At 66.3% G+C, this 55,052-nt stretch carries 55 protein-coding genes and 1 tRNA gene (1 of these 56 running past the window's edge); 28 read left to right on the top strand and 28 right to left on the bottom strand.

Annotated features, from left to right (window positions below; genetic code table 11):
- The 4 genes from aguB to WCL10_RS10775 form a co-directional block, all read left to right on the top strand.
- Positions 1-221, top strand: the end of a protein-coding gene (gene aguB / locus WCL10_RS10790) for an N-carbamoylputrescine amidase (RefSeq protein ID WP_336895645.1). Its footprint begins 646 nt before the window's first position; only the last 221 of its 867 coding nucleotides appear in the window; the start codon falls outside the window, past its left edge; its stop codon occupies positions 219-221.
- Complete coding sequence (gene folK / locus WCL10_RS10785) at positions 205-723, top strand: 2-amino-4-hydroxy-6-hydroxymethyldihydropteridine diphosphokinase (RefSeq protein WP_336895644.1); 519 nt, start codon at positions 205-207, stop codon at positions 721-723. The genes aguB and folK overlap by 17 nt, the downstream gene beginning before the upstream one ends.
- Before the next feature lie 20 nt (positions 724-743).
- Positions 744-819: transfer RNA gene (locus WCL10_RS10780), tRNA-Lys, on the top strand.
- 370 nt (positions 820-1,189) lie between these two features.
- On the top strand, positions 1,190-2,137 hold the full coding sequence (locus WCL10_RS10775; protein WP_336895643.1) for an alpha/beta fold hydrolase: 948 nt from the start codon (positions 1,190-1,192) through the stop codon (positions 2,135-2,137).
- Between the two features lie 316 nt (positions 2,138-2,453).
- Here the strand turns inward: WCL10_RS10775 and WCL10_RS10770 are convergent, their stop codons facing one another.
- Positions 2,454-3,788 (bottom strand): NAD(P)-binding domain-containing protein, encoded by a 1,335-nt coding sequence (locus tag WCL10_RS10770; RefSeq protein ID WP_336895642.1) that lies wholly within the window; start codon positions 3,786-3,788, stop codon positions 2,454-2,456.
- A 135-nt stretch (positions 3,789-3,923) separates the two neighbouring features.
- Here WCL10_RS10770 and WCL10_RS10765 point away from each other — a divergent pair, with 135 nt between their 5' ends.
- Positions 3,924-4,469 carry a pyridine nucleotide-disulfide oxidoreductase gene (locus WCL10_RS10765; protein WP_336895641.1) on the top strand — a complete coding sequence of 182 codons (546 nt, stop codon included), beginning with the start codon at positions 3,924-3,926 and terminating at the stop codon, positions 4,467-4,469.
- A gap of 29 nt (positions 4,470-4,498) precedes the next feature.
- A complete protein-coding gene (locus WCL10_RS10760) occupies positions 4,499-5,695 on the top strand; it encodes a cytochrome c3 family protein (RefSeq protein ID WP_336895640.1) in 1,197 nt (398 codons plus the stop codon).
- Between the two features lie 52 nt (positions 5,696-5,747).
- On the opposite strand, the gene WCL10_RS10755 is transcribed toward WCL10_RS10760, so the two are convergent.
- Positions 5,748-7,058: an acetyl-CoA hydrolase/transferase C-terminal domain-containing protein gene (locus WCL10_RS10755; RefSeq protein ID WP_336895639.1), complete on the bottom strand. Its 1,311-nt coding sequence runs from the start codon at positions 7,056-7,058 to the stop codon at positions 5,748-5,750.
- A gap of 1 nt (position 7,059) precedes the next feature.
- Complete coding sequence (locus tag WCL10_RS10750; protein ID WP_336895638.1) at positions 7,060-8,442, bottom strand: amino acid permease; 1,383 nt, start codon at positions 8,440-8,442, stop codon at positions 7,060-7,062.
- 130 nt (positions 8,443-8,572) lie between these two features.
- Between WCL10_RS10750 and WCL10_RS10745 the strand changes: the two genes are divergently transcribed.
- Positions 8,573-10,117 (top strand): carboxylesterase family protein, encoded by a 1,545-nt coding sequence (locus WCL10_RS10745; protein ID WP_336895637.1) that lies wholly within the window; start codon positions 8,573-8,575, stop codon positions 10,115-10,117.
- On the opposite strand, the gene WCL10_RS10740 is transcribed toward WCL10_RS10745, so the two are convergent.
- A complete protein-coding gene (locus tag WCL10_RS10740; protein ID WP_336895636.1) occupies positions 10,118-11,908 on the bottom strand; it encodes a hypothetical protein in 1,791 nt (596 codons plus the stop codon).
- A gap of 72 nt (positions 11,909-11,980) precedes the next feature.
- Positions 11,981-12,454 (bottom strand): Lrp/AsnC ligand binding domain-containing protein, encoded by a 474-nt coding sequence (locus tag WCL10_RS10735; RefSeq protein ID WP_336895635.1) that lies wholly within the window; start codon positions 12,452-12,454, stop codon positions 11,981-11,983.
- A gap of 142 nt (positions 12,455-12,596) precedes the next feature.
- Here WCL10_RS10735 and WCL10_RS10730 point away from each other — a divergent pair, with 142 nt between their 5' ends.
- Entirely contained in the window at positions 12,597-13,616 is a 1,020-nt protein-coding gene (locus tag WCL10_RS10730; RefSeq protein WP_336895634.1) for a 1-aminocyclopropane-1-carboxylate deaminase, read from the top strand.
- 33 nt (positions 13,617-13,649) lie between these two features.
- On the opposite strand, the gene WCL10_RS10725 is transcribed toward WCL10_RS10730, so the two are convergent.
- On the bottom strand, positions 13,650-14,882 hold the full coding sequence (locus tag WCL10_RS10725; RefSeq protein WP_336895633.1) for an aromatic ring-hydroxylating dioxygenase subunit alpha: 1,233 nt from the start codon (positions 14,880-14,882) through the stop codon (positions 13,650-13,652).
- Between the two features lie 93 nt (positions 14,883-14,975).
- Entirely contained in the window at positions 14,976-16,514 is a 1,539-nt protein-coding gene (locus WCL10_RS10720; RefSeq protein WP_336895632.1) for an aromatic ring-hydroxylating dioxygenase subunit alpha, read from the bottom strand.
- 146 nt (positions 16,515-16,660) lie between these two features.
- Between WCL10_RS10720 and WCL10_RS10715 the strand changes: the two genes are divergently transcribed.
- Positions 16,661-17,461: a rhodanese-related sulfurtransferase gene (locus WCL10_RS10715; protein WP_336895631.1), complete on the top strand. Its 801-nt coding sequence runs from the start codon at positions 16,661-16,663 to the stop codon at positions 17,459-17,461.
- Positions 17,462-17,692: 231 nt separating this feature from the next.
- Here the strand turns inward: WCL10_RS10715 and clpB are convergent, their stop codons facing one another.
- On the bottom strand, positions 17,693-20,272 hold the full coding sequence (gene clpB / locus WCL10_RS10710; protein ID WP_336895630.1) for an ATP-dependent chaperone ClpB: 2,580 nt from the start codon (positions 20,270-20,272) through the stop codon (positions 17,693-17,695).
- Positions 20,273-20,502: 230 nt separating this feature from the next.
- On the opposite strand from clpB, the gene WCL10_RS10705 reads away from it, so the two are divergent.
- Positions 20,503-21,702: a sterol desaturase family protein gene (locus tag WCL10_RS10705; RefSeq protein WP_336895629.1), complete on the top strand. Its 1,200-nt coding sequence runs from the start codon at positions 20,503-20,505 to the stop codon at positions 21,700-21,702.
- A gap of 359 nt (positions 21,703-22,061) precedes the next feature.
- Positions 22,062-24,920, top strand: coding sequence for a pitrilysin family protein (locus tag WCL10_RS10700; protein WP_336895628.1), 2,859 nt, complete (start codon positions 22,062-22,064; stop codon positions 24,918-24,920).
- Between the two features lie 42 nt (positions 24,921-24,962).
- Here the strand turns inward: WCL10_RS10700 and WCL10_RS10695 are convergent, their stop codons facing one another.
- The 9 genes from WCL10_RS10695 to rpsU all read right to left on the bottom strand — a co-directional run bounded on the left by WCL10_RS10695 (position 24,963) and on the right by rpsU (position 31,623).
- On the bottom strand, positions 24,963-25,880 hold the full coding sequence (locus tag WCL10_RS10695) for a hypothetical protein (RefSeq protein ID WP_336895627.1): 918 nt from the start codon (positions 25,878-25,880) through the stop codon (positions 24,963-24,965).
- Positions 25,762-26,343 carry a hypothetical protein gene (locus WCL10_RS10690; protein ID WP_336895626.1) on the bottom strand — a complete coding sequence of 194 codons (582 nt, stop codon included), beginning with the start codon at positions 26,341-26,343 and terminating at the stop codon, positions 25,762-25,764. The genes WCL10_RS10695 and WCL10_RS10690 overlap by 119 nt, the downstream gene beginning before the upstream one ends.
- A 259-nt stretch (positions 26,344-26,602) precedes the next feature.
- The gene (gene gatB, locus WCL10_RS10685) at positions 26,603-28,102 is read right to left on the bottom strand and encodes an Asp-tRNA(Asn)/Glu-tRNA(Gln) amidotransferase subunit GatB (protein ID WP_336895625.1); all 1,500 of its coding nucleotides are present in this window, start codon (positions 28,100-28,102) and stop codon (positions 26,603-26,605) included.
- A gap of 2 nt (positions 28,103-28,104) precedes the next feature.
- The gene (locus WCL10_RS10680) at positions 28,105-28,446 is read right to left on the bottom strand and encodes a PIN domain-containing protein (RefSeq protein WP_336895624.1); all 342 of its coding nucleotides are present in this window, start codon (positions 28,444-28,446) and stop codon (positions 28,105-28,107) included.
- A gap of 50 nt (positions 28,447-28,496) precedes the next feature.
- A complete protein-coding gene (locus WCL10_RS10675; RefSeq protein WP_336895623.1) occupies positions 28,497-28,784 on the bottom strand; it encodes an AbrB/MazE/SpoVT family DNA-binding domain-containing protein in 288 nt (95 codons plus the stop codon).
- A 50-nt stretch (positions 28,785-28,834) separates the two neighbouring features.
- Positions 28,835-30,319 (bottom strand): Asp-tRNA(Asn)/Glu-tRNA(Gln) amidotransferase subunit GatA, encoded by a 1,485-nt coding sequence (gene gatA, locus WCL10_RS10670; RefSeq protein ID WP_336895622.1) that lies wholly within the window; start codon positions 30,317-30,319, stop codon positions 28,835-28,837.
- A complete protein-coding gene (gene gatC, locus WCL10_RS10665) occupies positions 30,319-30,621 on the bottom strand; it encodes an Asp-tRNA(Asn)/Glu-tRNA(Gln) amidotransferase subunit GatC (protein ID WP_336895621.1) in 303 nt (100 codons plus the stop codon). The genes gatA and gatC overlap by 1 nt, the downstream gene beginning before the upstream one ends.
- A gap of 70 nt (positions 30,622-30,691) precedes the next feature.
- On the bottom strand, positions 30,692-31,240 hold the full coding sequence (locus WCL10_RS10660; protein WP_336895620.1) for an FKBP-type peptidyl-prolyl cis-trans isomerase: 549 nt from the start codon (positions 31,238-31,240) through the stop codon (positions 30,692-30,694).
- Positions 31,241-31,416: 176 nt separating this feature from the next.
- Positions 31,417-31,623 (bottom strand): 30S ribosomal protein S21, encoded by a 207-nt coding sequence (gene rpsU, locus WCL10_RS10655; RefSeq protein WP_054121618.1) that lies wholly within the window; start codon positions 31,621-31,623, stop codon positions 31,417-31,419.
- 186 nt (positions 31,624-31,809) lie between these two features.
- Here rpsU and WCL10_RS10650 point away from each other — a divergent pair, with 186 nt between their 5' ends.
- The 6 genes from WCL10_RS10650 to WCL10_RS10625 are packed head-to-tail and all read left to right on the top strand — an operon-like array spanning position 31,810 to position 35,767.
- Positions 31,810-32,229 (top strand): CrcB family protein, encoded by a 420-nt coding sequence (locus tag WCL10_RS10650; protein WP_336895619.1) that lies wholly within the window; start codon positions 31,810-31,812, stop codon positions 32,227-32,229.
- Positions 32,226-33,587 carry an RluA family pseudouridine synthase gene (locus WCL10_RS10645; protein ID WP_336895618.1) on the top strand — a complete coding sequence of 454 codons (1,362 nt, stop codon included), beginning with the start codon at positions 32,226-32,228 and terminating at the stop codon, positions 33,585-33,587. Before WCL10_RS10650 ends, WCL10_RS10645 begins: the two co-directional genes overlap by 4 nt.
- Positions 33,587-34,189 carry an FMN-binding negative transcriptional regulator gene (locus WCL10_RS10640; RefSeq protein ID WP_336895617.1) on the top strand — a complete coding sequence of 201 codons (603 nt, stop codon included), beginning with the start codon at positions 33,587-33,589 and terminating at the stop codon, positions 34,187-34,189. The genes WCL10_RS10645 and WCL10_RS10640 overlap by 1 nt, the downstream gene beginning before the upstream one ends.
- Positions 34,186-34,848, top strand: coding sequence for an HAD-IA family hydrolase (locus tag WCL10_RS10635; RefSeq protein ID WP_336895616.1), 663 nt, complete (start codon positions 34,186-34,188; stop codon positions 34,846-34,848). The genes WCL10_RS10640 and WCL10_RS10635 overlap by 4 nt, the downstream gene beginning before the upstream one ends.
- Positions 34,845-35,075: a hypothetical protein gene (locus WCL10_RS10630; protein WP_336895615.1), complete on the top strand. Its 231-nt coding sequence runs from the start codon at positions 34,845-34,847 to the stop codon at positions 35,073-35,075. Before WCL10_RS10635 ends, WCL10_RS10630 begins: the two co-directional genes overlap by 4 nt.
- Positions 35,072-35,767: an ATP12 family protein gene (locus WCL10_RS10625; RefSeq protein WP_336895614.1), complete on the top strand. Its 696-nt coding sequence runs from the start codon at positions 35,072-35,074 to the stop codon at positions 35,765-35,767. The genes WCL10_RS10630 and WCL10_RS10625 overlap by 4 nt, the downstream gene beginning before the upstream one ends.
- Before the next feature lie 3 nt (positions 35,768-35,770).
- On the opposite strand, the gene WCL10_RS10620 is transcribed toward WCL10_RS10625, so the two are convergent.
- Genes WCL10_RS10620 through WCL10_RS10605 form a run of 4 tightly spaced genes read right to left on the bottom strand, consistent with a single transcriptional unit; the run spans position 35,771 to position 39,353 of the window.
- Positions 35,771-36,400, bottom strand: a complete 630-nt coding sequence (locus WCL10_RS10620) for an ABC-type transport auxiliary lipoprotein family protein (RefSeq protein WP_336895613.1) — start codon at positions 36,398-36,400, stop codon at positions 35,771-35,773.
- Positions 36,397-37,335 (bottom strand): MlaD family protein, encoded by a 939-nt coding sequence (locus tag WCL10_RS10615; protein WP_336895612.1) that lies wholly within the window; start codon positions 37,333-37,335, stop codon positions 36,397-36,399. Before WCL10_RS10615 ends, WCL10_RS10620 begins: the two co-directional genes overlap by 4 nt.
- Before the next feature lie 9 nt (positions 37,336-37,344).
- Positions 37,345-38,241, bottom strand: coding sequence for an ATP-binding cassette domain-containing protein (locus WCL10_RS10610; RefSeq protein WP_336895611.1), 897 nt, complete (start codon positions 38,239-38,241; stop codon positions 37,345-37,347).
- The gene (locus tag WCL10_RS10605) at positions 38,238-39,353 is read right to left on the bottom strand and encodes an ABC transporter permease (protein WP_336895610.1); all 1,116 of its coding nucleotides are present in this window, start codon (positions 39,351-39,353) and stop codon (positions 38,238-38,240) included. Before WCL10_RS10605 ends, WCL10_RS10610 begins: the two co-directional genes overlap by 4 nt.
- Before the next feature lie 110 nt (positions 39,354-39,463).
- On the opposite strand from WCL10_RS10605, the gene WCL10_RS10600 reads away from it, so the two are divergent.
- Together WCL10_RS10600 and WCL10_RS10595 are read left to right on the top strand one after the other, a co-directional pair.
- On the top strand, positions 39,464-42,439 hold the full coding sequence (locus tag WCL10_RS10600) for a valine--tRNA ligase (protein ID WP_336895609.1): 2,976 nt from the start codon (positions 39,464-39,466) through the stop codon (positions 42,437-42,439).
- A complete protein-coding gene (locus WCL10_RS10595) occupies positions 42,436-43,182 on the top strand; it encodes a 7-carboxy-7-deazaguanine synthase QueE (protein ID WP_336895608.1) in 747 nt (248 codons plus the stop codon). Before WCL10_RS10600 ends, WCL10_RS10595 begins: the two co-directional genes overlap by 4 nt.
- Here WCL10_RS10595 and ssb read toward each other — a convergent pair whose 3' ends face one another.
- Complete coding sequence (gene ssb / locus WCL10_RS10590) at positions 43,183-43,725, bottom strand: single-stranded DNA-binding protein (protein ID WP_336895607.1); 543 nt, start codon at positions 43,723-43,725, stop codon at positions 43,183-43,185. It abuts the gene before it with no gap.
- 133 nt (positions 43,726-43,858) lie between these two features.
- Between ssb and WCL10_RS10585 the strand changes: the two genes are divergently transcribed.
- A complete protein-coding gene (locus WCL10_RS10585) occupies positions 43,859-44,263 on the top strand; it encodes an HI0074 family nucleotidyltransferase substrate-binding subunit (RefSeq protein WP_336895606.1) in 405 nt (134 codons plus the stop codon).
- The gene (locus tag WCL10_RS10580) at positions 44,260-44,598 is read left to right on the top strand and encodes a nucleotidyltransferase domain-containing protein (protein ID WP_336895605.1); all 339 of its coding nucleotides are present in this window, start codon (positions 44,260-44,262) and stop codon (positions 44,596-44,598) included. The genes WCL10_RS10585 and WCL10_RS10580 overlap by 4 nt, the downstream gene beginning before the upstream one ends.
- Here the strand turns inward: WCL10_RS10580 and WCL10_RS10575 are convergent.
- The 4 genes from WCL10_RS10575 to WCL10_RS10560 all read right to left on the bottom strand — a co-directional run bounded on the left by WCL10_RS10575 (position 44,561) and on the right by WCL10_RS10560 (position 48,050).
- Positions 44,561-46,417: a ferrous iron transporter B gene (locus tag WCL10_RS10575; protein ID WP_336895604.1), complete on the bottom strand. Its 1,857-nt coding sequence runs from the start codon at positions 46,415-46,417 to the stop codon at positions 44,561-44,563. The two genes, WCL10_RS10580 and WCL10_RS10575, sit on opposite strands and share 38 nt — an antisense overlap.
- Complete coding sequence (locus WCL10_RS10570) at positions 46,414-46,668, bottom strand: FeoA family protein (RefSeq protein ID WP_336895603.1); 255 nt, start codon at positions 46,666-46,668, stop codon at positions 46,414-46,416. Before WCL10_RS10570 ends, WCL10_RS10575 begins: the two co-directional genes overlap by 4 nt.
- 72 nt (positions 46,669-46,740) lie before the next feature.
- Positions 46,741-47,421 carry a COQ9 family protein gene (locus WCL10_RS10565; RefSeq protein ID WP_336895602.1) on the bottom strand — a complete coding sequence of 227 codons (681 nt, stop codon included), beginning with the start codon at positions 47,419-47,421 and terminating at the stop codon, positions 46,741-46,743.
- A 14-nt stretch (positions 47,422-47,435) separates the two neighbouring features.
- Positions 47,436-48,050, bottom strand: a complete 615-nt coding sequence (locus tag WCL10_RS10560; RefSeq protein WP_336895758.1) for an ankyrin repeat domain-containing protein — start codon at positions 48,048-48,050, stop codon at positions 47,436-47,438.
- Between the two features lie 156 nt (positions 48,051-48,206).
- Here WCL10_RS10560 and WCL10_RS10555 point away from each other — a divergent pair, with 156 nt between their 5' ends.
- The 6 genes from WCL10_RS10555 (at position 48,207) to WCL10_RS10530 (ending at position 52,154) form a co-directional block, all read left to right on the top strand.
- Positions 48,207-48,773 (top strand): SCO family protein, encoded by a 567-nt coding sequence (locus WCL10_RS10555; RefSeq protein WP_336895601.1) that lies wholly within the window; start codon positions 48,207-48,209, stop codon positions 48,771-48,773.
- Positions 48,774-48,781: 8 nt separating this feature from the next.
- The gene (locus WCL10_RS10550) at positions 48,782-49,252 is read left to right on the top strand and encodes a YcgN family cysteine cluster protein (RefSeq protein WP_336895757.1); all 471 of its coding nucleotides are present in this window, start codon (positions 48,782-48,784) and stop codon (positions 49,250-49,252) included.
- Positions 49,249-50,007 (top strand): YgjP-like metallopeptidase domain-containing protein, encoded by a 759-nt coding sequence (locus WCL10_RS10545; protein ID WP_336895600.1) that lies wholly within the window; start codon positions 49,249-49,251, stop codon positions 50,005-50,007. Before WCL10_RS10550 ends, WCL10_RS10545 begins: the two co-directional genes overlap by 4 nt.
- A 67-nt stretch (positions 50,008-50,074) precedes the next feature.
- The gene (locus WCL10_RS10540) at positions 50,075-50,548 is read left to right on the top strand and encodes a hypothetical protein (protein WP_336895599.1); all 474 of its coding nucleotides are present in this window, start codon (positions 50,075-50,077) and stop codon (positions 50,546-50,548) included.
- Between the two features lie 4 nt (positions 50,549-50,552).
- A complete protein-coding gene (ribD, locus tag WCL10_RS10535; RefSeq protein WP_336895598.1) occupies positions 50,553-51,518 on the top strand; it encodes a bifunctional diaminohydroxyphosphoribosylaminopyrimidine deaminase/5-amino-6-(5-phosphoribosylamino)uracil reductase RibD in 966 nt (321 codons plus the stop codon).
- 12 nt (positions 51,519-51,530) lie between these two features.
- Positions 51,531-52,154, top strand: a complete 624-nt coding sequence (locus tag WCL10_RS10530) for a riboflavin synthase (RefSeq protein WP_336895597.1) — start codon at positions 51,531-51,533, stop codon at positions 52,152-52,154.
- Here WCL10_RS10530 and WCL10_RS10525 read toward each other — a convergent pair whose 3' ends face one another.
- Positions 52,155-53,327, bottom strand: coding sequence for an amino acid aminotransferase (locus tag WCL10_RS10525; RefSeq protein ID WP_336895596.1), 1,173 nt, complete (start codon positions 53,325-53,327; stop codon positions 52,155-52,157).
- Between WCL10_RS10525 and WCL10_RS10520 the strand changes: the two genes are divergently transcribed.
- Positions 53,326-53,967: a hypothetical protein gene (locus WCL10_RS10520; protein WP_336895595.1), complete on the top strand. Its 642-nt coding sequence runs from the start codon at positions 53,326-53,328 to the stop codon at positions 53,965-53,967. The genes WCL10_RS10525 and WCL10_RS10520 overlap by 2 nt on opposite strands.
- Before the next feature lie 22 nt (positions 53,968-53,989).
- Here the strand turns inward: WCL10_RS10520 and WCL10_RS10515 are convergent, their stop codons facing one another.
- Positions 53,990-54,784, bottom strand: coding sequence for an EipA family protein (locus tag WCL10_RS10515; protein ID WP_336895594.1), 795 nt, complete (start codon positions 54,782-54,784; stop codon positions 53,990-53,992).
- Positions 54,785-55,052 lie beyond the last annotated feature (268 nt).

Below are 55,052 nucleotides of genomic sequence, written 5' to 3'. Positions count from 1 at the left end.
TCGGCAGCGAAAGTGTTCAGGGCACACCACCCCAGCGCTTCTACGGGCACAGCTTCATCGCCGACCAGTGGGGCGATTTCCTCGCCGCATACGGTGCGGACGAAACCGGCGTCCTCGTCGCCACGCTCGATCTCGCCCAGACTGCGCGCCAGCGCGCCGGCATGGGCTTCTTCCGCGATCGCCGCCCCCAGCTTTACACCCGCCTTGCCGAGGATATCTGATCCGGCCGGCCCATGGCGCTACCTGATCGCCCTGGGCTCAAACCAGCGCCACCCGCGCCATGGCCCGCCGCCCAAGGTATTGCGCGCCGCACTGGCCGCTATGGCCGCTGCAGGGCTGGCCCTTGAGGCCGCCTCGCCCATCATCACCAGCGCCCCGGTCGGCCCCTCCCGCCGCCGCTACGCCAATGGCGCCGCACGCATCGCGAGCCCGCTTGATCCGCCAGCGCTCCTCGCGCTGCTCCAGCGCATCGAGACCGCATTCGGCCGGGTGCGCCGCGGCCAGCGCTGGGGCGCACGCACGCTCGATCTCGATGTTATCCTGTGGAGCGGCGGCCCCTGGTGCAGCAAGACGCTCACTGTGCCTCACCCCTGCTTCCGCCAACGCGCCTTCGTCCTCTGCCCCGCCGCCACAGTTGCCCCGTACTGGCGCGATCCCGGCACCGCCTGCACCATCCGCCACCTCCACGCCCGCTTGACCCGGCCCCGCCCCATCCGTAGGTGAGCCGCATTCCGATTGCGTGTGGGCCCTTAGCTCAGTCGGTAGAGCAACTGACTTTTAATCAGTAGGTCGCTGGTTCGAACCCAGCAGGGCTCACCATTTTTTATAATTATATCATATATTTATGTAACCGGAAATGCAGGACGGCGTTCGTTCAATTCTCGCTAGGTAGCTTTCCAGGTAGCTTTTTGCTCAGGAAGTTTTCGATTACCCGTCGCCATCTGGCAGGGGCCACTGCGCTGCCGGATAGTTTGGCACTCTAGCTTTTCATGGATATCGCGGCCTTGCAGTGGAGTCTGACAGCCGGCCGAGAAGAACCTTCATGCACCAAACGCCAGCTGAAAAATTCGCCCAGAGCGTTGCGTCGACCGGTTGCACCCACCCCGCAAAGAGTCGCGATCTGAAATTGCCGAAATGATATAGGCATGAGATGAAGCTTGGCCTCGGCACTTGGAAGGATGGCGGATCAATGGCGAGGTTTCTCAAGACCATTATGGGTAGCGGCGCCGCTGTATTGGCCGCAACCGCAGGGCTGGCTGCGTTCACGGCATGGAACCGCAAGCGTGCCGAACAACTGGTACCGCCCGATGGGCAATTCGCCGATGTGAAGGGTGGCCGGCTGCACTACCTCGCCATTGGTGAAGGAGCGCCGATCGTTCTGGTACACGGTCTTGGCGGTCAGCTGCGCAACTTCACGTATGCCTTGAGTGAGCTTCTGTCGCCGCACCATCGGCTTATCCTGGTCGACCGGCCGGGATCGGGATATTCGACCTACCAAGGTGACGGCAATTGCGGTCTTGCAACGCAGGCGGCGATGATTGTCGAGCTCATGGACCAGCTTGGGCTGGACCGGCCAGTGGTGGTGGGCCATTCGCTCGGCGGAGCTGTTGCCTTGTCGATGGCGCTCGGCCACCCCGGCAAGATTGGCGGCCTTGCTCTGCTCGCACCGCTCACCCAGCCCATCGAGGCCGTCCCGCAAGTGTTCAAGGCGCTTGACCTGAGTTCGCCAATTGCCCGCACAGCACTGGCATGGACGCTGGCGGCACCAGCAGGGCGCCTTGGATCAGATGCGGCGAATGCCCAGGTTTTCGGCCCCGAACCCTTCCCTGTCGATTTCGAAACGCGGGGCGGCGCGGCACTGACCCTTCGTCCCGAAGCGTTCGTGGCGGCTTGCGGCGATGTCGAGGCGGCGCGGAGCGAGATGGCGGGCATTGCCGCACGATATGGCGAGCTTTCCCTTCCAGTCGGGATCATGTTCGCGAGAGGCGATCTCCTGCTGGATCCTTCAGTCCATGGCCAGCCGACCGTTGCCGCGATCAAGGGCGCTGAGCTCAAGATGATCGAAGGCGGGCATATGTTTCCGCTTATGCAACCTCAGGTCACTGCCGACTGGATCATGGAACGCGCCAAGACCTGACCTTGCGTCTTCCCGGAAATCGCCTGGTAGGGCCGACGGGAATTGGCACCTTTTGAATGAGCGGACCAATTGGATGGCCACCCGAAGCGCCGCGTAAGTCGGCTCCTCTGGCGGGTCTTGCCGCGCATATGCTGCCCATAAAGGTGGGAGCAGCCGAGCGGCGCCATACGATCGCATTTGGCGGCGCCAATGTCGCAATCTGACAAAAGCAGTCATTCGGGTTGCACGTAGGCATCGAGGCCTCATCGACAATGAGGCCCGAGCCCTTGAGGCGCTCCGGCACGGGGGCCTGTGCCGGGCATGGCGGGCTGACCTGCTAAATGGCCTGCCCCAGCGGAACGCCATGATGCGTCTCAACCGCAATGCCAAGCTGCGCCAGCCATTCATGGGGCATGGTTCCGCCGAGACAGGCAATAACTGCGTCGTTCGCGAGTGCCACCGGGCCATCGGGACCGACGATCTCGACCCGGTCCGGGCGAATCGCGGAGGGCCTTGCCGCTCGGTAGAGGGTGATCCTCCCGGCCGTGCTCAGCGCTTCGGCAGCTTCGCGGTTCTCCCGCAGCGCACTGCCAAATTCGCTGCCGCGGTGGACAAGCGTGACGGTCGTGCCGGGCACCTCCGCCAGGGTAGCAGCGGCCTCCAGCGCGGAATCGCCGCCGCCGATTACCATGACCCTTTGCCCGGCATATTGGCCCGGGTCGCTGAGCCGGTAGACGACCTTGGGCAGGTCTTCGCCAGGTACGCCCAGACGCCGGGGCGTGCCGCCGCGCCCAATGGCGAGGAGGACGCGGCGCGCGCGGTAGTGTCCCTTGTCCGACACCACCAGGAACCCGCCGCCCTCAGGTTCGACACTGCGCACATGCTCCTCGAAGCGGGGCGCGATCGCCGTCCGGCGCAGGACATCCTGCCAGAACAGGAGCAGTTCTTCCTTGGAAACCGAACCCAGTTGCACTTCGCCGATGAGGGGCAGCTGCGCGGGCGCTGTCATGACCAGCTTGCCGCGCGGGTAGTGGGCAACCGAACCTCCCATTGTCGCCTGATCGATCGCCTCGAAGCTGAGGCCATGCGCCTTTGCCCCAAGGCTCGCCGCAATGCCGGCGGGGCCGCAGCCCACGATCACAAGATCCAGCAGATTCGCATCCGCCCGCGCGCCTTCGCGGCGCAGCGCGGCGGCGATGTGGTCGATGGTCTCGCGCCCCTGGGTGATGGCGTTGCGAATCAGGCCCAGTCCGCCAAGTTCGCCGGCTATGTGGATGCCGGGAATGCTGGTCTCGCCGCCCGGGCCCAGCACCGGCACCTCGATCCCGCGCGTGGCCGTGCCGAACACCAGACTGATAGCCGCTGCCGGGCAGGCATCAAGGCATACCCCGTGCCCGACACAGGCCCAGGGTTCGATCAGCATCGCGGTCCGTCCGACGAGGCCAAGAACATCGCTTTCGGGGCAGGCCCGCACGCAGGCACCGCAGCCGATGCAGCGCGCCGGATCGATGCGGGGATGGAGGCCCGGAGGCTCGGCCAGGCCCGAAGCGCGGTTGTGTGCGAGCATGTCGCGATTGCGGGCGGTGCGCATTGTATGGTGGATCGCCCAGCCCACGACTGCCAAGGCCAGCGGCACCGCGTAGATCGGCAGGAGTGCGGCTGTGGAGATCATCCCGAGGCTTACCGGATCGGCCTTCCTGCCAAGTGCGTTTGATCTTCAGGAGATGACACTTATGATCGAAACTCCAGCGAATTGTGGTGACGCTGGAATTGTCAGGCACCCGGCCGTTTTCGCAAAGTGAGGTTGATGGACGCCAGTGCGAAAACCAGTGGCGATGATCCGCTGCGCATTGCCGCTGGCGCCCTGCGCCCGCCGCTGGCCGATCTCGCGGTGGCGGCCGCAGCGCTCGCGGTATTGCGCTGGGGATGGCTGCACAGGGCCGATCCCGCGCTCGATCCGCAGGCATGGCCGGGCTATCTCATGGGTCTCGGCGGCGCACTGGCGATGCTCATGGTGCTGGGCTTCTCGCTGCGCAAACGTGCGCGGACCGGACGAGTGCCGGTGTCGCGCTGGTACAACGCGCATATCCTGCTGGGTCTGAGCGGTGCAGTCGCCGTGGTGATCCACGCGCGGTTTGCATGGGGTTCGATCAACAGCAGCTTTGCACTGGCGGCAACCCTGCTGGTGGTCGCAAGCGGGCTCGTTGCGCGCTATCTGCTGGGACCGGCACGGCGCAGCGGCAACCGCTGGCTCCTCGCGCCGGCCGAGGCGTGGCACTACCTGCACGTGCCGCCATCGCTGGTGCTGGTGCCGGCGGTGATTGTGCACGTCTATATGGCGCACGCCTACTGATGCGGTGGCTGCGGCGCCTTGCCTTGCTAATGGCGCTGGCCTTGCTGGGCAGCGCAGGCACCGTGCATGCGGAAACGGTGATCGAGCGGCTGGTGAGCCCAGGGCCCCTGTCACGCGGGCATGCCCGGCTCGAAGCCCGTTGCACGGCCTGCCACCAGTCCTTCAAGCGCGCCGCGCAGCCCGTGCAGTGCCTTGCCTGCCACAAGGGCATTGCACGCGACCGGGCCAGCCGATCACGGTTTCATGGCCTCACGCCCAAGGCTCGGACGGCGGCATGCCGCGAATGCCATGCCGAGCACCGGGGGCTTGCGCATCGCCTTGCGCCACCGCTCGATATCAAGACCTTCAACCACCAGACCCAGTCCGCCTATCGCCTGACCGGCGGACATGTGCGCACCAAATGCGCAGCGTGCCATCCGGGCTTGGTGCGGTTTCGCGAAACACCGCAGGCATGCGCGGCGTGCCATGCACGGCAGGATATCCATAAGGGGCGCCTCGGGCCGCAGTGCCAATCGTGCCACACAACCAACCGCTGGCGCGAACTGCTGCCGTTCGATCACGATCGCACACGCTATCCATTGACGGGTGCGCATCGCACGACGCCGTGCCTCGGCTGCCATGTGAAGGAGCAGTGGCACGGCGTTTCGACCGCCTGCGCGGCGTGCCACCTCAAACAGGATGTTCACCGCGGCGCGGACGGAACCCGCTGCGCAGACTGCCACATCACCACCAACTGGCGCGCCATTGCATTCAACCATGAACGCGTGGTCTCATTTCCGCTGCGCGGGGCCCACCGCAGCGTGGCTTGCACAGGCTGCCACGACCGCACCACCCGGCCAAGCGCGGCGCCGGTGCCATGCGTAGGCTGTCACGTGAAGGACGATGTCCACCGGGGTGCGGACGGGCCCAAATGCGAAAGCTGCCACAGCCAGTCCACCTGGAAGGTCGCGAAGTTCGATCATGCCAGGACCGGCTTCCCGCTGCTCGGCCTGCACGCGCGCGTCACCTGCGTTGGCTGTCACCCGAAGTCGGTCAACACGGTGAAAGTCGGCAACCGCTGCATCGACTGCCACAAGAAAGACGACGTGCACCAAGGTACCTTCGGCACGGTATGCCAGCAGTGCCACAACCCGGCCGGTTTCCGGATTCCCGGTGTCCCGCGCATGCAAACGACATGGCGAAGCCGGATGGCGCGCGATTTCCCGCGGTCTGGGGTGAAAGACTGAGCTGCTGGATCGCGCGGACGTACTTGCCAGCCCGACTTGGAGCGGACAAGCCTCAGAAATACGCGCGGGGAATCAGCCCGTTGGCGTAAGCGTCGCGCTCCAGCTCCTCGCGGAAATCCGGGTGCGCGATGGAGATCATCGCGTTGGCCCGTTCGGGCACGGCAAGGCCCTTCAGACACACCATCCCGTACTCGGTCGCGACATGCATCACATCGGTGCGCGGCACGGTCACGATCGTGCCGGGCGCGAGGCCCGCCACGACCCGGCTCTTGCGCACCCCGTGCTTCTCGTAAGTCGAGGGCATGCACAGGAAACCGCGCCCGCCTTGCGATTCGTAGGCCGCGCGCACGAAGCCGAGCTGGCCGCCGGTTCCGCTGAAATGCCGATAGCCGTCGGCTTCCGATGCCGCCTGCCCCTGCAAGTCCATCTGCCCGGTGCTGTTGACCGAAAAGACATTGTCGTTGCGCGCTACCGAGCTTGGCAGGTTGGTATAATCCACCTGCCGCGCCTCGAAGGCCGGATTGCGGTCCAGCGCGGCGTAGATGTCCGCCGTGCCGATGGCGAAGGCATAGACCGCCTTGCCCACGTCGATCTGTTTGCGCGCGCCCGTTGCGGCGCCCGATTTCACCAGTTCGACCAGGCCCTCGACCATCATCTCGGTGTGGACGCCAAGGTCCCTGACGCCGGCCTCGGCAATGGCGCGCCCCACCGCATTGGGCAGCCCTCCGATCCCCAGTTGCAGGCAGTCCCCGTCGCGGATTTCCGCTGCCACCAGCCGCGCGATGGCCAGATCCACCTCGCTCGATACCGCGCCCGGCAGTTCGGCGGCGGGAAGCGCGGGTAGATCGATCACGAAGTCCACCTCGCTTTCATGCACCGCGTTATCGGGCCCAAAGCAATAAGGCAGCGCCGGATTGACCTCGACGATCACCACATCCGCCTTCTCCACCAGCGAACGCAGATAGGAGGCAGAGATCGAGAAGTTGTAATTGCCGTCCACGTCCTTCGGGCAGACCTGGAACACCGCGATATCCACCCGCTCCACAAACCGGCGATAGAGATCGGGCCACTCGCCGAGGTTCAGCGGGATATAAGCGCAGCGACCCGCATCGAACTGGCGCCGGTCGTAGCCGCTGAAATGCCAGCTCGCGCTCAGCATATGGGTGCCTGCCGGATCGGCTTCCTGAAACGCGCGCGGCCGGGTCGTCAGGCAGTTGCGCACTTTCACGCCGGACAGTTCATGCACCCGGCTGGCAAGCGCCTTGTCGAAGGCCTCGGCCTGCGTCGCGCCAAAGCCGTAGTCCAGCCACATGCCGGACTTTACCAGCGCGGCCGCGTCCTCCGCCGTAATCAGCTGCGGCATCTCAGGCGCGCTTTCCCGTCCGCAGCAGCCAGAACGCCGCCGCAAACAGCCCCGCCACCAGCAGGCTCATCCACAGCTGCGAGGCAAGATCTGGCTGCAGCCCCATGAACACCAGAACGCTGAGCATCGCTGCCAGCGCAACCAGCGTGCCGAAAGGATGGAACCACATCTTCAGGGTCAGCCGCTCCGGCGCCTCGCGCTCAGCCCGCGTCCGCTCGCGCAGCTGCGCAATCCCGACCAGCATGTAGAGCAGGATCATCGTCACGCCGGACGAGTTGACGAGGAAGCTGAACACGGCGCCCGGCGAAAGCCACTGCGCCGCCAACGCGCCGTAGGCAAACAGGCTCGCGGCAATGATCGCCCGCGCCGGCACCCCTCGTGCGTTCACGTGCACCAGCCAGTCCGGCGCATCGCCAAAGCGCGCAAGGCCGAACAGCGCACGGCTCGTCACGTAGAGGCCGCTGTTGAGGCATGAAAGCACCGCAACCAGCACCACCGCGCTCATGATCGTCTCGCCGCCGGGAATGTGCATCGCCGCCAGCGTCGTGGCGAAGGGCGAATGGCCGGGCACGATCTGCGTCCATGGCACCACCGCGACGATGAGGCCGATGGCAAGCACGTAGAAGATCACGATGCGCAGCGCGACCGAAACGGTCATCCGCGCGATCACTTTGGCCGGATCGGGCGATTCCGCCGCGGCAATCGTCGCGATCTCCGCACCGCAAAGCGAGAAGATGGTCGATGCGACACCCGCCAGCACCGGCCCCCAGCCATGCGGCGCAAAGCCGCCGTGTGCGGTAAGGTTCCCGATGGAAAAGCCCTGCGGCGCGGTGATCCCGAACACCCAGAGCCCGCAGATCAGGCTGAACACGATGATCGCGGCCACCTTGATCGAGGAGAACCAGAACTCGAACTCGCCGTAGCTGCGCGTCGAGAGGAGGTTCACCCCTGTCATCAGCGCCGTCAGCCCCCCGCCGATCGCCCATTCCGGCACGCCCGGCAGCCAGCCATGAATGATCTTGGCCCCGGCAATCGCTTCAACCGCCACCACCACGACCCAGAAATACCAATAAAGCCAGCCCGAAAGGAAGCCCGCCAGATGCCCGAGGCCGGCGCGCGCAAAGTCCGGAAACGTCCGCACGCCTTCCAGCACGATCGCCATTTCCGCGATCATGCGCATCACGAGCAGGATGAGAATACCCGCGATGAGGTAGGAAATCACCGCCGCGGGCCCGGTCAGCGAAATCGTGGTCGAGGAGCCGACGAACAGTCCCGCTCCGATGATCCCGCCGATCGCGATCATCGAAACGTGGCGCGGCAAGAGCGTGCGGCTCAGCTCCACGCCGCCTGCCTGACCTGCCTCTGCGATCCCTACTGCGCCCACGCCAATCCCCTTGGTTGAAGAGGGCCTAGGGATAAGCAGCACGGCACGCGTGTCAAATCCCGCGTTGTCAGTTGCAAAATAGAATTTCTCTTCTAGTTTTCTAAACTTGCCCCTTGAGGAGCCCGCCGACATGTACGCCCGTCTCTCACTTGCCCTCGTTCTTGCACTCCCTTCCGCCGTGCAGGCGCAAAGCGTCGTTTCGACCACGCTCGGCGAAGTGCGCGGCGCGGCGCAGGGCGGGGCAGAGGCCTTCCTCGGCATACCCTATGCCGCCCCGCCGGCAGGCGCGAACCGCTGGCGCGAACCTCGGCCTGCCGCGCCGTGGCAGGGTGTCCGCGATGGCTCGCACACCGGCCCTTCCTGCCAGCAGGGCGTTCCCGCCGCATGGGGGCCTTATACGGCCGAATTCCTGGCCGACGGTGCGATGAGCGAGGATTGCCTTACGCTCAACGTGTGGAAGCCGCGCGGCGCGGGCAGGAAGCTCCCGGTTCTCGTCTTCATCCATGGCGGCGGCTTTGGCGGCGGTAGCGGCTCTCTGCCGATCTACAACGGAGCGAAACTTGCCGCACAAGGCGCCGTGGTGATCACCCTCAACTACCGCGTCGGCGTCCTTGGCTTCCTGGCCCACCCCGCGCTGACCGCCGAAAGCGCGCTTGGCTCCTCGGGCAACTATGGCCTCCTGGATCAGATCGCAGCGTTGCAGTGGATCAAGGCCAATGCCGCCCGCTTTGGCGGCGATGCCGCCAATGTCACCGTATCGGGCGAAAGTGCGGGCGCAGCTTCTGTCGCGGATCTGATGATCTCGCCATTGGCCAAGGACCTCTTCGCCAAGGCTGTCGCCTTCAGCGGCGCCAGCATGGCGATCGACATTCCGCCGCTCGCCACCAACGAACAGATCGGCACCGACCTCGCTGCAAAGCTGGGGGCCGCCACACTCTCGGACCTGCGCGCCGTCTCCGCAGAAACGCTGATCGAGACCACCCGCTATGTCCCCGGCAGCGGCCCGCCGCGCCTGCTTTTCGTGCCAAATGTCGATGGCAAGATCGTCCCCTTCGATCCCGCCCGCGCCAGCGGCCCTGTCGCCAGCCCGGTGCCGCTGGTCTCCGGCTACAACAGTGCCGAAATGATCGACCCCACGATCCGCACCCCCGCCCAGCTCGGGGCCGCGCTCAACGCGCGCTACGGCACTTTCGCCGACCGCCTCCTCGCGCTCTACCCGCACACGACGGACGCCGAGGCGGCAGCTTCAAACGCCCTGATCGCGCGCGACCGCTACATGGCGGGCCTGCTTCTCTGGTCGAAGGATCGTACCCGCAGCGCCCGCCAGATGGTCTTCGCCTACCTCTACGACCATGCCTATCCGCGAGCGAAGGGCGGCCAGCCATGGGGCGCCTTCCACTCCTCGCAGCTACCCTACGTCTTCGGCAATCTCGGCCTGGGACCGCGCCGCTTCACCCCCGCCGACATCGCTGTTTCCCGCCAATGGCAGCGCCGTCTCCTCGCCTTCATGCGCACCGGCCGGCCCGGCAGGGGCTGGTCGCCGGTTACCAGGGTCACCGCCATCGTCATGGGCCTTGGCGACAAGGAAGCCCCGGTCCGAGCCGTCTCCAGTCCCGCCCGCCTCGAAGCCTTCCGCGCCTATGCCGAAAGCGGCGGCAAGCTCGGCCTCATGTAACTAGAGCCGGTCGAGCGTCAGCAGCCGCCGGTCACCCAGCCAGGCGCGGCCAAGCGCCGCTTCGGCGGCCCGCGCCTCCAGGTCGTGGCCCAGCGCGCGCTCGGCTTTCGCAAGGCCCCACAGCGCCCAGCCATTGCCGGGTGCAACCAGCAGCGCCTGATGGAACGCATCGCGCGCCTCGGCCGCCTTGCCCGCCGCCAGCAGTGCTGCGCCAAGCGACTGACCCACCGGATAATACCAATAGGGCGGCTCCTGATAGGGGATCGTCCCCTCGATAGCCTGCGCCTTGCGGTAGGCTTCCGCCGCCGCCGCATAATCGCCCCGCGCAAAGGCCAGCCGTCCGCGCATGACATGCTGCGCCAGATGGATGAGGTCGGTTCCCGGCGTCCCCTGCCCCTCGAGTACCTTGATGCCCGGGTCCGCCGTAAGCCGGTCCATCGCCGCGAGTTCCGCGTCCACCGCGCCAGGCTGCCTGAGCCGCGCAAAGGCAACCCCGCGCGCATAGTGCCACATCGCCAGCACATAAGGCAGGCGCCCGTCGGGCCTCGGCAGCGCGAGGATCTGCGCCGGGGTTCCGCCTTGGGCAAAGGCAAACGAGGGCGCCGCGACCACCGCTTGCACCCAGCCCAGTTCCACTGCCTTGGCTTCGGGAATGATCCGCATCATCTTGCGCGCCTGCGCCACGGCAAGGTTGAGATCACCCGCCTGCTGCGCCGAAGTCACGATGAAGTGCACGTTGTGCGGATAATAGCCATAGCGGTACAGCCCATCGTCCGGCACCCGCGCCAGATAGGCCTCGTCCGACTTCGCCGCCGCGATATTGGCGCGGATCGAATCCTTGTAGCGCCCGATGCGGTAGTAGATGTGCCCCGGCATGTGGACGAGGTGCCCCGCCTCGGGCATCGCGCTCAGCGCCAGTGCGTCCGCCGCCTTCTCCGCCCGCGCAGGATCGACGTAGTTTTCCATCATGTGGATATAGAGATGTGCCGCCTCCTGATGCCCGGGATGGCGCGTCAGGACGCCCTCGACCAGCGCGACCGCCTTGTCGATCCGCGCGCGTGGTTCGCTGCGGCCGGGCTGCCAGTAGTTCCACGGGCTGGTGTCCATCGCCGCTTCGGCGGCCAGCACGGCCAGTTCGTCGTTGGCCGGCATCTGGCCCGCCAGCGCCAGCATGGCATCGGCATAAGCGGCATCCATTGCGGCGCGGTCGGCCTTGGGATCGGCCGAATAGCGCGCCGCCAGCGCCGCCACCAAGGCCCGGTCGAGCGCCGGGGCGCCCGGCGCGAGCGCCTGCGCCTTCGCCAACGCTGTCAGCGTGGGCGCCAGCGCCTTGGCGTCCATCGGCGCATTGATATTGGGGCCCTGCACCAGCGCCTCGCCCCAGAAGCACAGCGCGCATCCGGGCGCGAGCGCCTGCGCCTTGCGGAACGAGGCGACCGCTGCCGCATGGTTGAAGTTGTAGGCCATCTCGAGGCCCTGATCGAACCAGGGCCTTGCCTCCGGCGTCAGCCCGCCAGGCTCCAGCGCCGAGCGCGGCACGCCGCCATAGAGCGGAAACTTGCCCGGCACGACCGGCCCCATCAGCGCCGCCGCTTGCCGCAGCCTCCGCAAGAGCACCGGCTCGCTTGCCCGCGCCCGCTCGGCACAGGCCGCGGCCGCCAGCCGCGAGGGATCGAGCATCGCGAGCGCTGCCGCATCGTTTCGCGGCGCTGAATGCAGCGTGGTCGCCGCAGCGGCAGCCACCGCCCCACCCGCCAGCAAAGCCAGTCCCAGCATCCGATACAGGCGCATGACCAAGTCCCCCGATCCCAAGTCGCCAGCGCAGACTATGCCTGCAAGGCACCGCGCGCAATGCGCCGCCATCTAGAATCCCAGCGGCGCGTTTTCCTTCACTTCCTTCATGACGAAAAAGGTCCGCGTCTGCCGCACGCCGGGCAGGGTCAGCAGCCGCTGGCCATGGAGCGCATTGAAATCAGCAATGTCGCGCACGCGGATCTTGAGCAGATAGTCGAAGTCTCCCGCCACCAGATTGCAGTCGAGCACTTCCTTCATCCCCACGACCGCGCCCTCGAACGCGGCGAAGCTCTCGGGCGTCGAGCGATCGAGCACAACGCCCACCATGACCAGTGTGCCGAGGCCCACCACGCCCGGATCGATGCCCGCGCGAAATCCGCTGATCGCCCCGCACTCGACCAGCCGCGCCACGCGGCGGTGGCAGGTTGCCGGGCTGATGTTCGCCGCCTCGGCCAGTTCCTGATTGGAGCGGCGCCCATCGGCCTGAAGCAGGCGCAGCAAGTTGCGATCGATGCGGTCGAACGTTGGGGAAGAATCTTTCATGGATGCAGACATTAGCGGAAAAAATACGAAATCGGAAACCGGAATAGGCCTTCAAGGCCCATTATCAGGTCGGACTTTGCAAGCACCTTTCGCCGCGTTTTGGCTAGCTTCAGCGGCGAATCACCCCAATTGCGGAGCCGCCATGTCCCTTCTCGCCCCGTTCGAACGCTACCCGCTCACGTATGGCCCCACCCCCATCGAGCGCCTCCCCCGCCTCAGCGAAGCGCTCGGCGGCAAGGTCGAGATCTGGGCCAAGCGCGATGATTGCAACTCCGGCCTCGCTTTCGGCGGCAACAAGCTGCGCAAGCTCGAATACATCGTCCCCGATGCCATCGCCTCGGGCGCGGACACGCTGGTTTCCATTGGCGGGGTGCAATCGAACCACACCCGCATGGTCGCCGCCACCGCTGCCAAGCTCGGCATGAAGTGCGTCGTCGTGCAGGAGAAGTGGGTGCCGCACTACGACGCCGTCTACGACCGCGTCGGCAATATCCTGCTCACCCGCCTGATGGGCGCGGACAGCCGCCTCGTGGACGAAGGGTTCGACATCGGCATCCGCCAGAGCTGGGAAGACGCGATCGAGAGCGTCAAGGCCGCTGGCGGCAAGCCCTACGCCATCCCCGCCGGCGCCTCGGTCCACAAGTACGGCGCGCTGGGCTACGTCGGGTTTGCCGAGGAAGTCGCTGCACAGGAAGCGGAACTGGGCTTCAAGTTCGATTTCATCGTGGTCTGCGTTGTCACAGGCTCGACCCAAGGCGGCATGATCGTCGGCTTCGCCGCGCAGGACCGCGCCCAAACGGTTATCGGCATCGACGCCTCCGGCACGCTCGAGCAGACCCGCGCACAGGTCCGCTCCATCGTCGACAACACGGCTGAACTGGTCGGCCTCGGCCGCCAGATCCGGGAGGACGAGATCGTGATCAACCCCGACTATGCCTACCCGGCCTATGGCGTCCCCTCGGAAGAAACCAGCGATGCCATCCGCCTCGCCGCCCGCACCGAGGCGATGATCACTGACCCGGTCTACGAGGGCAAGTCGATGCAGGGCATGATCGACCTGACGCGCAAGGGCTTCTTCCCCGAGGGCACCCGCGTGCTCTACGCGCACCTCGGCGGCGCGCCGGCAATCAACGGCTACAGCTACTACTACAAGGACGGCTGAGGGGGGGGGGGCCGCGAAGGCCGCCCTGCCCGCTTACTCCGCCGCTTCGCGCTGCGCCTCACGGGCGAAGATCTCGACCAGATCGTCGTCGCTCGCTGCCAGCAGCTTCGCCGCCCAGGTGTGGAACACCTGGCCGCCGCGCTCGTTGCGGCCGAAGAGGACGTCCTTCATCAGGCCGCTCTGCAGCGCCACGTGCTGGCGCTTGCCGGTCTTGTAGTCCTCGTCGCGCACCACGATCTCGAGGAAGTCGAACTGCTCGTGCGCGGCCTTGATGGCGGCCTCGTCCTCGGGCTTCTTTTCCATGACGTAGAACTGGGTGGTAAAGCTTTCGCCCACCTTGTCGCCCGGGAAGAGCTGGCTGATCATCGCGCCGCGCAGGCCGCCGCCGTAGAAGCTGGCGATCGAGATATGCGGGAAGATCGTCCACACGCCTTGCACCAGCACGTCGTTGGGGATCTCGTCATCGTTCAGCGTCGTGAGATCGATCTGGCGGTCATCATCCGAGGAAACCTTGATCGCGAACTTCGACGGGGTGGAGAGCCGCTGGTGCGGGCCGAACTCGAAGAAGTTGGCGCGGTTGTAGAAATCAGCGCCGAACGTGTTCGCGTGGAGCACCGGCAGATGGTAGAAATCGAGGTAGCCGTCGTAGGCCGTCTTCCAGTTCGGCCCCGAAAGCGTGCGCTGGCTGAAGAGATGCCAGGTCTCGAACCCGAAGGCCGCGAGCAGGTCGTCATAGCCGCAAAGGTAATCGGCAATCGGCAGCTTCGATTTGGGATCGAGCGTCGCCCAGATCAGCCCTGCGCTTTCATGCACCGGGAAGCGCGTCAGGCAGAGCGCTGCCTTGTCCACCGTGCCGAAATCCTGCGGGCTGGCGACACCGATGAGGTCGCCGTCGTTCTTGAAGGTCCATCCGTGATAGCCGCAGGTGAAGCGATTGGCATTGCCGCTGCCCGAGGCGACTGGATTGCCGCGGTGCGAACACATGTTGAGGAAGGCACCGACCGAGCCGTCGCGCTGCCGGGTGAGCAGCAGCGGCACGCCGCAGATGTCCATCGCCTTGTAGTCGCCCGGCTCGGGGATCTCGCACGAAGGCGCGACCATGAGCGGCAGGCGGCGGAAGATCTGCTTCTTCTCCCGCTCGAACAGCGCCTCGTCGGTGTAGGTCGAGGCGGGGATGCGCACGACCTCGTCGGCCAGTTCCATCGTGCCTGCATCGCCATGGGCGATCAGGGAGCGAGTCATTTCGATCAGCTGTTCACGTGACATGGCAAACCCTTTGGTTCCGGAGCAATTGCCCCGTTGTCGCGCCGCCGGAACCCAGCGGCAACTGGTACTTTTGCTCGGCGGACGAATCCGTCCCTAACGCGAAAGCTGCGCGTTCAGCAGCTTGTGGAAGTGGCGGATCTTCGTTTCGCCATAGTTGGCAAACACGATCTCCTTCGACTTGATCGACTTCATGCCCTTCTGCACATGCGGCAGGTTGACCACGTCCTGATTGAACACCTTGGCCAGCATGCCAAGTTCCTCGGCATCGCAATAATCGTCGTCGAAATCGAGCCAGTGCACCTTGGCCGGCGCGGGCCGCTTCTCGCCTTGCCTCACGGGCATCATGAACATCGTCTCGTGGATGCACTCCTCCGGATTGTCGCCCAGCGGGCGGAACCGGTAGAAGATCGGGTTGAGGCATCCCCATGGGCTGATGTTGGGGAAGAGGTTGTAGTAGATCGTGTCGACGAACTCGGCGTCGGACAGTGTGTCGACCTCGTCGCCCAAAGTCGCCCGCCAATATTCGCGCGATGCATCCGCCATGGCCTTTCGGCGGTCGGGAACCGGGCCGGAGGTGGTGTGGTCTTCCTCCAGCTCCCACCCTTCCGGCAAACGCCCACCCACCCAGTCGCACAGTTGCACGTCGGCGTGGTCAAGCTCGCCCTCGATATGGTGCGCCTGGTGATCGAACACCCCGGTACGCCCGTCGCGTGCAGTCACTTTGACCCGGTCCTCGCCGAGCCGTTCATAGACATTGCCCGACAGCGCGTGGCGCACTTTGGCATAGGTCTTCGCGCCTTCCAGCGGATCGGCCAACAGCGCGGGGTTCACGTGCGGGCTGAGGAGGCCATTGGGCGAGATCGCGCGCGACATGTTGCCGAACACGTCGTACTTCGAATTGGCATCGCCCATCACGTCAAGCAGCGTCGGGTGCGTCGCCACCACATGGTAGGCCTCCATGAAGGCCTCCTGCGCCACCTTCCAGTTGCAGCGCAGCTTCTTCGCGACATGCACCGCCTTGTAGCGCCGCTCGAACGGGATCGGCTGGAAGTGCCTGTCGATATCGCCAAGGAACTGCTCGAAGGGCTGCGCGTTGTCATCGGGGTTGATGAACACCCACCCGCCCCAGCGCCCGACGCGAACCGGCGGCAGACTGTGCGTCTTCGCGCTGACCGAAGGGAAATCCCACTGGCACGGCACTTCCTTGAGCGCGCCGTCGATCTTCCAGGCCCAGCCGTGGAATGGGCAGCGGAATTCATGCATTCCCGTGCTGTTCTCGGTCAGCAGCGCGCGCCCGCGGTGGAGGCAGGCGTTGGGGAAGGCCTTGATCTCGTCCGGCCCGGTGCGCACCACGATGTAGGAAAGGTGCGCGATATCATAAACATGGCTGTCACCCACATTCGGGATGTCGTCCTCATGGCAGGCCATCTGCCACACCCGCTTCCACAGCCGTTCGACCTCCAGATCGAAGAAATCACGCGAAAAGTAGATGCTCGGATCGACTATCGTCGGCCCCGGCTCCAGCGGACTGTCCTCGCGCAGGCGCGGCGGCACGCGGTGCGTGTCCATGTCCAGCAGGGCATCATAGGTGATGCCATTCGAGCGGTTGGTGCCGGTAAGCGTCTCGACCATGCTTGCTCTCCTCATCCGCAAGGGATGATGGCGCAGCAAGCCCTGCGCAGGCTTTGACCTGCCTCAAAACGCCGCCCCTCAAAAGTGAGAGCAGCCGCGCCACGAGCCACTTGCCTGCGGCAGGCAATGCGCTACGCCCCCTCGCCATGATCCCGCCCGCGCCCCTCACCGTCGCCGCGCTCTATCGCTTCGCCCGGTTTGAAGACCCGGCAGCGCTGATGGGCCCGCTGCTGGCGCTGTGCGAGGCGCAAGGCATCCGGGGAACCTTGCTGCTGGCAAGCGAAGGCATCAACGGCACCATCGCGGGCAACGCCGAAGCGATCGCGCGGGTGCTCGATCACATCCGCACCCTGCCCTACTGCGCCGATCTCGACGTGAAGTTCTCCAGCGCTGAAGCCATGCCCTTCGGCAGGATGAAGGTGCGGGTGAAGCGCGAGATCGTGACGATGGGCGAGCCCGCCATCGACCCGCTCGCCAGCGCTGGCACTTATGTCGCGCCGCACGACTGGAACGCGCTGATCGCCGATCCCGAAGTCCTCGTGATCGACACGCGCAATACCTACGAAGTCGCGATCGGCACGTTCCCCGGCGCGATCAATCCCGAAACCCGCACCTTCCGCGAGTTTCCCGCCTGGTTCCGCCGCGAACGCGAGCGCCTGCTGGCGAAGCCGCGCAAGGTCGCGATGTTCTGCACAGGCGGCATCCGCTGCGAGAAATCGACCGCTTTCCTCAAGGCCGAAGGCGTGGAGGAAGTTTACCACCTGCAAGGCGGCATCCTGCGCTATCTCGAAGACGTGCCGCCGGGCGAAAGCCTGTGGCAAGGCGAATGCTTCGTCTTCGACGAGCGCGTCGCGCTGGGCCACGAACTCGCGCTGGGCACAAGCGCGCGGTGCCGGGCTTGCGGGGGTGCTATGCCGGCGGGGGAACATTGTCCGGCCTGCGGGTGAGATTAAGGGTTTCACGCGGAGGCGCGGAGGCGCGGAGAAGGTGAGAGGGTTTCGCGCAGAGACGCAGAGTTCCGCAGAGAATGTGGTGTTTGCGGCGAAGCCGCTTCTGATCCTTGAGTCACGGAGCGAGTTAAGGGCCTTCGGCCGATACTCGCTCCATCTCTGCGGACCTCGGCGTCTCTGCGCGAAACCCCTTCTTCTCCTCGCCTACGCGCCTCCGCGTGAACCCAATTACTCCACCACAAACGTCAAAGCGCCATCGCCCTCGTCGATCCGCACCGTGCTGCCATCAGGCACTTCGCCCCCAAGCAGCCGCTCGGCCAAGGGATCCTGCACATAGCGCTGCACCGCCCGCTTCAAGGGGCGCGCGCCATAGACCGGATCGTAGCCCACCCGCCCCAGCCAGCGCTTCGCTGCATCGGTCAGGTCGATCACGATCTTGCGATCCTTCAGCAGCGCCTGCACCCGCGCCACCTGCAGATCGACGATCGGTGCCATGTGCTCATGGCCCAGCCGGTGGAACAGGATGATCTCGTCCAGCCGGTTGAGGAACTCGGGCCGGAAGTGCCCGCGCACCACGTCCATCACCTGCGGCTCGACAACCGAAACGTCCTGCCCTTCCTCAAGGTTCGCAAGGTACTGGCTGCCAAGGTTGGACGTCAGCACGATCAGCGTGTTGGTGAAATCCACCACGCGGCCCTGCCCGTCGGTCAGCCGCCCATCGTCGAGCACTTGCAGCAGCACGTTGAACACGTCCTGGTGCGCCTTCTCGACCTCGTCGAACAGCACGACCTGATAGGGCCGTCGCCGCACCGCCTCGGTCAGCACGCCGCCTTCATCATAGCCGACATAGCCCGGAGGCGCACCGATCAGCCGGCTCACGGAGTGCTTCTCCATGAACTCGGACATATCGATCCGTACCATCGCGTTGTCGTCGTCGAACAGGAAGCCCGCCAGCGCCTTGGTCAGCTCGGTCTTGCCGACGCCCGTGGGGCCGAGGAACAGGAACGAGCCCAGCGGCCGGTTCGGATCCTGCAAACCCGCACGCGCACGCCGCACGGCCTTGGAAACCGCGACCACCGCATCGCGCTGCCCGATCACCCGCTTGCCGATGGTCTCTTCCATCTTGAGCAGCTTCTCGCGCTCGCCCTGCAGCATCCGCTCGACCGGCACCCCGGTCCAGCGGCTGACCACGCCCGCAATGTCGTCGGCCGTCACCTCTTCGCGCAGCAAGGCGTTCTCCGCCATGCCCTGCGCTTCGGCCAGCTGCTTCTCGAGCTCGGGAATCCGGCCATAGGCCAGTTCCCCCGCCTTGCCGAGATCGCCCTGCCGCTGCGCCTGCTCCAGCTCGATCCGCGCCGCATCGAGCGCTTCCTTGATCTTGCCCTCGGCCGCGATCTTGTCGCGCTCGTTCTGCCAGCGCGTCGTCAGTTCGCTCGATTGCTGCTCCAGATTGGCGAGCTCCTCGCGCAGCGCCGCCAGCCGGTCCTTCGAGGCAGAGTCGCTCTCCTTGGCGAGCGCCATGTCCTCGATCTTGAGCTGAATGATCCGCCGGTCGAGGTTCTCGATTTCCTCGGGCTTGCTCTCCACTTCCATGCGCAGCCGGCTCGCCGCCTCGTCCATGAGGTCGATCGCCTTGTCGGGCAGGAAACGGTCCGCGATATAGCGATTGGAGAGCGTCGCCGCCGCCACGATGGCACCGTCGGTGATCCGCACGCCGTGGTGCAGCTCGTACTTCTCCTTGAGCCCGCGCAGGATCGAGATGGTGTCCTCCACGGTCGGCTCGCCGACAAACACCGGCTGGAACCGCCGCTGCAGCGCGGGGTCCTTCTCGACATACTTCTGGTACTCGTCGAGCGTCGTCGCACCGATGCAATGCAGTTCGCCGCGCGCCAGCGCCGGCTTCAGCAGATTGCCCGCATCCATCGCGCCTTCCGATTTGCCCGCGCCGATCAGCGTGTGCATCTCGTCGATGAACAGGATAATCTCGCCCTCGGCGCCCTTCACTTCGTCGAGCACGGCCTTCAGCCGCTCCTCGAACTCGCCGCGATATTTCGCGCCCGCAATCAGGCTGCCCATATCGAGCGACATCAGGCGGCGGTTCTTGAGGCTGTCGGGCACGTCGCCATTGGCGATGCGGATCGCGAGCCCTTCGGCAATCGCGGTCTTGCCCACGCCCGGCTCGCCGATCAGCGCGGGATTGTTCTTGGTCCGCCGCGCCAGGATCTGGATCGTGCGGCGAATTTCCTCATCGCGCCCGATGACAGGATCAAGCTTGCCCTCGCGCGCCGCCTCGGTGAGATCGCGGGCATACTTCCTCATCGCCTCGTAGGCGTTCTCCGCCCCGGCGCTGTCTGCCGTCCGCCCGCCGCGCAGCGCGGTAATTGCCGCTTCAAGCGCCTGCGCCGTGACATTGGCCGCTTTCAGCGCCTGCCCCGCCGCTGTGGTCGTGGCGAGGGCCAGCGCGACGAGCATGCGCTCGACCGTCACATAGGCATCGCCAGACTTCGCCGCGATCTGCTCAGCGGAATCGAGAACGCGCACCGCGTCATTGTCGAGGCCAGGCGTCTGTTGCGCGCCCCCACCGGACACGGACGCGATCTTCGCGAGCGCCTTGTCCACTTCGGCGAGCGCCACGGAAGCCGTGCCCCCGGCGCGCTGGATCAGCCCGGATGCCATGCCCTCGCTGTCTTCGAGCAGGGCCTTGAGCACGTGCTCGGGCGCGATCCGCTGGTGGCTCATGCGAATGGCAACGGTTTGCGCCGCCTGCAGGAAGCCCTTGGCGCGATCGGTGAATTTCTCGAGGTTCATGGGTTGGATTTCCTCCTGATAGCCAGAAGGTAGTGTGTCATTTCGGCCACACAAGGACATGGATCAAAATTCCATGCGATCCGTTCCTCCGCGCGATGCCGTCCGGCGCCGAATGGAGATCAGACCGAACTGGTTCAAATAAATCACCGCAACCTATGCCGTTTTTCGAAGAGAGTGTTAATATTGCCTCGCTAGGCCAAGTATAACGCTTCACCTCAGAGGTATCGGCAATGGTAGGTCGATTCGATCCGGTCCGGGAACTGCGCAAGGATCTTGAGGCACCCGTCGCAGTGCGCCGGTTCGGCTCCGGCTGGTATTCGGGCTTCTTCGCGCTTCTGCTGGCCTGCGCGGGGCTCGGTCTTGTCGTTGCGCTGCGCTGGCCGGGCTGGTTCGCCACGCCCGAACTGGCAAAGATCCGCGAAGCCCTGTGGTTCCGCCCGCTGGTCCATGCGGTGCTGCTGTCGAGCTACGGGCTCGCCCTGCTCAGCCTCCTGCTGCGCCCGCGCAAGGTGCTGGGGGCCGGCGCGCTGCTGATCGGGATCGCCGCAGCGCTCCTCGGCGGCGCCAATGTCCAGCCGCGCGAGACGGCGGACTGGGGCATCTTCTTCGGGGTCGATTTCTTCGTCGTGAACCTCATCGCCACCGGGCTGATGTTCGCGCCGTTCGAACGCATCTGGCCGCACAATGCCAGCCAGCGCCTGTTCCGCACCGAATGGCGCGAAGACTTGTTCTACTACCTCGTCAGTTCGATGCTGGTGCAGGTCGCAACCTACCTGGCGCTCGCCCCGTCGACTTACGTCAACGCCCACTCGGATTCTTGGGACGGGCTGCGCGCGACCATCGCCGGCCTGCCCTGGATCGTCCAGTTCGTCGCGGCGATGGTGATCACCGATTTCTGCCAGTACTGGTTCCACCGCGCCTTCCACCGGGTGCCGTTCCTGTGGGGCTTTCACGCCGTGCACCATTCGGCCAAGGCGATGGACTGGCTCGCCGGCGCGCGCATGCATCTGGTCAAGGTCGTGCTGCTGCGCGGGGTCACCTCGCTGCCCCTGCTCACGCTGGGCTTTTCGCCTTCGGTGATGCAGGCCTATGTCACGCTCGTCTACGTCTACTCCGGGCTGGTCCATGCCAATATGCGCGGCGATTTCGATCGCCTCGGCCACTGGCTGGTCACCCCGCGCTTCCACCACTGGCACCACGGTCTCGAGGCAGAGGCGATCGACGTGAACTTTGCGATCCACTTTCCACTATGGGACAAGCTCTTCGGCACCTTCCATATGCCCGAAGGGCGCTGGCCCGCAGGCTACGGCGTGCCCGAAACGGTGCCGGCCGGCTACATGTCGCAGCTTGCCTACCCCTTCGTGCGCAGCCAGAAGGCGATTACCGCCGCAAAGGCGGCGCCAGGCGGTGCGGACGCGCCGACCGCCTGAAACTGCTCCCCTCTCGCGGGTGCCAGGAACACTCGCCGATGGCGGGATGGCGTTCGTCGGACACCGGCTGTCCTACAGCGCCGCTTTTAGGCTATATTCGAATCCATGCCTTCCCGCCTTGCCTGCACTGGCCTTTCTGTGATCGCCTCTATCGATCAAAGCCCGACAAGTGATCGATTTCAATTATTCCTCTGGACCGTGTCAACCGTGTCAACCCCCACCCTGGCCGCCGCTCGCCCGGCATATTGCGAGCCGGGCATGATTTAGCTTCTGTTCATGCGCGCCGTGCTCTGAAACAGATAAACCAACCAACCCGCGCGGCCGCCGTCCGGTGCAGCCGCCTCACTTGCAGGATCACCATGCCCCGTTTCGTGATGGCCCGTCTGCTCGCCCTTCCAGTCCTCCTCGCCGCCCTGCCTGCGCTCGCCGCCGCGCCCGCGCCTGCCTCGGTGCCAGCGCCGCAGCTCAAGGCTGCACCGGTCGCCGATCTCGTCAAGGCGGTCGACATTCCCTACGAGCGCTTCACGCTGCCCAACGGCCTCACCGTGCTGGTCCACACCGATCGCAAGGCCCCGGTCGTCGCGGTCTCGGTGTGGTACAAGGTGGGCTCCAAGAACGAACCGCGCGGCAAGACCGGCTTCGCGCACCTTTTCGAACACCTCATGTTCAACGGCTCGGAGCATGCGCCCGGCGACTATTTCGGCCCGATGAAGGAAGTCGGCGCAACCGATCTCAACGGCACCACTTCGTTTGACCGGACCAATTACTACGAGACCGTGCCGACCGCGGCGCTCGACCGCGCGCTCATGCTCGAAAGCGACCGCATGGGCCACCTCCTCGGCGCGGTCACGCAGGAGAAGCTCGATAACCAGCGCGGCGTCGTCCAGAACGAGAAGCGCGAGGGCGACAACGCCCCCTACGGCCTCATCGAGTACGAGCAGTTCGAGACGCTCTACCCCGCCGGCCACCCTTATCACCACACCACCATCGGCTCGATGGCCGATCTCGACAGCGCCAGCCTCGAAGATGTGCGCGGTTGGTTCCGCGATCATTACGGCCCGAACAATGCCGTGCTGGTCATTGCCGGCGATATCGATCTCGCCACCGCGCGTGCCAAGGTGGAAAAGTGGTTCGGGGCCATTCCTGCTGGGCCTGCGGTCCTGCCGGTCAGCGCGCCTGTGCCCACGCTCCCCGCCCCCGTCAGCCGCACCGTGCATGACGGCGTGGCCACCACCCGGCTTTACCGCTTCTGGACGATCCCCGGGCTCGACAATCCCGACTACTTGCCGCTCCAGGTCGGTGGTCTGATTCTGGGCGGGCTTGCCAGCTCGCGGCTCGATGACGCGCTGGTGCGCAGCCAGCAGCTTGCGGTCGGCGTCTCGGCCCATACCGACATTCTGGCGCAGGGCGGCCAGTTCGTGATGCAGGCCGATGTGAAGCCCGGTGTCGACGCGGCGAAGACCGGCGCCGCGCTCGATGCCGAGCTGACCCGACTGATCACCGAAGGCCCCTCCGCCGACGAACTTGCCCGCGCCGCAACGCTGTTTGCCGCAGGCGAGATCCGCGGGCTCGAATCCGTCGGCGGCGGCGGCAAGGCCGCGACGCTGGCCGAAGGGCTGCTCTATTCGGGCGACCCGGCGCACTACCGCCACGTGCTCGAGGCCACGGCAAAGCTCACGCCCGCGATGGTGCGCGATGCCATGGCCAAGTGGCTCACGCGCCCGGTCTTCGCGCTCACCGTCGTGCCCGGCGAGCGCACGGCGGGCGGCGAGGCGCGCGGCGGCGATGCGGCGCTTGCCCCGGCGGCGCCTTCCGCACCGACCCCGACCGCGCTGGTGGCCAGCGGCCGCGAGCCCGATCGCAGCACGATCCCGGCTGGAGGTCAGGTGCCTGCGCTCGATTTTCCCGCGATCGAGCGCACCAGCCTCAAGAACGGCATGAAGGTCGTTTTCGCCCGGCGTAGCGCGGTGCCGGTGGTTTCGGTGCGTGTCTCGTTCGATGCGGGTTTTGCCGCCGATCCCAAGGACGCGCGCGGCACCAATGCGCTGCTGCTGCGCCTGATGGACGAGGGCACAACCAGCCTCGATTCCTCCGCGCTCGCCCGGGCCAAGGAAACGCTGGGCGCCTCAATCGGCGGCATCGGCCTTCCCGATTCCACCGCGTTCGAACTGGGTGCGCTGACCGCGAACCTTGCGCCTTCGCTCGATCTGCTTGCGGACTATGTGCGCCACCCCGCGCTGACCCCAGCCGAGCTTGAACGCGTGCGCGCGCAGCAGCTCTCCACGATCAGCGCCGAACGCACCGATCCCTATTCGCTCGCCGCGCGCGTGCTCTACCCGGCGATTTACGGCCCGGCGCATCCCTACGGCTATGCCCCCAGCGGCACGGGCGAAGCGGCCGTCGTCAGCAAGCTGACGCGCGAAGACCTCGCCGCCTACCACGCGCGCTGGCTGCGGCCGGACCGCGCGACGATCTATGTCGTGGGGGACACCACCCTGGCCGACGTCGTGCCGCTGCTCGAAAAGAGCTTCGGCGACTGGGCGGCGAACCGCATGGCCCCGCCGGTCAAGGACTTCTCCGCCCCGATACCCGCGCCCAGCCCTCGCATCGTCCTCGTCGACCGGCCCGGTTCACCGCAGTCGATGATCCTCGCCGGCACCGTCCTCAACGCCCGCGGCATCGACGATACCGTTACCCTGCGCACCGCCAATGATGTGCTCGGCGGCGATTTCCTCTCGCGCCTCAACCTCAACCTGCGCGAGACCAAGGGCTGGTCCTACGGTGTCGCCAGCCTGATCAACGACCGTGCGGAACGGCTGATTTTCATGGTCTACGCCCCGGTGCAGACCGACAAGACCGGGCCCTCGATCACCGAACTGCGCGGCGAGATGGCGCGCTACCTTGGGCCCAAGGGCACCACGGCGGAAGAAGCCGCACTCGCCACCCAGGGCAACGCGCGCGAACTGCCGGGCGCGTTCGAAACCTCGGGCGCGGTGCTCGACGGCATTGCCAAGATCGAGACCTACAAGCGGCCGGACACCTGGTACGAGACGCTGCCCGAGCGCTATCGCACGATGACCCCGGCCGAACTCGACGCGGCGGCTCGCACGGCGATCGATCCTGCCAAGCTGGTGTGGGTCGTGGTGGGCGATGCCGCCAAGGTCAAGCCGCAGCTCGATGGGCTGGGGCTGCCGGTGGAAGTGGTGAAGGCGGAATAGGAGCCGGGGGGCGCGGAAGATCCGCCCGCGCCCCGGCGGCGCTTACCTCTTGATCTTCGCCCGGCTGATCAGCGTCGGGCTTTCGATTTCCTGCCCGGTCCGCTCATCCACGATGATGTCGCGGTGATAGGCCAGCACACCCGGAACCGGGGCCAGGCGGGAAACGAAGATGCCGAGCATGTTGTTCAGCTTGGGATTGGCATGGAACTCGGCCTGTGCCGAAGGCCAGTCCTTGAGGCTTGCCGGCCGGCCGAAACGGACTTCGCCCACCGGAATCGTCTTTTGCGGTTGCTTGCCCTCGGCGGCGCGCTTCGCGGCAGCTTCCATCGCCGTCTTGCGGGCAACGTCCATATCCTCGCCCCACTTGGGCGCGGCGAGGAACCAGTTGCCGGTATCGGTTACAACCCCCGCCTTCACTTCGAAGCGCACCGTGCCCATGCACATGCAGGTGCCCGCTGCAGGAAGGCCGTTGCCGCCAAACACGTTGCCGTACCAGATATAGGTCCCCGGCTTCACCGCCTGCAGATAATAGGTCGGCTCACCCTTGGCATAGACGTACTGCGGCCCGAACGAGACCGCATCGCGCAAGTCGATCGGATCGAACTGGAAGGTTTCCAGCGTGGGCTCCACCGGCGCCGGCGGCGGCTCGGCCTTGTTCGCCCGCGCGTTGGATGCTTGCAAATTCCAGGCGGCAAGATCGCCTGCGTAGCGGCGCTTGGCCTTCTCGAAGGCCTTCTGACGATCCTTCTCCCACTCCGCCCGAGTCGCATCGTCGGGCACGCGCAGGAACATGCCGACGATGCGCGTCGGCCCGCTGACGAGGATGTAGCCCTTGGCGGGATCAAACTTGGCCTTGCCCGAAAGGACGTTCTTCTCCTCTACCGGATCGGCGCGGAGCGGGGTGCCGGCAAGGCTGGCTGCGACCAGCGCGGCCGCGAGAGCGGTGCGGACGATCCTCACAGGCCCAGCTCCTTCGCCGTCGGCGCAGGCCGGAGGCGACGAGCGCCTGCAGCGCCAGCGCATCGTTGCGCCGGTCTTCCTTCTTGCGGCCCATGCCTTCCTCGAAGTTGAACTCGGTCCACAAGTCGCGGCTGAGGCCGTAACGCTTGTAGCCCTTGAAGCCCATGCAGTTGCGCAGGTTCACCCGGCGCTGCTCACGCCGCGCGGCCGAGCCGAAGATCGCATCGGCAATCGCGCTGCCAATGGCACTGCCGATTGCGCCCGGAAGCAAGCCATACTGGGCCGTAGCACCAGCCATCGCGGCATTGCCGCCAAGATAGATGCTGCTGCCGCTTGCCAGCGCATCGCATTCATGGATGTCGATGTAGGCTTCGGCAAAGCTCGTGTCGGCGCGGTGGAAATAGAAGTACTTGTCGAAGTCCTTCTCGATCTCCGGCGTCGGCGCGAAATCGAGCTTGGGCATCGTCAGGCCCTCGGGCGAGGGGATTGCCGAAGCAGGCTGCGACGCCCCGGACGAGGGTGCCCCAGATTCGGCGACGGGCTGCACGGACGCGGCAGGCTGCTCCTGCGCGGCGCATGGCGCCGTACTGATGAAGACGACCAGCGTGGCCGCCAAAGCGCGATGACGAAACACATATCCCCCCAATTCAGTGAGGGGAATTCAGCACAGATGCAGCGCGGTGAAAAGGCGAATTGGGGCCAAGTCGGACCGGTCGGGCCGTCTACCCCAGCTTCGCCTTCAGCACTTCGTTGACCAGTTGCGGATTGGCCTTGCCCTGCATCGCCTTCATGGTCTGCCCCACGAAAAAGCCGAACAGCGCCTCCTTGCCGCCCCTGTACTGCGCCACCTTGTCGGCATTGGCAGCGAGGACGGCATCGGCGGCGGCTTCGATCGCGCCGGTGTCCGAAGTCTGGGTGAGGCCCTCGCGCTCGACGATCACGCCCGGGGCGTCGCCCGTCTCGAGCATCTTCTCGAGCACCTGCTTCGCGATCGAGCCCGAGATCGTGCCCTTGCCGACGAGCGCAAGCAATTCGCCCCCTGCCTCGGGGCTGACCGGGCTTTCGAGCAGGCCCTTGCCCAGCTTGTTGAGCGCGCCGAACAGTTCACTGGTCAGCCAGTTGGCCGCCTGCTTGGCGACTTCGCTCTCGGGCTTGCCCTGCTGCGACGCGCTCTGCGCCAGCAAAGCCTCGAACCAGCGCGAGGTTTCGACTTCGGCGGTCAGTACGCCTGCGTTGTAGGCAGAAAGCCCCAGAACCGTCTCGTAGCGGTGCCGCTTCGCGTCGGGCAGCTCAGGCAGGCTGGCGCGGCATTCCTCGAGGAACGCGTCGTCAAGCTCGACCGGCAGGAGATCGGGATCGGGGAAGTAGCGATAGTCATGCGCATCTTCCTTGCTGCGCATCGAGCGAGTCTCGTTGCGGTCCGGATCATAGAGCCGGGTTTCCTGCACGACCTTGCCGCCATCCTCGATCAGTGCGACCTGGCGCTTCGCTTCCTGCTCGACCACGGCCATCACGAAGCGCACCGAGTTGACGTTCTTCGTCTCGGTCCGCGTACCGAAGGGCTCGCCCGGGCGGCGCACCGAGACGTTGACGTCCGCGCGCATCGAGCCCTGGTCCATGTTGCCATCGCAGCTGCCGACGTAGCGCAGCACCGTGCGCAGCTTGGCGAGATAGGCCCCTGCTTCAGCGGGCGAGCGCATGTCCGGCCGGCTGACGATTTCCATCAGCGCCACGCCCGAACGGTTCAAATCGACGTAGGACATCGTCGGGTGCTGATCGTGCATCAGCTTGCCGGCATCCTGCTCCACGTGGATGCGCTCGACGCCGATGGTCTTGGTGCTCTCGGGGTTCTTGTCGTCGAGCTGGATCTCGACCGCGCCCTCGCCCACGATGGGGTGATAGAGCTGGCTGATCTGGTAGCCCTGCGGCAAATCCGCGTAGAAGTAGTTCTTCCGGTCAAACCGCGACCACTTGTTGATCTGCGCACCCACGGCAAGGCCGGTGCGCACGGCCTGACGGATGCATTCGCGGTTGGGCACGGGCAGCATGCCCGGCATCGCGGCATCGACGAGGCTGACCTGCGTGTTGGGCTCCGCGCCGAACGCGGTCGCGGCGCCCGAGAAGAGCTTGGCCTCGGTGCTGATCTGCGCATGGACTTCGAGGCCGATCACGACCTCCCATTCGCCGGTTGCGCCCTGAATGCGGTATGCGGTGTCGGTCATGGTCAGTCTTCTGTCGGATCGATGATCTGGAGGCCGGGGAAATAGCTCTGAAAGCCCTTACGGTCCCGCGTGACGAGAGGCCAGCCCCTGATTTCGGCCTGCGCACCGATCAGGAAGTCTGGCAGGATGGTCGTCCGCTCGCCGCCGCGCCGCCGGTATTCGGCATAGGCTTTCCCGGCGCGGAAGGCATCTTCTCGGGTAAAGGCAGTTAGCATGACCTCCAGCCGGTCAAGCGCTGCTTCGAGCTCTGTCACATCGGGGAAACTGGGCGCGACTTCTGCAAAAATCACAAGATTGATGTGAATCCTGCGTAGCGCCTGCCATTCGGCAAGGCGATCAAACATTCTCGGCTGGGCATGCTGGAACAGCGCAATCAGAACGTTGCTATCGAGAATCACACTTCTGGCCCGTCCCCGCGAATCCAGCGCTGGTACTCAAGGCCGTCCATGCCGGCGTAAGGGTCCTGAAGCTTGTACTTGGCGCGGACCTCATTGAGGCGGTTCAGCCAATCAGCCTTCTTCTTCTCGATGGACGTGCGATCGTCTGCCCGCAGGATGCGCGCATTGCCATCGGCGTCCAGCTCGAACTCCACGGCCTGTCCCGGGGCAAGGCCGAGGGCATCGCGGATGTCCTTGGGCACGGTAACCTGGCCTTTGGAGGTCATGTTGGACTGGTAATACATGGTTGAGGTAATACCAAAGCAGCAGAGGAGCGTCAATTACGCCCAAGCCCTCACCACCACTTCGCTGGTCGCGCGGTGAACCCAGCCCGCGCCTCGATCGCCAGACCCGCATCGAGCACGCCCTGTTCATCGAACGGACGGCCGATGAGCTGGAGCCCCAGCGGCAGGCCCTGACGGTCGAGGCCCGCAGGCACCGACATTGCGGGCAGGCCGGCCAGCGAGGCGGGCACGGCGAACACGTCGTTGAGATACATTGCCAGCGGATCGCTCACCATCTCGCCGAGGCCGAAGGCGGCGGTCGGCGCGGTGGGGGCGAGGATCACGTCGACGCTCTGGAAGGCATCCATGAAATCGCGGCTGATCAGCGTGCGCACCTTCTGCGCCTGCGTGTAATAGGCATCGTAGAAGCCCGCCGAGAGCACGTAGGTGCCGATCATGATGCGGCGCTTCACTTCCGCCCCGAAACCGGCGGCGCGGGTGGCGGCATACATGTCCTGCAGCCCCGCGCCCTGCGGCAGATCGCGCAGGCCGTAGCGCACGCCGTCATAGCGGGCGAGGTTGGACGAGGCTTCGGCAGGGGCGATGATGTAGTACGCGGGGAGCGCATACTTGGTGTGCGCGAGGTTTATGTCGACGATCTCGGCGCCCGCGTCCTTCAGCCAAGCGATGCCCTCGTCCCATACGCGGGAAACATCGGCGTCCATCCCGTCCATGCGGTATTCGCGCGGGATGCCCACCTTCTTGCCGCGCATGTCGGCGTTCAGCCCGGCTTCCCATTGCGGCACCGGCATGTCGAGGCTGGTCGAATCCTTGGGATCGAACCCGGCCATGGCTTCCAGCATGATCGCGCAATCGCGCACGTCGCGCGCCATCGGGCCGGCCTGATCGAGGCTGGAAGCGAAGGCGACGATACCCCAGCGCGAGCAGCGGCCATACGTCGGCTTGATGCCCGAAATGCCGGTGAAGGCGGCGGGCTGGCGGATCGAGCCGCCGGTATCGGTACCGGTCGCGGCAGGGGCAATGCGGGCGGAGACGGCAGCGGAGGAGCCGCCCGAGGAGCCGCCAGGGGCAAGCTGCGCGGTATCGCCTTCCCGGCGCCACGGCGAAACCACATTGCCGAACGCGCTGGTCTCGTTCGAGGAGCCCATCGCGAACTGGTCAAGATTGAGCTTGCCAAGCATGCCTGCGCCCGCGTCCCACAGTTTCTGCGAGACGGTCGATTCATAGGGCGGCACGAAGTTGCCAAGGATCTGTGAGGCGGCGGTCGTCTTCGTGCCCGTCGTGGCGAAGAGGTCCTTCATGCCGATCGGCACACCGGCCATCTTGCCCAGCGGATTTCCGGCGGCGCGATCTGCATCGACCGCAGCGGCAGCTTCGAGCGCCTTTTCGGGGGTCAGCGTGATGAAGGCATTGAGCGCATCCTGCGCCTCAGCCACAGCAGCGTTGAACGCAGTCGCCACTTCGGTTGCGGTGAAGTCGCCCTTCGCCACGCCTTCGCGGATCGCGGCGACGCCAAGGTCAGTCAGTTCGCTCATCACTCGATCACCTTGGGCACGCCGAAGAAGCCATGTTCGCCCGCCGGGGCATTGGCGAGCACCTTGTCGCGCACGCCGCCGCCGGTCAGCGGATCGGCATTGACGACATCCTCGCGCAGGCGCTGCTTGTTGGGGATCACCGCCGTCATCGGCGCGATGCCCTCGACGTTCACTTCGCCGAGCTGCTCGACCCAGGCAAGAATGCCGTTGAGTTCGGGCACCATCGCCGCGATTTCGCTGTCGGTCACCTTGATGCGGGCCAGCGCGGCGATCTTGGCCACGGTGGCGGTGTCTACGGACATCTTGCCGGTCTCTTTCGCAAGGCTGTGGTCGGTGAGCGCGCACGCCCCGCCGGCCAAAAGCGTTCGTGGATCAGGGCTGCGGCAGGGGTTCGGCGCCCGCGCCGCCCCTTGGTGCGCTGCCCATCTGCTGGCGCAGCTGTTCCAGCGCCTGACGGCGTTGCTCGATCTCGGCCGCGCTCATGAAGTCAAGCAGTTCGACCTCGAACACCAGATCGCTGTTGGCCGGGATGACGACCTGTCCGGTCGCCGAGTCCTTCCGCTCCTGCGCGCCATAGGCCATCGCGGAGGGGATGATGAGCTTGTACTTGCCGCCGCGCTGCATCTTCAGCAGCCCCTGGCTGAAGCCGGGCATCACGCCTTCGACCGGCAGGGCCACCTTCTCGCCCTTGTCGAACGGCTTGCCGTTGGCGAGCGTGCCGGCATAGTTCACTTGTACGACATCGCCGAGCGTGGGCGAAGGGCCCGAGCCGGCGCGGAGCGTCTCGACCACAAGGCCCTGATAGCGCACGGCCCAGGCGGTGCTGGCGCCGATCAGCAGCGCAAGGATCACGCCAACCCAGATCCGGGTGAGCGATCCCTTGCCGACCGGCGGGAGCGGAACGCGGGTGATTTCCGACATGATATCCCCTTTTGCGGGCCTAGCCATGAGGCCCCGATCTCAAGCCCTCGGCGCATCCCTCCCCGCGCTAAGCGTCGGGCAAGCGAAAGGGCGCCGCAATTACGGCGCCCTCTTGGCCCAGCCGGACCCTGTTCGCAAGAGGTTAGGAGCCGGGAATGCCCGGCTCCCTGCGGGGCTTACTTGCCGCCGTCGCGCTCAAGCCGCTTGCGCTCCATCTTGCGGGCGCGGCGGACAGCAGCGGCCTTTTCGCGGGCGCGCTTTTCCGAGGGCTTTTCAAAGTGACGGCGCAGCTTCATCTCGCGATACACGCCCTCGCGCTGCAGCTTCTTCTTGAGCGCGCGAAGGGCCTGGTCGACATTGTTGTCGCGAACGAGAATCTGCATAAACCGCTACACCTCAATGCTGATGGCGAGAGCCCGCACACAGCGGGAATCACCGAAAATGGCAGAAATACGAAACGGGCCGAATCCGAACGGATCGGCTCTCACGCGGCGCCCGCTATCAAATGAGGCCCGCCAAGGCAAGCAATCTCGTGCATTTGGCACAAGGCTGGGCTAGGGGCTTGCCCAATGACTGCCACTCCTCCCTTACTTGCCAGCGTTCCACCCGGCCTTGCTGTAGCAGCAGGCGGCGCACTTGGCGCCTGGCTGCGCTATCAGACGGGCCGCGTTTTCCTTGCCGCGATAGGGCCGGTGGCGGCCTCCGCCTTTCCCTGGGCGACCCTCACCGTAAACGTGCTGGGCAGCGCGGCGATGGGCCTCCTTGTGGGCTTGCTGGCACGGCACGGCGCGGGCGGCGAACACCTGCGGCTGCTGCTCGGCGTTGGCGTGCTCGGCGGCTACACGACGTTCTCCTCCTTCGCGCTCGAGTTCGCGGTCCTGGTCGAACGCGGTGCGCTGGGCCTTGCTGCGGGCTATGTTGCAGTCTCCCTCATCGCGGGCTTTGCTGCGCTGTTCGGCGGGCTCTGGCTCACGCGGGTGGTGGCATGAGCGGGGGCAATCCGGCCGAGGACGCGGACGTCCGCCAGTTCACCGTCACCAAGGACGATGACGGCGTGCGGCTCGACCGCTGGTTCAAGCGCAACTTGCCGGCCGTCGGCTTCGCCACCGTTTCGCGCTGGGCCCGCACCGGGCAGCTGCGCGTTGATGGCAAGCGCGCCGATGTCGATACGCGGGTCGAAAAGGGCCAGGTGCTGCGCGTGCCGCCGGGCGGCTCGGCGCCCCCGGGGATCAAGAGCGCGCGGCCCAAGAAACCTCTGACCGAGGAGCAGATCGCGCTCGCCGAAAGCATGGTGCTGACGCAGGACCGCGCTGCGATCGTGCTCAACAAGCCGCCTGGCCTCGCCACGCAAGGCGGCAGCGGCACGCACGAGCATGTCGACGGCCTGCTCGATGCCTATGCCGAAGAGAAGGGCCCGCGCCCGCGCCTCGTCCACCGGCTCGACAAGGATACCTCGGGCGTCCTCCTTATCGCGCGGACCCCCGGCAGCGCGGCGTTCTTTTCGAAGCGTTTTTCCGGGCGAACCGCGCGCAAGATCTATTGGGCGCTGATCACAGGTGTGCCCGACGTCAAGGACGGGCTGATCGAACTGCCGCTGGCCAAGCAGCCGGGCACCGGCGGCGAGAAGATGATGGTCGACGAGACCGAGCACGGCCAGTCCGCCCGCACGCGCTACCGCGTGATCGGCCGCGCGGGCAATGCCGCTTGCTGGGTCGAGCTTCAGCCGCTTACCGGCCGCACGCACCAGCTGCGCGTCCACATGGCCGCCATCGGTCACCCGATCGTGGGTGACGGCAAGTATGGCGGGCAGGCTGCTTTCCTGACCGGCTCGATCAGCCGCAAGATGCACCTCCACGCGCGCCGCCTGCGCATCGAGCATCCGGAGGGCGACCTGCTCGACGTGACGGCGCCGCTGCCCGATCACTTCGCGGCGAGCATGGCGCAGCTGGGCTTCGACGAGGCCGATGGTGATCTGCCGCTGGAGCCGGTGAAGCTGGTGCCGGAGAAGGTGATCGAAAAGCGCGCGGCCAAGGCCTATGCCAAGGAATACCGCAAGGAGCGCCGGGGCGAGCGCCGCAAGCGTGCCGACGCGCCGCCCAGCGGCCGCGCCGCGCCCAAGGCGCGTGCGGGCGTGAAGAAAGGCCCGGGCAGCAAGGCGCCCACCGGCACCGCGCTGGCGCGCGCATCAGCAGGGCGCGCTTCTGCCGAACGCAATGCCGCCGAGCGTGCGGCGAATGGCGGCAAGCCGGTGCGCCGGGCTCCTGCGGCAGGCAAGACCAGTGGCGGCACTTCAGGCGGCGGCAAGCCCCCGGCAGGTAAAACGCCGCGCCGCAGCCCGAGGGTCTGATGCATCCCAATCCCGCCTTCCGCAAAGAGGACAAGGCCCTCTTCGCCGCGCTGATCGGGGAAACCGGCTTCGGCATGGTGTTCCTGACCACGCCCGACGGCCCGCGCGTCGCGCATGTCCCGCTGCTGCTGACCGATGCTGGCACGCTGCGCTTCCACCTCGCGCTTGGCAACGCGCTGACCCGCCACCTCGACGGGGCGCAGGCACTCGCCGTGGTGAACGGGCCCGACGGCTACATCTCGGCGCGCTGGTACAGCGATCCCGATCAGGTGCCGACCTGGAACTACATCGCGCTCGAAATGGAAGGCCCGGTGCGCCGCATGGACCGCGACGGGCTCCACGCGCTGCTCGAGGACGTCTCGGCCCACCACGAGGCGCGCGTAGCCGAGGGCACACCCTGGACCATGGACAAGATGGCGCGGATCAAGCGTGACCGGATGATGGACATGATCGTCGGCTTCGAACTGACGATCGAGGCGTGGCGGCCTACGTTGAAGCTTTCGCAGAACAAGCCCGCCGAGGAGCGCGTGCGGCTGATCGAGGGGCTCAAGAGTGAGGGCAAGTTCGCGCTCGCCGAGCTGATGGAGCGACTGGCAGCATGACAATACGCCTCGCCATCTTCGATTGCGACGGCACTCTGGTCGACAGCCAGGCCGATATCTGCGCCGCGATGGACGCGGCATTTCTGGCGGCCGGCTTCACTCTGCCTGACCGCAACGCCACGCGCCGCATCGTCGGCCTATCGCTGCCCGAAGCGATGCGCCGCCTGCGCCCGGATGGAACGGCCGATGACCACGCGATGCTTGCCCAGCTTTACCGCGACGCTTTCCGCGAACGGCGCAGCGCGGGCCAGGTGGCCGAGCCGCTGTACGAAGGCATCGCCGGGCTGATCGAAGAACTGGCAGGCGCGGGCTGGATGCTCGGCGTGGCCACCGGCAAGAGCGACAGTGGTCTCGTCCATTGCCTCGAAACGCACGGCCTTACCGGCCATTTCGTTACGCTGCAGACCGCCGATCGCCATCCTTCGAAGCCGCATCCGAGCATGATCGAAGCCTGCCTCGCAGCCACCGGCGCCTCGGCCAGCGAGACGGCGATGATCGGCGACACCGCCTTCGACATGGCCATGGCGGTGAACGCAGGCGTCCGCGCAATCGGAGTCGACTGGGGCTATCACCACCCGCGCGATCTGGTCGAGGCCGGAGCCGAGGCGGTTGCCGGATCGATCGCGGAACTGCGCTTGCTGCTGAAGGGCATGGAATGAGCGCGGCGCCGGAGCGCGATCCTGCAGCAGCGCGCTTTGCCGTGCTGCAGCTGGTGCGCCTTTCGGGCGCGCTGCTGGCGCTTGTCGGCGTACTGATCGTGGCGGGCAAGGTGAGCTGGCTGCCAAAGCTGCCCGAAGCGGCGGGTTATGTGCTGATCGCCGCGGGCCTGATCGATTTCTACGCCCTGCCACCGCTCCTCGCGCGGCGCTGGAAAAGCAAGCCGTGAAGCGCTTCTACAAGGCTGTGACAGTGGCGGCCGAGGGCGCCGGCTATCGCGTCATGCTCGATGGCCGGGGCCTGCGCACCGTGGGCGGGCGCGCCCAGATCGTCCCCAGCCCGAAGCTGGCGGAGGCGCTCGCCGCCGAATGGGCGGGTCAAGGCGAGGAGATCGACCCCGCCTGTTTCGTGCTGCGCGACCTTGCCGACTACGCGCTCGATGTCGTGGAGGCCGGAAAGGCCGGGGTGATCGAAGAACTCGTGCCCTACGGCGAGACCGACACGCTGTGCTACCGCGCCGAGCCGGACGAAGCGCTAGGCGTGCGCCAGCGCGCGGTTTGGGAGCCGCTCCTCACTGCCGCAGAAGCGCGCTGGGACGTGCGCTTCGTGCGCGTTGCCGGCGTGATCCACCGGCCCCAGCCACCCGAAACGCTGGCCCGGCTTCGCGAGGAGCTTGGCCACCTCGATGCCTTTACCCTCGCCGCGCTGCGCAATACCGCCGCGCTTGCCGCTTCGTTGCTGCTGGGGCTCAAGGCGCTGGAGCCGGACGCGGACATCGACGCGCTGTGGGATGCGGCAAACCTAGAAGAAGACTGGCAGGCCGAGCTCTGGGGCAAGGACGCCGAAGCGCTGGAACGCCGCGCCCGCCGCCATGCCGCCTTTGCCGCCGCCGCGCGGTTCGCCGCGCTGGCGCGGGGCTGATCCTCAGCCCACCCAGTCGGCGATTTCGCCCGCCACCTTGTTCGCGGCGCGGTTCAGCGCGGGGCCGATTGCGGCTGGTTCCGGACTTGCCCCAGCCACGATGCTTTCAAAGCGCCGCGTTTCGATCCGCCCGCCCGGCAGCCACTTCATCGCATCGAAGCGTACCACGGCGGAGCGGGTCTGCGCATCGAAACCCATCGCCTGCAACTGGCCGCCGATCCGCGTGCCGGTGGTGTTTCGGTCGGTCTCGACCACCAGCCCCTTGCCGCGCGCGCGCAGCGTGTCGGCCAGCAGGTGCTGGAACGCGCGGCTCGGCCGCTCGACCCACTGTGCACCCTTGATATAGGCGACGTTGGCCGCATCGATCTGCACCGGGATGCGCAGCACGGAAACCGCCGCCGCCGCGCCGGGCTCCAGCACCACGGTCGCCTCGGCCAATGTGCCGCTGCTGCCTGTGCCGGGCGCCGGCGCCGCTTCCGACGTCAGGCTGAGGAACGTGCCGGGAGGCTTGGCCCCGATGCTGACGCAGCCGCCCAGCCCTGCCCCCAGTGCCGCAATCAGGAGCAAAGCCGCAGCGGCGCGCTTGGTCGAGGGCATGATCGGGTCTCCGCGCCGGGTTCGCTTGAGTTTCATGGCTTGTAATCCGGCAGTTTGGGGCTGCCAACGACGCTGCTGATACCGCGGTCGCCGATCGCATCGGTCATCGCGCGGATCGAGCGCGAGGTCGCCTCGATATCGCGCACCGCCGCCTCGAATGCGGGCAAGGTGCGGTCGTTGAACTGCTTCGTCGCCGGGCGGGCCTCATCGAGCGTCGCCTGCAGCGAATCTGCCGCAGCCTGCGCCGATTTCAGCGTTGTGCGAAGCTGCTTGGCAAGGCCGTTGGCGGGATCGTTGAGTGCGTTGTCCGCCGTGCCCGCAAGCTTGTCCACGCTGGCCAGCGTGGTGGTCGCCTGCTTGAGCGTGAGCTGCAGCTCCTCGAGCGACTTCCTGACCTCAGGCGATGCACTGGCAAGGTTGCCGGTGAGCGTATCGGTGTGCGCCAGGATGTTGGAGAAGGCCTTCTGGTTCTTGTCCGAAAGCACCATGGTAAGCCGCTCGCTGAGCGTGGCGAGGCGCTCCAGCAGCAGCGGTGCGTTCGAAAGGATTTCGCCAAGACCGCTGCGCCGCGTCGGGATGACCGGTACACCAGCGGGGCCCGGCTCGCTGATTGGCGGCGCGCCCTTGATGGCCCCTGCCAGCTGGATGGTGGAGACGCCGGTAAAGCTGCCCTGCAGGCTGGCTGTGGTGCCCTGGAGGATCGGTACCTTCTCATCGACCTTGATGCGCACCCGCACGAAGCTCGGATCGTTCTGCCACAGCGAGATGTCCTTGACCTGCCCCGCAGGCACCCCGGAATAGGAGACCTCGGAGCCTTTGGCGACGCCGTCGACCGACTGCTTGAAGAAGATGTCGTACTCGCGCTGATCGTGCTGGCTGAGCCGCGCGATCCAGATGAGCAGCGCCGCGAGCCCTGCCAGCAGGAGCAAGGTGACGATCCCCACCCAGATATGATTGGCGCGCGTTTCCATCGGCTGTTCCTATGCCTGCTGCGGCGCGGTGCCAAGGGCGCCGGCGTCGGCCGTTGTTTGCGGAGCGGCGGCGGCCGCGGCCTCGTTCCGCGTGGCTGCGGCAGACGCGGCGCGGCCGCGCGGGCCGTTGAAGTAGGACTTGATCCACGGGTGGTCAGTCGCCAGCAATTCGGGGATCGTGCCCACCGCAATCACCCGCTTGTCGGCGATCACCGCCACCCGGTCGCAGATCTCGTAAAGCGTATCGAGATCGTGGGTGATAAGGAAAACGGTGAGTCCGAGCGTTTGCTGCAGGCTGCGGATAAGCTGGTCGAAGGCGGCGGCGCCGATTGGATCGAGCCCGGCAGTCGGCTCATCGAGAAACAGCAGCTCGGGATCGAGCGCGAGCGCGCGGGCAAGACCCGCGCGCTTCTTCATGCCGCCTGAAAGCTCGCTGGGATACTTGCCGGTGGCCTCGGCCGGGAGCCCGGACAGCAGCACCTTGTACCGTGCAATCTCGTGGCGCAGCTCATCAGTAATTTCGGGGTAGAATTCGCGCAGCGGAACTTCGACGTTCTCCGCCACGGTCAGTGTGGAGAACAACGCGCCGCCCTGGAACAGGATGCCCCAGCGGCAGCGGATATCGATGTCGTCATCATCGCGCGCATCGGTGATCGGGCTGCCCAGCACCTCGATCTCGCCAGCCTCGGGAATCTGGAGCCCGATGATCGAGCGCATCAGCACCGACTTGCCGGTGCCCGATCCGCCGACAACACCGAGTATCTCGCCCTTGCGCACATCGAGATCGAGGTTTTCATGCACGACATGGTCGCCAAAAACGTTCTTCAGCCCGCGCACGCGGATTGGGAACAAGTCGGCCTCGCTGCCGATGGGTGCGGGCACCGCACAGGTGGTCTCGGCGGTCATCCCCAGCCCACCTCCGAGAAGAACACCGCGAAGAAGGCATCGAGCACGATCACCATGAAGATTGCCATGACCACCGCCGCCGTCGTGCGCGTGCCGACCTCTTCGGCATCGCTCTTCACCTGAAGGCCCTGGTAGCAGCCCGATGTGGCGACAATCAGGCCGAACACCGGCCCTTTGATCAGACCCACCCAGACATCGTGCAGCGGCACCACTTCCTGGATGCGCGCGAGGAAGGTGAAGAAGGGAATGCCCAGCGTCAGCGCCGAAAGCGCTGCACCACCGATAATGCCGATCGCCGCTGAATAAATGCCGAGCAGCGGCATCATCAGCATGGTCGCAAGCAGGCGGGGGATCACCAGCGCCTCGATCGGGGATACGCCGATGGTGCGCATCGCGTCGATTTCCTCGGTCAGCTTCATCGTGCCGAGCTGCGCGGCAAAGGCCGAGCCCGAGCGGCCCGCGACCATGATCGCGGTCATCAGGATGCCGAGTTCGCGCAAGGACAGCCGGCCGACGAGGTTCACCGTGTAGATTTCCGCGCCGAACTGACGCAGCTGCACCGCGCCCTGCTGCGCGATCACGATGCCGACGAGGAAGCTCATCAGGCCAATGATGGCGAGCGCGTTCACGCCCATCAGTTCCATCTGATGGACCAGCGCGCGCAGGCGAAAGCGCCCGGGATGGCGCAGCAAAGTGCCGCTCGCCAAGACGATCTGCCCCAGGAAACCAAGCACGAGCAGCAGGCCCTGCCCCAGCCCGATGGTGACGATGCCGACATGTTCAGGCACGCGCAGCAGGATCGGCAGGCGCGGCGGCTCGACCGAGGCGGTGTTGTCGTCGGCCGCACTGATCGCCGCAATCAGGCGCTCCGCCTCGGGCGAGGCACCTATAATGCGTGCGCCGAACTTCTGCGCGAGGCGCCATGCGGTCCACGCGCCGACTGTATCGACGCGCGCGGCCTGGCTGAGATCGATGGCCGCGATCGGCCCCTCGAGCCCGCGCAGGCGGTGGTCCACCGCGCCGAGCGAGGACACGAGCAGCGGGCCGGTAAACACCAGCGTGGCAGCGCCATCGGCGCCGGCCTCGGTGATAAAATCCGTTGATCCCCGCATCGTAGGGATACATGCGGGAAATCGGGAAAGGCCGCAAGCACAGGCTGGCACCCGCCGCGCGCCTGCGAACGCTTGCAGCGCCGGGCGCGCGATGGCAAGGCCCTCAGGCCATGACCGAAGCGACCAATCCAGAGCCCGAAGCGCTCGCCAAGACGTTCGAGCCCGCCGCCATCGAGGCGAAGTGGTATGCCCATTGGGAAGCGAACGGGCTGTTCCGGCCCGAACGACCCGATGCCGCGCCCTTCACCATCGTGAACCCGCCGCCCAACGTGACGGGATCGCTCCATATCGGCCACGCGCTCGACAACACGCTGCAGGACGTGGTGATCCGCTATGAGCGACTGCGCGGCAAGGATGCGCTGTGGGTGGTCGGCACCGATCACGCCGGCATCGCCACGCAAATGGTGGTCGAGCGGCAGATGGATGCCGTACAGGACAAGCGGACCAATTATTCGCGCGAAGCCTTCATCGAGAAGGTGTGGGAATGGAAACGGACAAGCGGCGGCACGATTACCGGCCAGCTGCGCCGGCTCGGCTGCTCGATGGACTGGAGCCGCGAGCAGTTCACCATGGACCCGCATTTCACCAAGGCGGTGGTGAAGGTCTTTGTCGATCTTTACAATCAGGGCCTGATCTACCGCGACAAGCGGCTGGTGAACTGGGACCCCAAGCTCAAGACCGCGATCTCTGACCTTGAGGTCGAGACGCGCGAGGTGAAGGGCCATATGTGGCACTTCAAGTATCCGCTCGCGGGCGGCGAGACCTACACTTACGTGGAGCGCGATGCCGAGGGCGCGGTCGTGTTCGAGGAAGAGCGTGACTATATCTCCATCGCCACAACCCGGCCCGAGACGATGCTGGGCGACGGCGCGGTGGCGGTTCATCCCGATGACGCTCGCTATGCGCCGATCGTGGGCAAGCTGTGCGAGATCCCGGTCGGCCCCAAGGAGCACCGCCGCCTGATCCCGATCATCACCGACGAGTATCCTGATCCTGATTTCGGTTCGGGCGCGGTGAAGATCACCGGCGCGCATGACGAGAACGACTTCGGCGTGGCGCAGCGCAACGGCATTCCGATGTACCGCCTGATGGACGAAACAGCGACGATGCGCACCGACGGCGCGCCTTATGCCGAAGCGGCGGAGCGCGCGAAGGCGATCGCGGCTGGCGAACAGGTCAGCGCGTCTGACATCGACCATCTCAATCTAGTGCCCGACGCTTATCGCGGCCTCGACCGCTACGAAGCGCGCAAGCGTGTTGTCGCGGAAATAGATGCCGACGGGCTGATGATCAAAGTTGAGGACAAGATCATCATGCAGCCCTTCGGCGACCGGGGCGGCGTGGTGATCGAGCCGATGCTGACCGACCAGTGGTATGTCAACGCGGGAGAACTAGCGAAGGCGCCAATGGACGCGGTGCGCTCGGGCGCGATCGAGATCGTGCCGAAGACCTGGGAGAAGACGTTCTTCAACTGGATGGAGAATATCCAGCCTTGGTGTGTCAGCCGCCAGCTTTGGTGGGGGCACCGGATTCCTGCGTGGTATGGGCCGACGCGCAATTTCGCTTCGGGAGGAACTGGCCCGCAAGAGATTATTGTAGCTGAGAATGAGGCTGCCGCTTTGGAATTGGCGGAGACAATCTACCCTGCTGGCACGACAATCGGTATCGTTGGGTACGGAGATCACGCGACAATTCCGGACGCATATCTGAAGCGTGACGAGGACGTTCTTGACACCTGGTTCTCCTCCGCGCTCTGGCCATTCGCCACGCTTGGCTGGCCGGAAGATTCCCCCCTCCCGCCTGCGGGAGGGGTCGGGGGTGGGCCTGAGGCGGGCGCAGCGTCGGGCCAGCCCACCCCAACCCCTCCCGCAAGCGGGAGGGGCTCGCATTCCCTCCTCGCCAAGCACTACCCCAACGACCTGCTGATTTCAGGCTTCGACATCCTGTTCTTCTGGGATGCGCGGATGATGATGATGGGCCGGGCCATGACCGGGCAGAACCCGTGGAAGCGGCTCTATCTGCATGGGCTGGTGCGCGCGGCGGATGGGCAGAAGATGTCCAAGTCCAAGGGCAACGTGGTCGATCCGCTGCTGCTGATCGACCAGTACGGCGCCGATGCGCTGCGCTTCTTCATGTGCGCCATGGAAAGCCAGGGCCGCGACCTGAAGATGGATGAGCGCCGCGTCGAGGGCTATCGCAACTTCGCGACCAAGCTGTGGAACGCGGCGCGCTTCTGCATGGCGAACGGGATCACCGGCAGCACTTCAGTTGCCGCGCCTGCAGCCACCAGCGCGGTCAACCGATGGATCATCGGCGAGGTAGTCGAAACCGTAGCCGCGCTCGAGTCTGCGATGGCGGACCTGCGCTTCGATGCAGCGGCCAACGCGATTTACCACTTCGTGTGGGACCAGTTCTGCGATTGGTACATCGAGCTGATCAAGGGCAGCTTCGACGACGAGACGCGTGCTGTCGCCGGCTGGGTGCTCGACCAGATCCTCGTCATGCTCCACCCGTTCATGCCCTTCGTGACCGAAGAGCTGTGGCATGCGCTCGGTGAGCGCTCGGCAGAATTGATCGTGGCGGAATGGCCCGCCCCGCAGGCCGGCATCGACCCGGCGGCCAAGGCGGAAGTCGAATGGCTGATCGCGCTGGTTTCGAACCTGCGAGGAGCCAAGAACGAGCTGGGCATCGCCCCCGGCGCGCGGCTCGCTGCCTATCTCCCCGAACCAAGCGCAGCGACCCAAGCGGTGATCGAAGGCAACCCGGCGGTGATCGAGCGCCTGGCACGCCTCAGCGCCATCCACTTCGCCCCGGCCCCGGCAGGCGCTGCCATGCAGATCGGCGCAGGGGATGCGAACCTCATTGTGCCCCTCGAAGGCGTGATCGACATCGCAGCCGAAAAGGCCCGCCTCGAAAAGGCGCTTGCCGCTTCGCAGAAGGAAGCCAAGTCGCTCGAAGGCCGCCTCTCGAACCCGGCCTTTGCGGAAAAGGCCAAGCCCGAAGCGGTCGAGAAGGCCCGCGCCGATCACGCGCACCACAGCGCCGAGGCGCTGCGTCTGGCGGCGGCGCTGGAGCGGCTGGGGTGAGCCTCACCCTCGCCACCATGGCCCCGGGGGAGCCGGAAATCTTCCCCTCGCTGCAAGGCGAAGGCCCTTCGGCCGGGCGGCCTTGCGTGTTCGTGCGCCTCTCGCGCTGCAACCTTGCCTGCCGGTGGTGCGACACGGCCTATACCTGGCGCTTCACCGGCGATATCCGCCCGCACCGCGATGACATGACCTTCGAGCGGATCGAGAACCAGATCACGCTTGAAGTGCGAGAAGTGGCGATGCGCATCCTTGCGCTTCGGCCCACCCGCCTCGTGATCACGGGCGGCGAGCCGCTGCTGCAGGCCCCGGCGCTCGCCAGGCTGATCCCCATGCTCAAGGAAGCGGTCCCCGCGCTCGAGGTAGAAGTGGAGACCAACGGCACCGTTCCGCCGCCCCACGCAATCACCCAACTGGTCGACCAGTTCAACGTCAGCCCCAAGCTCTCGCATTCGGGCAATGACGAGAACCTCGCCCTGGTGCCCGAACTGATGCGTGATTGGGCCGCAAGCCCCAAGGCCTGGTTCAAGTTCGTTGTCGCGAGCGAGGACGACATCGCCGAAGTCGCCGAGCTTCAGGCGATCTACCGGATCCCCGCCGAGCGGCTCTTTGTCATGCCCGAAGGCACCAGCAGCGAGACTTTGCGCGAGCGATCAAAATGGCTCGCCGGCGCCGCGCTGACGCACGGCTGGCGCTTTACCGACCGGCTGCATATCCACCTCTACGGCGATACGCGCGGCACCTGATCAGAACGGAATATCGTCGTCCAGATCGTCGCCGAAGCCGCCGCCGGACGAACCGCCGCCGCCCTGATTCCAGCCGCCACCCGACGAACCGCCGCCGCCACCGGAGCGCGCGCCGCCGCTGGCGCCGCCATCGTTCCAGCCGCCAGAGCGCTGGCCGCCACCACCACCCATGCCGCCACCGCCCGAGCCGCCCTGCGGACCATCAAGCATGGTCAGCGAACCACCGACGCCGACCGAGATTTCGGTGGTGTAACGGTCATTACCCGAGGCATCTTGCCACTTGCGGGTGCGCAGCTGGCCTTCGATGTAGACCTTGCTGCCCTTCTTGAGGAAACGCTCGGCCACGCCGACGAGGCCATCGGACTGGAGCACGACGCTGTGCCACTCGGTCCGCTCCTTGCGCTCGCCGGTGGCCTTGTCCTTCCACTGCTCGCTGGTAGCGATGCGCAGATTGGCAATGCGCCCGCCGTTCTGGAAGCTCTTGACCTCGGGATCCTGCCCGAGATTGCCGATCAGAATGACCTTGTTGACGCTGCCTGCCATCGAATCGCATCCCTTGAATAACCAGTCGTCGGCCTAGCCAATCAGGGGCGGTGCGAGAATAGTCCCCCCTTGAGTTTTCCCCGCAGCATCGCGATCTTGCCCGGGAGTGTCCAACGGTGGCATGGTTCCGCGCATGACGCTTGACCTTTCCTCGCTGCGCAATGCCGTTGCACGCCTTGACGAAGGCCTTGCGCGCTATGAGCGCGATACCAGTGATACGCAGATTCGCGACGGGCTTATCCAGCGCTTTGAATTTACCTACGATCTTTCACACAAGATGCTCCGCCGCGCACTGGCGGAAGCCGCCGCCAATCCGGAAGAGATCGACCGGATGAGCTTCCCCGAAGTCATCCGAACCGCAAGCGAGCAGGGTCTCCTTGTCGGAGACTGGAGCACTTGGCGGATTTACCGCGAGATGCGCAATATAACCTCGCACAGCTATGACGAAGCCAAGGCGCTGCAGGTTGCAGCCGCAATTCCTGCCTTTCTCATCGCGGCGAAGGCTCTGGCTGCGCGGTTGGATGAGCCCGGCTCATGAAACCGGTTGCGCTGAACGACGCGGAAATCGGTGAAGTGCGCGCGATCCTCGCCGCTCATCTCCCCGCAGACACCCGGGTCAGCGTTTTCGGCAGCCGGGCGGGAGGAGCCGTCAAGCCGTGGTCGGATCTGGACCTCGTATTCGAAAGCGAAAAGCCCCTGACGCTGGCAGTGATGGCGGCGCTGCGCGAGGCGTTTGACGAGTCCGCGCTGGCCTGGAAAGTCGATCTGATCGACAGACGGACTGTGAGTGAGGCCTTTGGCGCGCTTATCGACCGTTCCGCAGTCCCGCTGTGCTTCAACCCAGGCCCGCCGCAACCGCCAGCCAGTACGTGATGCCCGCCGCCACATAGGCAAGGCCGAACAGGTAGGCGAGCATAAAGGCGGGCCAAGCCCAGCCATTGGTCTCGCGCCGGGTGACCGCGATGGTCGACATGCACTGCGGCGCGAAGACGAACCAGGCGAGGAAGGCGAGCGCTGTCGCAAGGCTCCAGTGCGACTTGAGCTGGGCGCCGAGCGCGCGGCCTTGCGCGGCATCGTCGCTCTCGCCAACGGCATAAGTCGTCGCGAGCGCGCTGACGGCCACTTCGCGCGCCGCCATCGCCGGGATCAGCGCCAGCGCAATATCGCGGTTGAAGCCGATGGGCTCGATCACCACGGCAAGGCCGTTGGCGATATGGCCCGCGACCGAGGCATTGACCTGATCCTGCGGGTCCGCTGCGCGCGGGAAATTGAGCAGCAGCCACAGCACCACCGTCACCGCAAAGATCATCGTGCCCGCACGGCGCAGGAACACGTAAGCGCGCTGCCAAAGGCCAAGCGCGAGGTCCTTGACCGTGGGCAGCTGGTACTTGGGCATTTCCATGATGAAGCCCGAGGCCTGGCCCTTGGTGACCGTGCGCCGCAGCAGCAACGCCGCGCCCATCGCGCCGAGCACGCCGAAGACATAGAGGCCGAGCAGCACGAGGCCCTGCTGCCCGACACCTGGCAAGACCTGCCGATCAGGGACAAAGGCGGCGATGATGACCGTGTAGACCGGCAGCCGCGCCGAGCAGGTCATCAGGGGGGCGATGAGGATCGTGGTCAGCCGGTCCTTGGGATCGGCGATGCTGCGCGTTGCCATGATGCCCGGCACCGCGCAGGCAAAGCTGGAAAGGAGCGGAATGAAGCTGCGGCCCGAAAGGCCCACCCCCGCCATCGCCCGGTCCATCAGGAAAGCGGCGCGGGCCATGTAGCCGGTCGCTTCCATCGTCAGGATGAAGAAGAACAGGATCAGGATCTGCGGCAGGAACACCACCACCGCGCCGACGCCTGCAATCACCCCGTCGGTGAGGAAATCGCGCAGAAGCGAGACGGGCAGCTCGCTGCGCGCCAGATCGCCTAACCCGGAGAAGGCACCGTCGAGCCCGTCCTGCAAGGGCTTGGCCCAGCTGAACACCGCCTGGAAAACGAGGAACAGCAGCGCCACCAGCACCGGCGGGCCAAGCCAGGGGTGAAGCAGCACCCGATCAAGCTGCGCATGGATGCGGTGCTGCGCGGTTTCCGAAAGGATCGCGCCGCGCGCGATCTGGCGCGCGAGCATGCGCCGCTCAGGCGCGGTGACATGCGGGCGGTGTACAGGCGGCGCCTCTTCTGCCCGGTCACGCAGCGCAGCGACGGCGGCGGTCAGTTCGGCAAGGCCCCGGCGACGCACCGCAACAGTAGGGATCACCGGCACGCCCAGCGCCGATGCAAGCGCGGCGGGATCGAGCACCAGTCCGTCACGCTCGGCCAGATCGACCATGTTGAGCGCGACCACCACCGGCCGGCCGAGCTCGATCAATTCCTGCGCGAAGACAAGGTGCTGCTCGAGGTTCGAGGCATCGAGGACGATCACCAGCACATCGGGGGTCGCCTGCCCGGCCATGCGGCCCATGAGCACGTCGCGCGTCACTTCCTCGTCGGGGCTCGACGGATGCAGGCTGTAGGAACCGGGTAGATCGACCAGTTCGACCGGCTCGCCCGTGGGCAGGAGCATACGGCCCGATTTGCGCTCGACCGTGACGCCGGGATAATTGGCAATCTTCTGGCGCGCGCCGGTCAGCGCGTTGAACAATGCGCTTTTGCCCGCGTTGGGATTGCCGACCAGCGCGGCGACCATGGCCTGCCGGGTCATGCGACGGGGGCCATCTGCGGCTCGACCGTCATGGCGCAGGCATGGACGCGGCGCAGCGCCACGGTCATGCGCCCGATCTCAATGGCTATGGGATCACGCGCGAGGAACACGCCGCGATAGGCGAGGCGGACCTCGGCCCCTTCCTCGATGCCGAGCGCGCACAGACGCTGCCCTTCTTCAGGGACGAGCGTATCCCAGGCGACGGAAACAATCCGCGCGGACGCGCCGGTGGGGAGTTGATCGAGTGTCACCCCGGGAGCGCTGCCACAGCGCCCGAGGCATTGCAAGTCATTCGCAATAACCGCCCCGAGCCGCCCGCAGGCTCAGCGTGCCGGATAGCGCAGGCGGCCGAGCAGCCGGGTCACGCTGAAGGTCTCTTCCTTCGGCTTCACGAAGCGGGCCTTGGCCTTCTCAAAGCACATGATGCCCTCGATCCGGCGGGCGAGGAAAGCACGCGTCTCCGCGCGGTCCTCGCTTTTGTCCTCGGCCAGAACGGCGAGCGTCGCGGCATAGACCGAGCCGAGGATCGCGCGCTTGGTATAGTGGTTGTAATCGGTCGCGGTATCGCCGGCGAGGCGCCACATCGCGTCCGCACTGCGCCAGCCCAGCCGGGTTGCGGCGGGGATGTTCCAGGGCTTGGCCAGCTCGATCAGCGCGCCGCGCAGCGCTTCCTCGTGCCCCGCGATCTGGTCGAGGCGAAATTCCACCAGCGCGGTGATGCGCTCACGCACTTTCATCACGCCCAGCTTTTCGGGCGGCAGCGCTTCAGCCATCGCGCGGTCGATGCTGGCGGTCCAGGCCGTGATCATCGCCATGGCAGCGGATTGCCCGCCCTCGCCCTGGAAGGCAAAGCGCGCTGCGGCGGGATCGATCCCGGCGATCTCGGCGGCCATGTTCACAGCGGCGTCGGTCCAGCCGTCGAACGCGGCAGCTTCGGCGATATGAGGGGCGAGCGCGAGGCGCAGCTCCTCGAGCGAAAGGTCGGCGGTGGTGTCGGTGTGCATGGTCGCGGGCCAGGTCAGAACGAGGGACCGTAGGTCTTCTTGGCGCCCTGCGCGCCGCCCTTGACCGCGCCAGCGATCTCGGAGGCGACCGGGCTGTCCTTACCCTCAAGCATGGCATAGTCACGCGCTGAGCGGCCCGAATTGTCCGGCCGATCCGGGTTGGCCCCGGCTTTCAGCAGCACACGCACCATGGCCAGATCGCGGCGGTGGACGGCGGTGATCAGCGGTGTCTCGCCGGTGTTGTTGGGCTCGTCCACCCGCGCGCCCGAAGTGATGAGGAAATCGACACCCTCGAGGAAGCCGAGATTGGCGGCGAGCACCAGCGGCGTCGTTCCCTTGGCATCGCGCACGTTTACGTTGGCGCCGTGCCCCACAAGGAACTGCATCCAGGTGAGATCGCGCCGTGCGGTCACGATGTGGAGCCCGCTCTCGCCGGTGATCGAATCGCGCGTGTTGACGATCTGGCTGCCCGGCTCGTTGAGCGCGTCGGTTACTTTCTGGCCGTCCTTCTTGCGTACCGCTTCGAGAAACTTGTAGCTTTCAGAGAATTGCGCATGCGCAGGCAATGCCGCGCCAAGCGTGCCCAGCAGCGCCGCCGCGGCAAACGCCGCGCGCAGGCTGCGTGCCATCCCCGTCATGTCCCTCGTCACCTCGGCCTGTCCTTTTCGATGCGGCGCCTATCGCATTTCTCGCGGAGTCGCCCCTTGCAAGCCGCTGGTTAGCAGAGCATGAACCGGCGCGCCATGGACCCCAAAAGACCTATTCGTCCGCGCCTTGCCGCCAGCATGCTCCTGCCTCTGGGTGCCGCGTTGCTGATGCTGGCCGCCTGCGGCAGCGAGCCGCCTCCGCTCGAGGGCGCGGCGATCGGCGGGGATTTCACGCTGGTCGACCAAACCGGCAAGACGGTTCGTGCCGCCGATTTCAAGGGGCGGTACCGCACGCTCTATTTCGGCTACACTTTCTGCCCCGATGTCTGCCCGCTCGACGTGCAGATCCTCATGCAGGGCTATCACGCCTTCGCCAAGGCGCACCCTGATCTCGCGCCCAAGGTCGCTCCGCTGTTCGTCTCGATCGATCCGGCGCGGGACACACCGGCCGTGGTTGGCCAGTTCGCAGCGCACTTCGGCAAGGAACTGACCGGGCTTACCGGCACCGAAGCCGAGATCGCCGCCATCGCCAAGTCCTATGGGGTCTACTACAAGAAGGGCGAGGGCACGGGCCCCAATTCCTACCTCATGGACCACAGCCGCGCCGCCTATCTGATGGGTCCGGACGGCCAGCCGATCGCTTTGCTGCCGATCGACAAGGATGCAGCAGCAGTGGCCGCCGAACTCGCCAAGTGGGTGCACTGAACGCCGCCATGCCCGCCGCCACGCCCCCTAGCGCAGACCGCTTCTGGGACAAGCCGATCGAGGCGCTGTCCCGCGACGAGTGGGAAGCCCTGTGCGACGGCTGCGGCAAGTGCTGCCTGCACAAGCTGGAGGATGAGGACACGGGCGCGGTCCACCACACCAATGTCTCCTGCCGCCTGCTCGATCTTTCGACCGGGCGCTGCGCCGATTACCGCCACCGCAAGGCGCTGGTGCCCGATTGCCTGCGCCTGACACCCAGACTGGTGCGCGAGGTGCCCTGGCTGCCAGCGACTTGCGCCTATCGCCTGCGCGCCGATGGCAAGGCGCTGCCAGCCTGGCACCACCTCGAATGCGGAGACCGCGAGGCGGTGCGCCGCGCCGGGCATTCGGTGATCGGCAAGGCAGTGAGCGAGGTGCTGGCCGGGCCGCTCGAGGATCATATCGTGCCCGACGACTTTGCCAGCGGGATTGGCCGGTGATCTCGCTGCCCCGCCTGCGCAGGCGAGGCGGAGCGGACAGCGCCGAAACGCGCGCGCGCGGCCCGCGCGTGATCGCACTGGGCGACCGGGAATTGCCACTGGTCGTGCGGCGCCTGCGCAACGCACGGCGTATCACGCTGCGCCTTGCGCCGGACGGCAGCGAGGCGCGCGTCTCGATACCCGAATGGGGCCGCACCAGCGACGCGGTGCGCTTTGCCGAGCAGCGCCGCGACTGGTTGGCGGCGCAACTTGCCCGCATCCCGCCGCCGGTGCGGATCGAGCCGGGCTGCACCATTGTCTATCGCGGCGAGATGCTGCAGGTCGCATGGTCCGAGAGCGCGCCGCGCCGGCCTGTCGCAAGCATGGGCACACTCGCGCTGGGCGGCCCGCTGGCAGGGATCGAGGGGCGGCTGCAGCGCTGGCTGGAAGCCGAGGCGCTGCGCCTCGCGCAGGACGATCTGGCGTACTACTGCGCCCGCGCCCGCCTTGCAGTGCCAAAGCTGGCACTGTCCCGCGCGCGGCGGCGCTGGGGCAGTTGCAGCAGCAGCGGGATCATCCGCATCAATTGGCGGCTGGTCATGGCGCCCGATTTCGTCCGCCGCTCGGTGGTCGCGCACGAAGTGGCGCATATGACTCATTTCGATCACAGCCCGGCCTTCCACGCGCATCTGGCCGCGCTCTATCAGGCGCCGATCGAGCCGGCCAACCGCTGGCTCAAGACCGAGGGCCGCACGCTCTATCACCTCTTCGGCTGAGGCCCCTTTGGGCGGGATGCTCCGCGAAGACTGGCGTCCGGCGGCAGCAAGCTCTATCTAGTGCTGCATGAAGGAGTTTTTCAGCAACGTCTCCCCGCTGCGCGCGATAAAGGACCTGTGGCAGATTCTGGGCGCGCCGAGCGAGTTCCGGATGCGCTCGCTGGCGCTGGCGGTGCTTGTCACAGGCGCGATCTTCTCGGTCATGTGGCAGCAGGGCGGCCGTGCCCTGCCGCGCCCGCCCGAAGTGATCTTCTTCGAAAGCTGGCGCGCTGACCGCAGCGATGCCGAGATCATCGCTGGCAATATCGCGGCAACCAAGCGCGCCCGGGCCGAAGCTGCGGCAGAGGAAGCGCACGCCGAGGAGGTGCGCCGGATGTACAAGGCGGTCGGTGCCGCCACCGGGCTCGATACCGAGGCCATGGACCGTCAGGCCAAGGTCGAGCGCGAGGCTGCGGCCCGTGCCGACGAAGCGCGGCGGAAGGCCCTGCTCGACAAGTATCTCGAGAAGCCCACCCCCGCCGCGTCACCGAAAGCTCCCTGACCTCGTGGCATTTGCCGATGCTGACTGGCTCGACGCCGCCGCCGCGCTAGCCGCCCGGGGTGTGCCGCTCAGCCGGCCAAACCCTTCGGTTGGCGCACTGATCGTGCGGGAAGGCCGCGTTGTCGGACGCGGCTGGACCCGCCCCGGCGGCCGCCCCCATGCCGAAACGGAGGCGCTGGCACAGGCCGGCGAGGCCGCGCGCGGCGCCACGGCCTATGTCACGCTGGAACCCTGCGCACACGAAAGCCCGCGCGGGCCAGCCTGCGCGCACCTGCTCCGCGCGGCAGGCCTCGCCCGGGTGGTGATCGGCTGCGAGGACCCCGATCCGCGCACAGCCGGCGGTGGGATTGCGCTGCTACGCGCCGCCGGGATCGCGGTCGAACTGAGAGCGTCGCCCTCCGCCCTGCGCTCGCTAGAGGGCTACCTCACGCGCGCCCGCTTTCGCCGTCCACACACCACGCTCAAGCTCGCCACCTCGCTTGATGGCTGCATCGCCATGGCAGACGGAACCAGCCAGTGGATCACCGGCCCCGAAGCGCGCGCCCACGGACACGCCATGCGGGCGCGCAGTGATGCAATCCTCGTCGGCGGCGAAACACTGCGCACCGATGCCCCCCGGCTCGACGTGCGCCTCCCGGGGCTCGAAGCCCGCAGCCCCGCGCGCTGGGTGCTGACGCGGGGGCAGGCGCCTGAAGGTTGGCAGGCCGTCAGCGACCCGGCCGCGGGGACGTTCGGCGACGCGCAGTACCTCCTCATCGAAGGGGGCGCCGGCGCAGCCGCCGCATTCCTCGCCGCCGACCGGGTAGACCGCCTCTTGCTCTACCGCGCCCCCATCCTGATCGGCGCAGGCCGGCGCGGGATCGGCGACATCGGCCTTGCCCTTCTGGGCGATGCCCACGGCCGCTGGCGCCTCACCGACCGGCGGCGGCTTGGCAGCGACACGCTCGACGTCTACGACCGCATGCGCTGAAGGAGACCCCGCATGTTCACAGGTATCGTCACCGAAGTCGGCCGGATTAGCGCCATTGCTGCCAAGGGCGATACTCGCGTGACGGTGGCGTGTGCGATGGACCCCGCCAAGATCGCCATCGGCGCTTCGATCGCCTGCTCGGGCGTGTGTCTGACAGTCGTCGATCGCGGCGGCACGGCGGGCGAAAGCTGGTTCGCGGTCGACGTTTCGGGCGAGACGATCCGCCGCACCGCTCCGGCGCAGTGGCACGAAGGCGCCTCGCTCAATCTCGAACCCGCGCTCAAGCTGGGCGATGAACTGGGCGGCCATATCGTGACGGGCCATGTCGATGCCGTGGGCCAGGTCGTCTCGGTCGACCGGATCGGCGGCTCGTGGCACGTAGTAGTCTCCGCTCCGGCCGAGCTTGCTCCCTATATCACGGCCAAGGGCTCGATCACCGTCGACGGCGTCTCGCTCACGGTAAACGACCTTGCCGACCAGCCAGACGGCGCCTGCCATTTCATGCTCAACATCATTCCGCACACCGCCGAAGTGACCACGCTGGGCACACTTGCCCCGGGCCGCGAGGTCAATCTCGAGATCGACGTGCTCGCGCGCTACCTCAAGCGCATGCAAAGCTTGGCGGCGGCGGGCTGATCAGCCTGCCACATCCTTCAGCGCGGCGATGAAAGCCTCGATATTGCCAGTGGTCAGCCCCGCGATGTTCACGCGGCCCGATCCGGCCATGTAGACGCCGTGGCGCTCGCGCAGCGCCATGATCTGCTCGCCGGAAAGCGGCAGCATCGAGAACAGACCCTTCTGGCTGCCCAGCGGCGCCATGTTGATCGGCCCGACCTGCTGCGCGGCGGCAAGCCGCTCACGCACTTCGGCCATACGGGCGCGCATGGCGGTGAGTTCGTCGATCCACTGGGCCGTCAGCGCCGCATCGCCGAGGATCAGCCGCACCGCCGCCGCGCCGTGATCAGGCGGCATCGACCAGCTCGCGCGAGCGATCGTGCTGCCGTTGGCCATGGCCTTGGCGAGCGCATCGGCATCGCCGGTCACCGCATAGAACGCGCCGACCCGGTCGCGGTAGAGCCCGAAGTTCTTGTCGCAGCTGTAAGCGACCAGCGCTTCGGGCACTGCCGCCAGCACCTTGCGCAGACCATAGGCATCGGCTTCCATGCCATCGCCCAGCCCCTGGTAGGCAAGATCGATCAGCGGCAGTACGCCCGAGGCGGCCACCATCGGCGCGATCTCGTCCCACTGCGCGGGGGTGTAGTCGACGCCGGTCGGGTTGTGGCAGCAGCCATGCAGCAGCACGACATCGCCGGGCGCCGCCTCTGCCAGCACGGCGCGAAGGCTTTCAAGGTCTGCGGTGCCCTCGGCAGTCATGTGCTTGAAGGTCTTGAGCTCAAGCCCCACTGCCGCAACGATCTGCGCATGATTGGGCCACGAAGGCGTGCCCATCAGGATCCGCTTCGCGCCCGCGCGCGCCGCCACTTCCACTGCAAGCCGCACCGCACCGGTACCGCCGGGCGCCTGCATACCCTCGACACGGGCCCGGTCGAAATCCGCACCGAACACATAAGGGATCAGCGCATGGACAAAGCCCATGTCACCCTCGGGCCCGAGATAGGCCTTGGAATCCTGCGTCTCGAGCAGCACCCGCTCGGCCGCCTTGATCGCGCCGAACACTGGCGTATCGCCATCGCCGGTGCGATAGACGCCGACGCCGAGGTCGATCTTGGTCGGCCGCGGATCGGCGTTGTGGAGCTTGATCAGCGCAAGCAGCGCGTCCGCGGGCTGGGCTTTCAGGGTCTCGAGCATGCGCGCGCCTTTGCCTCGCTTTGCCGCCGGACGCAAGCAATCTGCCGGGAAAACCGCTTTCACCACACTGTCACGCTTGGGGGATAGGCGCACAGATGACATGATAGCCCATGAAAGTGCCTTGATCCCCGGACGGGAATGCGGTGAGTGCACTGTCTGCTGCAGGGTGCCGCCGATTGAAGACCCGGCGCTGACCAAACCGGCTGGGGTGCTCTGCCAGCATTGCATCGGCAATACCTGCAGCATCTACAAGAGCCGCCCGCAGAGCTGCCGCGATTTCTACTGCCAGTGGCGCAACCTCGCCTTGCTTGACGAGAACTGGCGGCCGGACCTCAGCGGCGTGCTGATCAATTCGAGACTGCAGACCGGCGCCGACGGCAAGGAAACGCTGGCAATGGTCCTCATGATCTTCGCCGACCATGCCGTGATCTTCGACGACGGGTTCGCCACGCTTGTCGCAATCTGGACTGACCGCGGGGACGAAGTCATTCTGAACCTGCTCTTCGACAACTGCCGGCGCGGATGGGAGACCGCGCTGCGTCCGTTTGTTGCCGACGGGGTGGCTGCCGGATCGCTGGCCCAAGTCAAGGCGGGGATTCGCAACGCCTATACAAGGATGCAGCGCGGCATTCAGACATAGAGCACCGGGTAAGCCGGCGTGATCAGAACGGTACCCAGTTCTGCTTGCGCCGGAACTTCATGTAGCCCCCGTTGACGCCAAGCCGCAGCCCCGCACCGAAGCGCACCGGAATCACCACGACATCGCCGCGGCGCAAATAGCTCACGTTGAAGCCGCCGACGAAGTAGGCCTGCCCCTCCCCCGCGCCGAACCGCTTGAACAGGTCCTCGCTGTCGTTGAGGTTGTAGACAAGGACGAACGTGTTCGCCGCATTGGCGCCAACGTCGAAGCCCAGCGACGGACCCGTCCAGTAAACCGGGCGCTCGCCCTCGATCTTGTGATGCAGCGTTCCCGAACCATACCGCAGCCCGAGAACGAACGCGCCGCCCGCCTCGCGCCCGGTGATGTAGGCATTGGGCTGACCCTGCTTCTTGAGGATATCCTGGATCATCATCGCGAGGCCCCTGGCACCCTTGCCGAACACACCCTCGGCTGCGCCGATAAGGTCGTCCTCGCGGTAGGTCGTGCCCTCGGCCGCGGTGCGCGCCGGACCTTTGGCGGGCGGCAGCGAGCTCATGCCGGGCGCAGGCGCTTCGCCGCTGCCAGCAGGCGAGGCAAAGGCGGGATCGCCCGCGCCGGTCGTGGCGGCGGGGCGCGCAGGAGCGACAGGGCTGGCAGGCGGTGAGGTGGGCGATCTGGCCGCGCCTGCGGGCCTTGCCGCAAGATCACCGTCGATCGCAGAGTTGGGGTCGATTTGCTGGACCTGCGCGAGGGCGCCTCCGCCCGCTGCCAATCCGCAAACGGCCAGCCCGATCGCAATGTGCTGCCACAGCTTCATTCTCGCGTCCCCATCCTGCGGCCCTTCGGCGGATACCGTGATAGAACCTTGGTCAGCCTATCAGGCCCTCATCTCTTCGCCCGGCACAATGAACCGGCGATGAGCCGAGTCGATTTCGCGCCAAGGCGAATCTTGCAGGCCGCCACAAACTCAACCGAAACCCCCCTTGCCGCCCCCCCACTCCCTCGCTATAGCGCGCCCTCGCCGCTGCGATCCGGAGACGTGGGTGAGTGGCTGAAACCAACGGTTTGCTAAACCGTCGTACTGG

Source organism: Novosphingobium sp. (genome assembly GCF_037133355.1).
Classification (GTDB): domain Bacteria; phylum Pseudomonadota; class Alphaproteobacteria; order Sphingomonadales; family Sphingomonadaceae; genus Novosphingobium.
Note: the sequence above shows the minus strand (reverse complement) of the source record. Positions and strands in the feature narration are given on the sequence as shown.

Excerpts from the sequence above, each read along its gene's own strand:
- gatC (WP_336895621.1), bottom strand. The coding sequence starts at position 30,621 with ATGTCCGTAGACACCGCCACCGTGGCCAAGATCGCCGCGCTGGCCCGC.
- WCL10_RS10635 (WP_336895616.1), top strand. The coding sequence starts at position 34,186 with ATGACAATACGCCTCGCCATCTTCGATTGCGACGGCACTCTGGTCGAC.
- WCL10_RS10755 (WP_336895639.1), bottom strand. The coding sequence starts at position 7,058 with ATGCCGCAGCTGATTACGGCGGAGGACGCGGCCGCGCTGGTAAAGTCC.
- WCL10_RS10740 (WP_336895636.1), bottom strand. The coding sequence starts at position 11,908 with ATGCGCCTGTATCGGATGCTGGGACTGGCTTTGCTGGCGGGTGGGGCG.
- clpB (WP_336895630.1), bottom strand. The coding sequence starts at position 20,272 with ATGAACCTCGAGAAATTCACCGATCGCGCCAAGGGCTTCCTGCAGGCG.
- WCL10_RS10640 (WP_336895617.1), top strand. The coding sequence starts at position 33,587 with ATGCATCCCAATCCCGCCTTCCGCAAAGAGGACAAGGCCCTCTTCGCC.
- WCL10_RS10660 (WP_336895620.1), bottom strand. The coding sequence starts at position 31,240 with ATGTCGGAAATCACCCGCGTTCCGCTCCCGCCGGTCGGCAAGGGATCG.
- WCL10_RS10525 (WP_336895596.1), bottom strand. The coding sequence starts at position 53,327 with ATGCTCGAGACCCTGAAAGCCCAGCCCGCGGACGCGCTGCTTGCGCTG.
- WCL10_RS10765 (WP_336895641.1), top strand. The coding sequence starts at position 3,924 with ATGGACGCCAGTGCGAAAACCAGTGGCGATGATCCGCTGCGCATTGCC.
- WCL10_RS10550 (WP_336895757.1), top strand. The coding sequence starts at position 48,782 with ATGCCCGCCGCCACGCCCCCTAGCGCAGACCGCTTCTGGGACAAGCCG.
- gatB (WP_336895625.1), bottom strand. The coding sequence starts at position 28,102 with ATGACCGACACCGCATACCGCATTCAGGGCGCAACCGGCGAATGGGAG.
- WCL10_RS10620 (WP_336895613.1), bottom strand. The coding sequence starts at position 36,400 with ATGAAACTCAAGCGAACCCGGCGCGGAGACCCGATCATGCCCTCGACC.
- WCL10_RS10720 (WP_336895632.1), bottom strand. The coding sequence starts at position 16,514 with ATGGTCGAGACGCTTACCGGCACCAACCGCTCGAATGGCATCACCTAT.
- WCL10_RS10675 (WP_336895623.1), bottom strand. The coding sequence starts at position 28,784 with ATGTATTACCAGTCCAACATGACCTCCAAAGGCCAGGTTACCGTGCCC.
- WCL10_RS10600 (WP_336895609.1), top strand. The coding sequence starts at position 39,464 with ATGACCGAAGCGACCAATCCAGAGCCCGAAGCGCTCGCCAAGACGTTC.
- WCL10_RS10540 (WP_336895599.1), top strand. The coding sequence starts at position 50,075 with ATGAAGGAGTTTTTCAGCAACGTCTCCCCGCTGCGCGCGATAAAGGAC.
- WCL10_RS10560 (WP_336895758.1), bottom strand. The coding sequence starts at position 48,050 with ATGGCACGCAGCCTGCGCGCGGCGTTTGCCGCGGCGGCGCTGCTGGGC.
- WCL10_RS10745 (WP_336895637.1), top strand. The coding sequence starts at position 8,573 with ATGTACGCCCGTCTCTCACTTGCCCTCGTTCTTGCACTCCCTTCCGCC.
- WCL10_RS10705 (WP_336895629.1), top strand. The coding sequence starts at position 20,503 with ATGGTAGGTCGATTCGATCCGGTCCGGGAACTGCGCAAGGATCTTGAG.
- WCL10_RS10555 (WP_336895601.1), top strand. The coding sequence starts at position 48,207 with ATGCTCCTGCCTCTGGGTGCCGCGTTGCTGATGCTGGCCGCCTGCGGC.
- WCL10_RS10630 (WP_336895615.1), top strand. The coding sequence starts at position 34,845 with ATGAGCGCGGCGCCGGAGCGCGATCCTGCAGCAGCGCGCTTTGCCGTG.
- rpsU (WP_054121618.1), bottom strand. The coding sequence starts at position 31,623 with ATGCAGATTCTCGTTCGCGACAACAATGTCGACCAGGCCCTTCGCGCG.
- WCL10_RS10690 (WP_336895626.1), bottom strand. The coding sequence starts at position 26,343 with ATGCCCAAGCTCGATTTCGCGCCGACGCCGGAGATCGAGAAGGACTTC.
- WCL10_RS10760 (WP_336895640.1), top strand. The coding sequence starts at position 4,499 with ATGGCGCTGGCCTTGCTGGGCAGCGCAGGCACCGTGCATGCGGAAACG.
- WCL10_RS10775 (WP_336895643.1), top strand. The coding sequence starts at position 1,190 with ATGGCGAGGTTTCTCAAGACCATTATGGGTAGCGGCGCCGCTGTATTG.
- WCL10_RS10650 (WP_336895619.1), top strand. The coding sequence starts at position 31,810 with ATGACTGCCACTCCTCCCTTACTTGCCAGCGTTCCACCCGGCCTTGCT.
- WCL10_RS10585 (WP_336895606.1), top strand. The coding sequence starts at position 43,859 with ATGACGCTTGACCTTTCCTCGCTGCGCAATGCCGTTGCACGCCTTGAC.
- gatA (WP_336895622.1), bottom strand. The coding sequence starts at position 30,319 with ATGAGCGAACTGACTGACCTTGGCGTCGCCGCGATCCGCGAAGGCGTG.
- WCL10_RS10715 (WP_336895631.1), top strand. The coding sequence starts at position 16,661 with ATGATCCCGCCCGCGCCCCTCACCGTCGCCGCGCTCTATCGCTTCGCC.
- WCL10_RS10700 (WP_336895628.1), top strand. The coding sequence starts at position 22,062 with ATGCCCCGTTTCGTGATGGCCCGTCTGCTCGCCCTTCCAGTCCTCCTC.
- WCL10_RS10645 (WP_336895618.1), top strand. The coding sequence starts at position 32,226 with ATGAGCGGGGGCAATCCGGCCGAGGACGCGGACGTCCGCCAGTTCACC.
- WCL10_RS10580 (WP_336895605.1), top strand. The coding sequence starts at position 44,260 with ATGAAACCGGTTGCGCTGAACGACGCGGAAATCGGTGAAGTGCGCGCG.
- WCL10_RS10610 (WP_336895611.1), bottom strand. The coding sequence starts at position 38,241 with ATGACCGCCGAGACCACCTGTGCGGTGCCCGCACCCATCGGCAGCGAG.
- WCL10_RS10730 (WP_336895634.1), top strand. The coding sequence starts at position 12,597 with ATGTCCCTTCTCGCCCCGTTCGAACGCTACCCGCTCACGTATGGCCCC.
- WCL10_RS10615 (WP_336895612.1), bottom strand. The coding sequence starts at position 37,335 with ATGGAAACGCGCGCCAATCATATCTGGGTGGGGATCGTCACCTTGCTC.
- WCL10_RS10530 (WP_336895597.1), top strand. The coding sequence starts at position 51,531 with ATGTTCACAGGTATCGTCACCGAAGTCGGCCGGATTAGCGCCATTGCT.
- WCL10_RS10575 (WP_336895604.1), bottom strand. The coding sequence starts at position 46,417 with ATGACCCGGCAGGCCATGGTCGCCGCGCTGGTCGGCAATCCCAACGCG.
- WCL10_RS10680 (WP_336895624.1), bottom strand. The coding sequence starts at position 28,446 with ATGTTTGATCGCCTTGCCGAATGGCAGGCGCTACGCAGGATTCACATC.
- WCL10_RS10735 (WP_336895635.1), bottom strand. The coding sequence starts at position 12,454 with ATGAAAGATTCTTCCCCAACGTTCGACCGCATCGATCGCAACTTGCTG.
- WCL10_RS10520 (WP_336895595.1), top strand. The coding sequence starts at position 53,326 with ATGCGCGCGCCTTTGCCTCGCTTTGCCGCCGGACGCAAGCAATCTGCC.
- WCL10_RS10565 (WP_336895602.1), bottom strand. The coding sequence starts at position 47,421 with ATGCACACCGACACCACCGCCGACCTTTCGCTCGAGGAGCTGCGCCTC.
- WCL10_RS10605 (WP_336895610.1), bottom strand. The coding sequence starts at position 39,353 with ATGCGGGGATCAACGGATTTTATCACCGAGGCCGGCGCCGATGGCGCT.
- WCL10_RS10725 (WP_336895633.1), bottom strand. The coding sequence starts at position 14,882 with ATGTCACGTGAACAGCTGATCGAAATGACTCGCTCCCTGATCGCCCAT.
- WCL10_RS10515 (WP_336895594.1), bottom strand. The coding sequence starts at position 54,784 with ATGAAGCTGTGGCAGCACATTGCGATCGGGCTGGCCGTTTGCGGATTG.
- ssb (WP_336895607.1), bottom strand. The coding sequence starts at position 43,725 with ATGGCAGGCAGCGTCAACAAGGTCATTCTGATCGGCAATCTCGGGCAG.
- WCL10_RS10770 (WP_336895642.1), bottom strand. The coding sequence starts at position 3,788 with ATGATCTCCACAGCCGCACTCCTGCCGATCTACGCGGTGCCGCTGGCC.